At 72.2% G+C, this 54,583-nt stretch carries 47 protein-coding genes and 2 tRNA genes; 25 read left to right on the top strand and 24 right to left on the bottom strand.

The features are described from left to right. Positions 1 to 39: 39 nt before the first annotated feature. On the bottom strand, positions 40 to 1,173 hold the full coding sequence (locus AVW11_RS21030) for a site-2 protease family protein (RefSeq protein WP_107277613.1): 1,134 nt from the start codon (positions 1,171 to 1,173) through the stop codon (positions 40 to 42). 223 nt (positions 1,174 to 1,396) lie between these two features. Between AVW11_RS21030 and AVW11_RS21025 the strand changes: the two genes are divergently transcribed. Together AVW11_RS21025 and AVW11_RS21020 are read left to right on the top strand one after the other, a co-directional pair. After that, positions 1,397 to 2,287 (top strand): RecB family exonuclease, encoded by an 891-nt coding sequence (locus AVW11_RS21025; RefSeq protein WP_076045278.1) that lies wholly within the window; start codon positions 1,397 to 1,399, stop codon positions 2,285 to 2,287. A 64-nt stretch (positions 2,288 to 2,351) separates the two neighbouring features. After that, on the top strand, positions 2,352 to 3,023 hold the full coding sequence (locus tag AVW11_RS21020) for a response regulator (protein WP_030853066.1): 672 nt from the start codon (positions 2,352 to 2,354) through the stop codon (positions 3,021 to 3,023). Between the two features lie 128 nt (positions 3,024 to 3,151). On the opposite strand, the gene AVW11_RS21015 is transcribed toward AVW11_RS21020, so the two are convergent. From AVW11_RS21015 to metH, 4 genes are all read right to left on the bottom strand, one after another. After that, the gene (locus AVW11_RS21015) at positions 3,152 to 4,735 is read right to left on the bottom strand and encodes an ABC transporter substrate-binding protein (protein ID WP_076045276.1); all 1,584 of its coding nucleotides are present in this window, start codon (positions 4,733 to 4,735) and stop codon (positions 3,152 to 3,154) included. A gap of 71 nt (positions 4,736 to 4,806) precedes the next feature. After that, a complete protein-coding gene (locus tag AVW11_RS21010) occupies positions 4,807 to 6,411 on the bottom strand; it encodes an ABC transporter substrate-binding protein (protein WP_076045274.1) in 1,605 nt (534 codons plus the stop codon). A 602-nt stretch (positions 6,412 to 7,013) separates the two neighbouring features. Next, positions 7,014 to 7,715 carry an HAD family hydrolase gene (locus tag AVW11_RS21005; protein ID WP_030853081.1) on the bottom strand — a complete coding sequence of 234 codons (702 nt, stop codon included), beginning with the start codon at positions 7,713 to 7,715 and terminating at the stop codon, positions 7,014 to 7,016. 113 nt (positions 7,716 to 7,828) lie between these two features. Beyond that, positions 7,829 to 11,341 (bottom strand): methionine synthase, encoded by a 3,513-nt coding sequence (gene metH, locus AVW11_RS21000; protein ID WP_076045272.1) that lies wholly within the window; start codon positions 11,339 to 11,341, stop codon positions 7,829 to 7,831. Between the two features lie 274 nt (positions 11,342 to 11,615). On the opposite strand from metH, the gene AVW11_RS20995 reads away from it, so the two are divergent. From AVW11_RS20995 to AVW11_RS20975, 5 genes are all read left to right on the top strand, one after another. Beyond that, a complete protein-coding gene (locus tag AVW11_RS20995) occupies positions 11,616 to 12,383 on the top strand; it encodes an IclR family transcriptional regulator (RefSeq protein ID WP_076045270.1) in 768 nt (255 codons plus the stop codon). A 314-nt stretch (positions 12,384 to 12,697) separates the two neighbouring features. Beyond that, complete coding sequence (locus AVW11_RS20990; protein WP_030853092.1) at positions 12,698 to 13,480, top strand: MIP/aquaporin family protein; 783 nt, start codon at positions 12,698 to 12,700, stop codon at positions 13,478 to 13,480. Positions 13,481 to 13,559: 79 nt separating this feature from the next. Next, positions 13,560 to 15,086 (top strand): glycerol kinase GlpK, encoded by a 1,527-nt coding sequence (glpK, locus tag AVW11_RS20985; protein ID WP_030853094.1) that lies wholly within the window; start codon positions 13,560 to 13,562, stop codon positions 15,084 to 15,086. A gap of 41 nt (positions 15,087 to 15,127) precedes the next feature. After that, a complete protein-coding gene (locus tag AVW11_RS20980) occupies positions 15,128 to 16,735 on the top strand; it encodes a glycerol-3-phosphate dehydrogenase/oxidase (RefSeq protein ID WP_030853096.1) in 1,608 nt (535 codons plus the stop codon). A gap of 126 nt (positions 16,736 to 16,861) precedes the next feature. Continuing rightward, a complete protein-coding gene (locus tag AVW11_RS20975; RefSeq protein WP_076045268.1) occupies positions 16,862 to 17,851 on the top strand; it encodes a PAC2 family protein in 990 nt (329 codons plus the stop codon). A gap of 253 nt (positions 17,852 to 18,104) precedes the next feature. Here AVW11_RS20975 and mshC read toward each other — a convergent pair whose 3' ends face one another. From mshC to AVW11_RS20955, 4 genes are all read right to left on the bottom strand, one after another. Continuing rightward, positions 18,105 to 19,334 carry a cysteine--1-D-myo-inosityl 2-amino-2-deoxy-alpha-D-glucopyranoside ligase gene (gene mshC, locus AVW11_RS20970; RefSeq protein WP_030853101.1) on the bottom strand — a complete coding sequence of 410 codons (1,230 nt, stop codon included), beginning with the start codon at positions 19,332 to 19,334 and terminating at the stop codon, positions 18,105 to 18,107. A 110-nt stretch (positions 19,335 to 19,444) separates the two neighbouring features. Then, complete coding sequence (locus AVW11_RS20965; protein WP_076045266.1) at positions 19,445 to 20,305, bottom strand: SCO1664 family protein; 861 nt, start codon at positions 20,303 to 20,305, stop codon at positions 19,445 to 19,447. Beyond that, positions 20,269 to 20,859, bottom strand: a complete 591-nt coding sequence (locus AVW11_RS20960; protein ID WP_030853103.1) for a DUF3090 domain-containing protein — start codon at positions 20,857 to 20,859, stop codon at positions 20,269 to 20,271. Before AVW11_RS20960 ends, AVW11_RS20965 begins: the two co-directional genes overlap by 37 nt. A gap of 77 nt (positions 20,860 to 20,936) precedes the next feature. Then, on the bottom strand, positions 20,937 to 21,656 hold the full coding sequence (locus AVW11_RS20955) for a histidine phosphatase family protein (protein WP_030853105.1): 720 nt from the start codon (positions 21,654 to 21,656) through the stop codon (positions 20,937 to 20,939). A 55-nt stretch (positions 21,657 to 21,711) separates the two neighbouring features. Here AVW11_RS20955 and AVW11_RS20950 point away from each other — a divergent pair, with 55 nt between their 5' ends. After that, a complete protein-coding gene (locus AVW11_RS20950; protein ID WP_030853107.1) occupies positions 21,712 to 22,704 on the top strand; it encodes a magnesium and cobalt transport protein CorA in 993 nt (330 codons plus the stop codon). Positions 22,705 to 22,749: 45 nt separating this feature from the next. Here the strand turns inward: AVW11_RS20950 and AVW11_RS20945 are convergent, their stop codons facing one another. Together AVW11_RS20945 and AVW11_RS20940 are read right to left on the bottom strand one after the other, a co-directional pair. Next, a complete protein-coding gene (locus tag AVW11_RS20945; protein ID WP_076045264.1) occupies positions 22,750 to 23,538 on the bottom strand; it encodes a hypothetical protein in 789 nt (262 codons plus the stop codon). Between the two features lie 195 nt (positions 23,539 to 23,733). Then, positions 23,734 to 24,783, bottom strand: a complete 1,050-nt coding sequence (locus AVW11_RS20940) for an LLM class F420-dependent oxidoreductase (protein ID WP_076045262.1) — start codon at positions 24,781 to 24,783, stop codon at positions 23,734 to 23,736. Between the two features lie 100 nt (positions 24,784 to 24,883). Here AVW11_RS20940 and AVW11_RS20935 point away from each other — a divergent pair, with 100 nt between their 5' ends. Both AVW11_RS20935 and AVW11_RS20930 read left to right on the top strand, forming a co-directional pair. Next, positions 24,884 to 25,867, top strand: coding sequence for an aldo/keto reductase (locus AVW11_RS20935; RefSeq protein ID WP_030853119.1), 984 nt, complete (start codon positions 24,884 to 24,886; stop codon positions 25,865 to 25,867). Further along, positions 25,864 to 28,137, top strand: coding sequence for an ATP-dependent DNA helicase (locus AVW11_RS20930; protein WP_076045260.1), 2,274 nt, complete (start codon positions 25,864 to 25,866; stop codon positions 28,135 to 28,137). The genes AVW11_RS20935 and AVW11_RS20930 overlap by 4 nt, the downstream gene beginning before the upstream one ends. Positions 28,138 to 28,230: 93 nt before the next feature. On the opposite strand, the gene AVW11_RS20925 is transcribed toward AVW11_RS20930, so the two are convergent. Next, positions 28,231 to 28,893, bottom strand: a complete 663-nt coding sequence (locus AVW11_RS20925) for a hypothetical protein (protein ID WP_060178581.1) — start codon at positions 28,891 to 28,893, stop codon at positions 28,231 to 28,233. Between the two features lie 47 nt (positions 28,894 to 28,940). Between AVW11_RS20925 and AVW11_RS20920 the strand changes: the two genes are divergently transcribed. Then, positions 28,941 to 29,129 (top strand): DUF5703 family protein, encoded by a 189-nt coding sequence (locus tag AVW11_RS20920; protein ID WP_030037337.1) that lies wholly within the window; start codon positions 28,941 to 28,943, stop codon positions 29,127 to 29,129. Between the two features lie 40 nt (positions 29,130 to 29,169). On the opposite strand, the gene AVW11_RS38045 is transcribed toward AVW11_RS20920, so the two are convergent. The 3 genes from AVW11_RS38045 to AVW11_RS20905 form a co-directional block, all read right to left on the bottom strand. Next, positions 29,170 to 30,042 carry a chaplin gene (locus tag AVW11_RS38045; RefSeq protein ID WP_079250718.1) on the bottom strand — a complete coding sequence of 291 codons (873 nt, stop codon included), beginning with the start codon at positions 30,040 to 30,042 and terminating at the stop codon, positions 29,170 to 29,172. A 159-nt stretch (positions 30,043 to 30,201) separates the two neighbouring features. Further along, on the bottom strand, positions 30,202 to 30,435 hold the full coding sequence (chpH, locus tag AVW11_RS20910; protein ID WP_030853129.1) for a chaplin ChpH: 234 nt from the start codon (positions 30,433 to 30,435) through the stop codon (positions 30,202 to 30,204). A gap of 131 nt (positions 30,436 to 30,566) precedes the next feature. After that, positions 30,567 to 31,892: a M20/M25/M40 family metallo-hydrolase gene (locus tag AVW11_RS20905; RefSeq protein WP_030853134.1), complete on the bottom strand. Its 1,326-nt coding sequence runs from the start codon at positions 31,890 to 31,892 to the stop codon at positions 30,567 to 30,569. A 190-nt stretch (positions 31,893 to 32,082) separates the two neighbouring features. Between AVW11_RS20905 and AVW11_RS20900 the strand changes: the two genes are divergently transcribed. Beyond that, a tRNA-Leu gene (locus tag AVW11_RS20900) sits at positions 32,083 to 32,170 on the top strand. Between the two features lie 143 nt (positions 32,171 to 32,313). Further along, a tRNA-Leu gene (locus tag AVW11_RS20895) sits at positions 32,314 to 32,398 on the top strand. 83 nt (positions 32,399 to 32,481) lie between these two features. Here AVW11_RS20895 and AVW11_RS20890 read toward each other — a convergent pair. The 5 genes from AVW11_RS20890 to AVW11_RS20870 form a co-directional block, all read right to left on the bottom strand. Beyond that, positions 32,482 to 33,993: a hypothetical protein gene (locus AVW11_RS20890; RefSeq protein WP_240528224.1), complete on the bottom strand. Its 1,512-nt coding sequence runs from the start codon at positions 33,991 to 33,993 to the stop codon at positions 32,482 to 32,484. Continuing rightward, positions 33,968 to 34,912, bottom strand: coding sequence for a phosphotransferase enzyme family protein (locus tag AVW11_RS20885; RefSeq protein ID WP_079250717.1), 945 nt, complete (start codon positions 34,910 to 34,912; stop codon positions 33,968 to 33,970). The genes AVW11_RS20890 and AVW11_RS20885 overlap by 26 nt, the downstream gene beginning before the upstream one ends. 138 nt (positions 34,913 to 35,050) lie before the next feature. Continuing rightward, on the bottom strand, positions 35,051 to 36,490 hold the full coding sequence (locus tag AVW11_RS20880) for an amino acid permease (protein WP_076045258.1): 1,440 nt from the start codon (positions 36,488 to 36,490) through the stop codon (positions 35,051 to 35,053). A gap of 210 nt (positions 36,491 to 36,700) precedes the next feature. Further along, complete coding sequence (locus AVW11_RS20875; protein WP_060180002.1) at positions 36,701 to 38,245, bottom strand: APC family permease; 1,545 nt, start codon at positions 38,243 to 38,245, stop codon at positions 36,701 to 36,703. 117 nt (positions 38,246 to 38,362) lie between these two features. Further along, positions 38,363 to 39,310: a hypothetical protein gene (locus tag AVW11_RS20870; protein ID WP_076045256.1), complete on the bottom strand. Its 948-nt coding sequence runs from the start codon at positions 39,308 to 39,310 to the stop codon at positions 38,363 to 38,365. 368 nt (positions 39,311 to 39,678) lie between these two features. On the opposite strand from AVW11_RS20870, the gene AVW11_RS20865 reads away from it, so the two are divergent. Beyond that, positions 39,679 to 40,104, top strand: a complete 426-nt coding sequence (locus AVW11_RS20865) for an ASCH domain-containing protein (RefSeq protein ID WP_076045254.1) — start codon at positions 39,679 to 39,681, stop codon at positions 40,102 to 40,104. Between the two features lie 189 nt (positions 40,105 to 40,293). Here AVW11_RS20865 and AVW11_RS20860 read toward each other — a convergent pair whose 3' ends face one another. Beyond that, entirely contained in the window at positions 40,294 to 41,949 is a 1,656-nt protein-coding gene (locus AVW11_RS20860) for an FAD-binding dehydrogenase (RefSeq protein WP_076045252.1), read from the bottom strand. A gap of 84 nt (positions 41,950 to 42,033) precedes the next feature. Between AVW11_RS20860 and AVW11_RS20855 the strand changes: the two genes are divergently transcribed. From AVW11_RS20855 to AVW11_RS20825, 7 genes are all read left to right on the top strand, one after another. Then, complete coding sequence (locus tag AVW11_RS20855; protein WP_060179999.1) at positions 42,034 to 42,555, top strand: NUDIX hydrolase; 522 nt, start codon at positions 42,034 to 42,036, stop codon at positions 42,553 to 42,555. A gap of 9 nt (positions 42,556 to 42,564) precedes the next feature. Then, positions 42,565 to 42,963, top strand: a complete 399-nt coding sequence (locus AVW11_RS20850; protein WP_030853164.1) for a YidH family protein — start codon at positions 42,565 to 42,567, stop codon at positions 42,961 to 42,963. Positions 42,964 to 42,965: 2 nt separating this feature from the next. Further along, positions 42,966 to 43,277, top strand: a complete 312-nt coding sequence (locus AVW11_RS20845; RefSeq protein ID WP_076045282.1) for a DUF202 domain-containing protein — start codon at positions 42,966 to 42,968, stop codon at positions 43,275 to 43,277. 83 nt (positions 43,278 to 43,360) lie between these two features. After that, entirely contained in the window at positions 43,361 to 43,657 is a 297-nt protein-coding gene (locus AVW11_RS20840) for a hypothetical protein (RefSeq protein ID WP_030853170.1), read from the top strand. 134 nt (positions 43,658 to 43,791) lie between these two features. Beyond that, a complete protein-coding gene (locus AVW11_RS20835; protein ID WP_076045250.1) occupies positions 43,792 to 44,703 on the top strand; it encodes an MBL fold metallo-hydrolase in 912 nt (303 codons plus the stop codon). A gap of 133 nt (positions 44,704 to 44,836) precedes the next feature. After that, positions 44,837 to 45,904 carry a phosphotransferase family protein gene (locus tag AVW11_RS20830; protein WP_060179997.1) on the top strand — a complete coding sequence of 356 codons (1,068 nt, stop codon included), beginning with the start codon at positions 44,837 to 44,839 and terminating at the stop codon, positions 45,902 to 45,904. A gap of 10 nt (positions 45,905 to 45,914) precedes the next feature. Next, positions 45,915 to 47,129 (top strand): acyl-CoA dehydrogenase family protein, encoded by a 1,215-nt coding sequence (locus AVW11_RS20825; protein ID WP_030853179.1) that lies wholly within the window; start codon positions 45,915 to 45,917, stop codon positions 47,127 to 47,129. Between the two features lie 67 nt (positions 47,130 to 47,196). Here AVW11_RS20825 and AVW11_RS20820 read toward each other — a convergent pair whose 3' ends face one another. The 3 genes from AVW11_RS20820 to AVW11_RS20810 form a co-directional block, all read right to left on the bottom strand. Continuing rightward, complete coding sequence (locus tag AVW11_RS20820) at positions 47,197 to 47,802, bottom strand: TetR/AcrR family transcriptional regulator (protein ID WP_060179995.1); 606 nt, start codon at positions 47,800 to 47,802, stop codon at positions 47,197 to 47,199. Positions 47,803 to 47,871: 69 nt separating this feature from the next. Next, positions 47,872 to 49,767: an AMP-binding protein gene (locus AVW11_RS20815; RefSeq protein ID WP_076045248.1), complete on the bottom strand. Its 1,896-nt coding sequence runs from the start codon at positions 49,765 to 49,767 to the stop codon at positions 47,872 to 47,874. Further along, positions 49,764 to 50,528, bottom strand: a complete 765-nt coding sequence (locus AVW11_RS20810; protein ID WP_030853186.1) for an SDR family oxidoreductase — start codon at positions 50,526 to 50,528, stop codon at positions 49,764 to 49,766. The genes AVW11_RS20815 and AVW11_RS20810 overlap by 4 nt, the downstream gene beginning before the upstream one ends. Positions 50,529 to 50,622: 94 nt before the next feature. On the opposite strand from AVW11_RS20810, the gene AVW11_RS20805 reads away from it, so the two are divergent. The 4 genes from AVW11_RS20805 to AVW11_RS20790 all read left to right on the top strand — a co-directional run. After that, positions 50,623 to 52,002, top strand: coding sequence for an exo-beta-N-acetylmuramidase NamZ family protein (locus AVW11_RS20805; protein ID WP_076045246.1), 1,380 nt, complete (start codon positions 50,623 to 50,625; stop codon positions 52,000 to 52,002). An 83-nt stretch (positions 52,003 to 52,085) separates the two neighbouring features. After that, a complete protein-coding gene (locus tag AVW11_RS20800) occupies positions 52,086 to 53,435 on the top strand; it encodes a serine-threonine protein kinase (protein ID WP_420856386.1) in 1,350 nt (449 codons plus the stop codon). Positions 53,436 to 53,530: 95 nt separating this feature from the next. Next, positions 53,531 to 54,112 carry a hypothetical protein gene (locus AVW11_RS20795; protein WP_030853194.1) on the top strand — a complete coding sequence of 194 codons (582 nt, stop codon included), beginning with the start codon at positions 53,531 to 53,533 and terminating at the stop codon, positions 54,110 to 54,112. Beyond that, on the top strand, positions 54,109 to 54,583 hold a 475-nt coding region (locus AVW11_RS20790), incomplete at its 3' end, for a 3-keto-5-aminohexanoate cleavage protein (RefSeq protein ID WP_240528223.1). The genes AVW11_RS20795 and AVW11_RS20790, both read left to right, overlap by 4 nt.

The following is a 54,583-nucleotide window of genomic DNA, read 5'->3' as shown; positions in this document are numbered from 1 at the left end:
GTACGAGGCATCGTTCGACCTCGGACGTTAAAGAACAAGTTAGGGTCGGGGCCGCGCCATGGCTTTCACGAAGGCCTTCTCGACGTCGAGGGTGGACAGGACGCCGTAGATGGCGCCGCCGGGTTCGAGGACGAGGTATTCGGTGGCGGGGTTGGCGCGGAGGTGGTCGAGGAGTTCTTCGCCGGTGAGTTCCGCGGAAACCTTCATGCCGTCGGTGAGGTCCTGGGCGAGGGTGCTGACGGCGACCCAGGGGCGGCGGTGTTCGGGGACGGAGGCGATGGCGCTCTCGCGGACGATGGCGGTGGGGTCGCCGTGGCCGTCGACGACGACGAGGGCGCGGGCTCCGGCTTCGTTGGCGCGGCGGAGGGCTTCGCTGAGGGGGGTGGCGTTCTCGACGGGGATGGCGCGGCGGGTGAGGCTGCGGGCGCGCAGTTCGGGGAGGTGTTCGCGCAGTCGGGCCATGCGCAGGCTGTTGCCGGCTCCGGTCCAGATGATGGCGGCGAGGATGGCGGCGAGGAGGGCGTCCATGACGGTGTCCATGCCGCCGATCTCCTCGGTGCGGTTGCCGAGGAGTCCGGTGTGGGTGAGCAGGGGGAGGCCGAGGAGGACGGCGACGGCGAGGGCGCGGCCGACCCAGGCGGCGGCGACGGTGCCGGCCATGGGTTTGCCGGTGATGCCCCAGATGACGGCGCGGAGCATGCGGCCGCCGTCGAGGGGGAGGCCGGGGAGCAGGTTGAAGGCGGCGACGAGCAGGTTGGAGATCATCAGGCCGGCGAGGAGGACGCCGGGGACGGTGGCCGGGTCGACGGCTTCCATGCCGAGGTAGAAGCCGCCGGCGAGGAGGAGGGAGAGCAGGGGGCCGACGAAGGCGAGGACGAATTCGCGGCCGGGGGTCTCGGACTCCTTCTCGATCTCGGAGACTCCGCCGAAGAACTGGAGCTGGATGCGGCGGACGGGGAGTTTGAAGCGGAGGGCGGCGACGGTGTGGGCGAGTTCGTGGACGAGGACGGAGGCGTAGAAGGCGACGGCGAAGAAGAGGGAGACGAGGTAGCGGACGGGTCCGAGGTCGGGCAGGACGCGGTCGAGCTGGTCTCCGAAGACCCAGGTGATGAGGGCGGCGACGAGGAACCAGCTGGGTGAGACGTAGACGGGCACGCCGAAGGGGCGGCCCATGAGGAGTCCGCCGCCCGGTCCCGAGCGCCGGTTGTCGCGCTCGCCGGTCTGGTCGGTGTCTGCCACGTCTGTCCTTCGTTCGGTGCTGGGGGTTCACGGGTGGTTCTCGTCGTGTACGGCGCGGTGTGCGTAGCGCCTGGTGATGCTCCGATCATGCAGTGCGAGGGGGCTTTGCGTCGATGGTATGCGCGTGCTGTCCGTGGCGGGTCGTAGGGTTTTGTGCATGACGACGAGCCCCGGTGCCGTGCCTGGCGCGGCCGAAGCCGCAAGCCCGAGTGCTGTGGCACCCTCTTCGCTCTCTCCTTCCCGGGCGAGCGATTTCATGCAGTGCCCGCTGCTGTACCGGTTCCGGGTGATCGACAAGCTGCCGGAGAAGCCGAGTGCGGCGGCCACGCGGGGGACGCTGGTGCACGCGGTGCTGGAGCGGCTCTTCGATCATCCCGCGCAGGAGCGGACGGCGCTGCGGGCGAAGGGGCTGGTCCCGGGGCAGTGGGACCGGTTGCTGGAGTCGCGGCCGGAGCTGGCGGAGCTGTTCCCGGAGGGTGACGAGGGGGTGGCGCTGGCGCGGTGGCTGACGGAGGCGGAGGCGCTGGTCGAGCGGTGGTTCACGTTGGAGGACCCGACGCGGCTGGAGCCGGTGGAGCGGGAGTTCTTCGTGGAGACGGAGCTGGAGTCGGGGCTGCGGCTGCGCGGGATCATCGACCGGGTGGACGTGGCGCCGACGGGTGAGGTGCGGATCGTCGACTACAAGACGGGGAAGGCGCCGCGGCCGGAGTATGCCGAGGGTGCGCTGTTCCAGATGAAGTTCTACGCGCTGGTGGTGTGGCGGCTGAAGCGGGTCGTGCCGCGGCGGCTGCAGCTGGTGTATCTGGGCAGCGGGGATGTGTTGACGTACGACCCGGTGGTGGCGGATCTGGAGCGGGTGGAGCGCAAGCTGCTGGCGCTGTGGGAGGCCATCGGGGAGGCGACGGTGTCGGGTGAGTGGCGGCCGCGGCCGACGAAGCTGTGCGGCTGGTGCGACCATCAGGCCTCGTGTCCGGAGTTCGGCGGGACTCCGCCGGTGTATCCCCTGCCGGTCGTGCCGAGGCCGGCCGGGAGTCCGGAGATTTCTTGATCGTCCGGTCAGGGCAGAATGGGCGTGTCCGCCGAAGCCGTCCGACGAATACGAGGTATCGCCCGTGGCCATCCGCGTTCTTCTGGTCGATGACCAGCCCCTGTTGCGCACCGGCTTCCGGATGATTTTGGAGGCGGAGCAGGATCTGGCGGTGGTCGGTGAGGCGGGGGACGGCCTGCAGGCGCTGGACCAGGTGCGGGCGCTGCAGCCGGACGTGGTGCTGATGGACATCCGGATGCCGCGGATGGACGGGGTCGAGGCGACGCGCCGGATCACCGGTCCGGGCCGGGACGGTCCGGCGAAGGTGTTGGTGCTGACGACGTTCGACCTGGACGAGTACGTGGTGGAGGCGCTGCGGGCGGGGGCGAGCGGGTTCCTGTTGAAGGATGCTCCGGCGGGTGAGCTGGTGCAGGCGATCCGGGTGGTGGCGGCGGGTGAGGCGATGCTGGCGCCGAGCATCACGCGGCGGCTGCTGGACAAGTACGCGGGGCACCTGCCGTCGGGTGAGGAGCGTGTGCCGGACGCGCTGGGGACGCTGACCGAGCGCGAGGTGGAGGTGCTGAAGCTGGTGGCGCGGGGCCTGTCGAATGCGGAGATCGCGGCGGATCTGTTCGTGAGCGAGACGACGGTCAAGACGCATGTGGGGCACGTCCTGACGAAGCTGGGGTTGCGTGACCGGGTGCAGGCTGCGGTGTACGCGTACGAGAGCGGTCTGGTGCGTCCGGGGGCGCAGTAGTCTCCCGCCGGTTCGGCGGGGGCCGGCCGCCGGTTCGGCGGGGGCTGTTCCCGGGAACGGGCGCGGGGCCGTACGCGCGGGCATGGCTCGCGTGTACGGCCCCGTGGTGTGTCCGGGGGCGGCCCGGGTCAGCCCTTGCTGATCTCCCAGAAGCGGAAGACCGTGGAGGCGTCCAGGGACCACTGCAGGCCGTTGACGTTCTGGCGGGTGACGGCGTACTGCTTGCCCTGCCAGAGCGGGAGGAGCGGGAGCTCCTCGGCGACGATGTCCTGGAGTCGGTTGTAGTCGGTGTTGGCCGCGGTGCGGTCGGACTTCGCGGAGGTCGACGGGATGATCGTCCCGGTGATCTCCTTGTTGTCGTAGTTGTTGTTCAGGACGTTGCCCGGGCCGAAGAACGGCTGGGTGAAGTTGTCGGCGTCCGGGTAGTCGGGGACCCAGCCCTTGACGTAGATGCCGTACTTGCCGGCCTGGATGTCCTGCTCGTACTGCTCGTACTCGACGGACTTGACGTCGGCCTCGAAGAGGCCGCTGTCGTTGAGCTGCTTGGCGATGACCTCGAACTGCTGGTCGGTGGAGGGGCCGTAGCGGGAGGGGGTCGAGTACAGGGTGACCTTGACCTTGCCGGTGATGTTCGCGGCCTTGAGGACGGCCTTGGCCTTCTCGGGCTGCGGGCTGCCGCCGTAGCGGTCGAAGAAGGGCGTGGTGTGGCCGGCGATGCCGGTGGGGACGATGGAGTAGAGCGCGGTGGCGGTGCCGGCGTACACGTCCTTGACGAGGGCTTCGCGGTCCACGAGGTAGGCGATGGCCTTGCGGACGGGGAGCTTGCCGACGACCGGGTCGTTCATGTTGAAGACCATGTGCTCGACCTCGGCACCGGTGCCCTGGACGACGTCGACCTTCTCGTCGCCGGTCTTGCTGGAGGCGAGGGCGGCGATGTCCTTGGCGGCGAGGCCGCGGAAGGCGAAGTCGACGGCTCCGCTCTCCAGGGTGGTCTTGAGGCCGGCCTGGTCGCCGTTGAAGAACTTCAGGGTGACGCCGGTGTTCTTGGCCTTGGCCTTGCCGGTGTAGGACTCGTTGACGGAGAAGCTGGCGCTCTTCTCGGTGAAGGAGTCGAGCTTGTAGACGCCGGAGCCGATGGCCTTGTTGTCGGTGCGGAGCTTGTCGGCCGGGTATTCGCGGTGGTCGACGATGGAGCCCGCACCCGAGGCGATCTTGCTCGGGAAGGTGGCGTCGGAGTTCTTGAGGCGGAAGACGACGGTCTTGTCGTCGGGGGCGTCGATGCCGGCGATCGAGGCGAGCATGACGGCGGGGCCGTTCTCGTCGTTGATCTTCAGCGTGCGCTCGAAGGAGTGCTTGACGTCCTTCGAGGTGAGCTCGTTGCCGTTGCTGAACTTCAGGTCGGGCTTGAGCGTGCACTTGAAGAGCTTGCTGTCGCCGCCCTCGAAGCCGCAGCTCTGGGCCGCGTCGGGCTCGGGGGTGGTTCCGCCCTTGGGGAAGCTCAGCAGCGACTGGTAGACGTTGTTGAAGAGCAGCCAGGAGCCCGGGTCGTAGCCGGACGCCGGGTCGGTGGACTTCACCTTGTCGGATATGCCCATGACCACGCCCTTGCCGCTGCCGGCATTGGAGCCATCGGTCGAGCCGCAACCGCTGAGCAGCGCGGCGGCGGTGGCTGCGCCGAGCGGGGCCGCCAGCCACTGGTTACGTCGATTCACGCGAACGTCCTTCACAGTCGAACTGTTTCGTTGCTCCGGCCCGCGACACCCGCTGCCGGTCTGTGCCTTGCTCAGCCGCTTACGCCACGGCCGAGCTCCCACAACTGGAGGTCGGAGATGGCGTTGACCGACCACTCCACTCCGGTGATCCCGTCGCGTGCGGCGACGTACTGCTTGCCCTGCCACAGGGGCAGGACGGGTACGTCCTCGGCGACGATGTCCTGCATCTCCGTGATCGCGGGGGCGGCGACGTTGCGGTCGACCGCGCGCCGGGATTCGGGGAGGAGCCTGGTGCGCACCGCGTTGTTGGCGTACGGCGTGCCCAGGAAGTTGTCCTGCTCCAGGAACGGGGCGAGGAAGTTGTCGGCGTCGGGGTAGTCGGGGAACCAGCCGAGCCCGTAGGCGGCGTGGTCGCCCTTCTTCTGCTTGGGGCGGAAGTCCGCCCACTCGCTGCCCTGGACGGTGATGTCGAACAGCTGGGTGGCGTTGAGCTGGGCCTTGAGGGCCTCGAACTCGGCCGCCGTGCCGTCGCCGTAGTGGTCGGTGGTGTAGTGCAGCGTCAGCTTGACGGGGGTTTTGATCCCGGCTTCCTTCAGCAGCGCGGCGGCCTTGGGCGTGTTGCCGTCGCCGTACTTGTTGTAGAAGGAGTTGACGTGGCCGGTCACGCTGGTGGGGACCAGCGAGTAGAGCGGCTGGGCGGACTTGCCGTACACCTTGGAGATGAGCGCGCTGCGGTCGACGGCGGCGGCGAGCGCCTGGCGCACGGCCTTGTCCTTGACGACGGGCGCGTCGGTGTTGAAGCCGATGTAGCGGATCTCCAGGCCGGGCATCGGGACCAGCTTGACGCCCTTGGGCGGGTTGGCGCTGAGCTCGGTGATCTGGGCGGGCGACAGGGTGCGGGAGACCATGTGGATCTTCCCGTCGGTGAGGGCCTTGCCCATGGCCGGGGAGTCGGGGTAGGTGCGCAGTTCGACCTTGTCGTTCTGCAGCTTGATGTCGCCCTTGTAGTGGGGGTTCTTGCTGAAGACGGCGCGGACGAGGCGGTTCTCCTTGACCTCGGCCTTCATGGTGTAGGGCCCGGAGCCGTCCACTGCGAAGCCCTCGCGGAGCTTCTTGGCGTCGTAGTTCTTCTCGCTGACGATGCCGGCGGCGGGGGTGGAGAGCTTGAAGGGGAAGGTCGCGTCGGGTGTCTTCAGGTGGAAGATCACGGTGTCCTCGCCCTTGACCTCGACGTTGTCGAGGGTGGAGAGCAGCGAGGAGGGGCCGTTCTCGTCCTTGATGGCGAGGACCCGGTCGATGGAGAACTTGACGTCCTTGGCGGTGAGCGGGTCGCCGCTGGCGAACTTCAGGCCGGGGCGCAGGGTGCAGCGGTAGCTTTCGTTGCCGGAGTCGGTGAAGCGGCATGCGGAGGCCGCTTCGGGGACGGGCTGGCCGCCGCCGCGCGGGGTGTGCATCAGCGTCTGGACGGTCTGGCGCAGGATGTTCCAGGCGCCGGCGTCGTAGGCGTAGGCGGGGTCGAAGGGGGCGGGAGCGAAGTCTGCGGCCTCGAACCGGTCGGTGGTCCCGACGACGATGGCCGCGGATCCTGCTCCTCCGCCGCTCGCTGTGCCGCATGCGGCCAGCGCGGGGGTGAGCAGTCCGGCCGCGGCCGTCAGCACCATGGTCTTGCGGTTCATGCTGGAAGTACTCCCTGTAACCGGCACTTGGTCAAAGCGGTGTGAAGGGCACTTCGCGGCGGTCGCCCGTTCGGGGCGGAACGATCGGGCCGGTGATGTGACGATCGGTCCACGCGGTCCGGCACAGGGGTGTGTGTCCGGGACGCGGCTGGGTGCGGCGCAGTGCCCGGCTCGACACTAGTGGTCCGGGGCGGGATGGCTGGAACTGGCCGGACTTGGGGCGTAATCGCACCGTGATCGGAGCGAACTGCCTGTTCACAGGCAGGGCTGCGCAGATTCGGTCAGGGGCTGATCAATGTGGACACATTGGAAGCCGCGGGGGCCCTCGGACAGGCCCGTCGAGGGTGTGACGCGTGACCAAGGTCACCCTGTGCGACGACCCCGGAGGGGATGGAATTTCAGCCTCCGGGGCCTTCGGCGGAAGATCCTTCCGTCAGGACCCGCCTCGACCGGCTTCCGTTCGGCACGGAGCGTATTCGAGGGATTCCGTTGCGTGGCAATGCATACCGATGTAGGGCACTGCATGCCGATGTGTCCGCTTGGGTGGCGGCGGGCCCCGGACCGGGAGCGGGCCGGGCGCCGGCCAGGCCCGTCCGTCACTCTCAGTTCATGGGGGCGATGAGCGAGCGCAGGAACGCCAGGTCGACGTCCTCCAGCGAGCGGACGACCGTACGCCCCGGTGCCGGTTCGATCACGCCGACCGAGGGGACGGCCACGACCCGGCAGCCGGCGGCCTCCGCGGCCGCCACACCGGTGCGGGTGTCCTCGATGACCGCGCACCGCGAGGGGTGCGCGCCCAGCGTCCGCGCGGCGAGCAGGTACGGGTCGGGGTGCGGCTTGGTACGGACCACCTCGTCGCCGGCGACGGTCAGCGTGAACCGGTCGCGGCCGAGGGTGAGCAGGACCCGGTCGATGACGCGGCGGTGGGAGGCGGAGACGAGCGCGGTGGGCACGTTGTGCCGGGCCAGCTCGGCCAGCAGCCGCTCGGCGCCCGGCATCAGCGGCACCCGGTCGGCGATGCGGGCCTCGAAGCGCTCGTTGAGCAGGACGCTCAGCTCGGCGATGGTGATGGCGGCCCCCGTGGCCTCGATCAGGAAGCCGGCGCTGCGGGTCATGGGCCCCCCGACGACCTCGTCGCGCCAGGCGTCCTCGAGCCGGTGGCCGAGCTCGCGGAAGACCTCCGCCTCGATCTCCCACCAGAAGCCCTCGGTGTCCACCAGGGTGCCGTCCATGTCGAGCAGCACCGCCTGCAGGGCCGAGCCGTCGGCCGTGCGGGTGACCGGGGCGGGAACGGTGCTCGTCATGCGCATGCCTCTCCGAAGGGACGAGAAGGCCGGTCACCTCTTCCTCGGGGCATACCACCCCTCGGAACAGGCGACCGGCCTGTATGGGACCGACAAGTGTACGTCGGCGGAGCTCAGCGTGCGTTGAAATACTTCGCTTCGGGGTGGTGGATCACGATCGCGTCCGTCGACTGCTCCGGGTGGAGCTGGAACTCCTCCGAGAGGTGGACGCCGATCCGCTCCGGCTGGAGGAGGTCGGCGATCTTCGCGCGGTCCTCCAGGTCGGGGCAGGCGCCGTAGCCGAGGGAGAAGCGGGCACCCCGGTACTTGAGGTCGAACATGTCCTCGACCTTCGCCGGGTCCTCGCCGCCGAATCCGAGCTCGGCGCGGACCCGGGCGTGCCAGTACTCGGCCATGGCCTCGGCGAGCTGGACGGACAGGCCGTGCAGCTCCAGGTACTCGCGGTAGGAGTCGGACGCGAACAGCTCGGCAGTCGCCTCGCCGATCTTCGAGCCGACGGTGACCACCTGGAGGCCGACGACGTCGGTCTCGCCGGACTCCTCCGGGCGGAAGAAGTCCGCGAGGCACAGGCGGCGGCCGCGGCGCTGGCGCGGGAAGGTGAAGCGGGTCCGCTCGTTGCCGGCGTCGTCGAGGATGATCAGGTCCTCGCCCTTGGAGACGCAGGGGAAGTAGCCGTAGACGACGGCCGCCTCCAGCAGGTTCTCGGTGTGCAGCTTCTCCAGCAGGCCGCGCAGGCGCGGGCGGCCCTCGCTCTCGACGAGCTCCTCGTAGGTGGCGCCGCCGGCGCGGGCCTGCTTCAGGCCCCACTGGCCCTTGAAGAGGGCGCCCTCGTCCAGCCAGGAGGCGTAGTCCTTGAGCGGGATGCCCTTGACCACCCGGGTGCCCCAGAACGGCGGGGTGGGCACCGGGTTGTCGACACAGACGTCGGAGCGGCCGCCGGTCTCCTCCGGCTCCTCCACCTGGAGGGCGGGAGTGTCCCGCTTGGCGACGCGGCGCTGCTTGAGCTCGGGCAGGGTGGCGCCCGGCACGCCGCGCTTGACGGCGATGAGGGCGTCCATGAGGCGCAGGCCCTCGAAGGCGTCGCGGGCGTAGCGGACCTCGCCCTCGTAGATCTCGTGGAGGTCCTGCTCGACGTAGGCGCGGGTGAGGGCGGCGCCGCCGAGGATCACCGGGTAGTCGGCGGCCAGCTTGCGCTGGTTCAGCTCCTCCAGGTTCTCCTTCATGATCACGGTCGACTTCACGAGCAGGCCCGACATGCCGATGACGTCGGCCTTGTGCTCCTGGGCGGCTTCGAGGATCGCCGAGACGGGCTGCTTGATGCCGATGTTGACGACGTTGTAGCCGTTGTTGGTCAGGATGATGTCGACGAGGTTCTTGCCGATGTCGTGGACGTCGCCGCGGACGGTGGCCAGGACGATGGTGCCCTTGCCCTCGTCGTCCGTCTTCTCCATGTGCGGTTCGAGGTAGGCCACCGCCGACTTCATGACCTCGGCGGACTGCAGGACGAAGGGGAGCTGCATCTGGCCGGAGCCGAAGAGCTCGCCGACGACCTTCATGCCCTCCAGGAGGGTGTCGTTGACGATGTCGAGGGCGGGGCGGGTCCGGAGGGCCTCGTCGAGGTCGGCCTCCAGGCCGTTCTTCTCGCCGTCGATGATGCGGCGCTGCAGGCGCTCCTCCAGGGGCAGGGCGAGGAGCTCCTCGGCGCGGCCGGCCTTGAGGGACTTGGTGTTGACGCCCTCGAAGAGGGCCATCAGCTTCTGCAGCGGGTCGTAGTCCTCGGTGCGCCGGTCGTAGATCAGGTCGAGGGCGGTGGAGACCTGCTCCTCGTCGAACCGGGCGATCGGCAGGATCTTGGAGGCGTGGACGATGGCCGAGTCCAGGCCCGCCTTGACGCACTCGTCGAGGAAGACGGAGTTCAGCAGGACGCGGGCGGCCGGGTTCAGGCCGAAGGAGATGTTCGACAGGCCGAGCGTGGTCTGGACGTCGGGGTGGCGTCGCTTGAGCTCGCGGATCGACTCGATCGTGGCGATGCCGTCGCGGCGGGACTCCTCCTGCCCGGTGCAGATGGTGAAGGTCAGCGTGTCGATGAGGATGTCGGACTCGCGGATGCCCCAGTTGGCCGTCAGGTCCTCGATGAGGCGTTCGGCGATGGCGACCTTGTGCTCGACGGTGCGGGCCTGGCCCTCCTCGTCGATGGTCAGCGCGATGAGCGCGGCTCCGTGCTCCTGGGCCAGCCGGGTGACCTTGGCGAAGCGGGACTCGGGCCCGTCGCCGTCCTCGTAGTTCACCGAGTTGATGACCGCGCGGCCGCCGAGCTTCTCCAGGCCCGCCTTGATGACGGGGACCTCGGTGGAGTCCAGGACGATCGGCAGGGTGGAGGCGGTGGCGAAGCGGCCGGCGAGCTCCTCCATGTCGGCGACGCCGTCGCGGCCGACGTAGTCCACGCAGAGGTCGAGCATGTGCGCGCCCTCGCGGATCTGGTCGCGGGCCATCTCGACGCAGTCGTCCCAGCGGCCCTCCAGCATGGCCTCGCGGAACTTCTTGGAGCCGTTGGCGTTGGTGCGCTCGCCGATCGCCATGTAGGAGGTGTCCTGGCGGAAGGGCACGGACTGGTAGAGGGAGGCGGCGCCGGGCTCGGGCCGGGGGTCGCGCTGGACGACGGCCCTGCCGCGGACCCGCTCGACGACCTGGCGCAGGTGCTCCGGGGTGGTGCCGCAGCAGCCGCCGACCAGGGAGAGGCCGTACTCGCGGACGAAGGTCTCCTGGGCGTCGGCGAGCTCGGCGGCGGTCAGCGGGTAGTGCGCGCCGTCCTTGGTCAGGACGGGCAGGCCGGCGTTGGGCATGCAGGAGAGCGGGATGCGGGCGTTGCGCGCGAGGTGGCGCAGGTGCTCGCTCATCTCGGCGGGGCCGGTGGCGCAGTTCAGGCCGATCATGTCGATGCCGAGGGGCTCCAGCGCGGTCAGGGCCGCGCCGATCTCGGAGCCCAGCAGCATGGTGCCGGTGGTCTCGACGGTGACGGAGCAGATCAGCGGGACGTTGACGCCGAGCGCCTCCATGGCGCGGCGGGCGCCGATGATGGAGGACTTGGTCTGCAGGAGGTCCTGGGTGGTCTCGACGAGCAGCGCGTCGGAGCCGCCGGCGAGCAGGCCCTCGGCGTTGGTCTGGTAGGCGTCGCGGATCTGCGCGTAGGTGATGTGGCCGAGCGTGGGCAGCTTGGTGCCGGGGCCCATGGAGCCGAGGACCCAGCGCTGCTGTCCGGTGGAGGCGGTGAAGGAGTCGGCGACCTCGCGGGCGATGCGGGCGCCCGCCTCGGAGAGCTCGAAGTTGCGTTCGGCGATGTCGTACTCGGCGAGGGCGGCGTAGTTCGCGCCGAAGGTGTTGGTCTCGACGCAGTCCACGCCCACCGAGAAGTACGCCTCGTGCACCGTGCGGACGATGTCGGGGCGGGTGGCGTTGAGGACCTCGTTGCAGCCTTCGAGCTGCTGGAAGTCGTCGAGGGTGGGGTCCTGCGCCTGGAGCATCGTTCCCATGGCTCCGTCGGCGACGACCACGCGGGTCGCGAGCGCCTCCCGGAGGGCGTCGGCCCGGGTCTGGGTATCGGCGGGCGGGTTCGGCAACGAGGCCATGGAGTGCTCCCTGGGATGCGACGGCTGTCGGCTTTGCACCCCCGCTGTGTCAGGGGTGCACGCGGCCAGGGTAACCGCGAGGCACCGGCCCCGGTGTGGGTGTCCCACGTGGCGGACTGCATTCTGTGGCGGGAACGTGGCGGGGGTGTCCCGCCGACCGTACGGCGAACAGATCTCCGGCGGTGCGCGAGGTCGGCATCGACCGATACTGTTCAGCATTGTCGAACCGCGTCAAGATGTACGTACGTAACGAAGGTCAGCAGGAGGCTGCGCGATGGCACGGAACATCCAGTCGCTCGAACGAGCCGCTGCGATGCTGCGACTCCTGGCGGGCGGAGAGCGCCGGCTGGGGCTCTCCGACGTGGCCTCGTCACTGGGCCTGGCCAAGGGCACGGCCCACGGCATCCTGCGCACCCTGCAGGCCGAGGGCTTCGTGGAGCAGGACCCGGCCTCGGGGCGCTACCAGCTGGGCGCGGAGCTGCTGCGCCTGGGCAACAGCTATCTCGACGTCCACGAGCTGCGCGCCCGCGCCCTGGTGTGGACCGACGACCTGGCCCGGGCGAGCGGCGAGAGCGTGTACGTGGGCGTGCTGCACCAGAGCGGGGTGCTGATCATGCACCACGTGTTCCGGCCCGACGACAGCCGCCAGGTGCTGGAGGTCGGGGCCATGCAGCCGCTGCACTCGACCGCGCTGGGCAAGGTGCTGTCGGCGTACGACCCGGTCGCGCACACCCAGGCGCTGGAGGTGGAGCGCGACGCCTTCACCCCCCGTACGGTCACCGACCCCATCGGCTTCGAGGAGATCCTGGGCCTGACCCGGGCGCGCGGCTGGGCCGCGGACGTCGAGGAGACGTGGGAGGGCGTCGCCTCGGTGGCGGCCCCGATCCACGACCGGCGCCGGATGCCGGTGGGCGCGGTGGCGGTCGCGGGGGCCGTGGAACGGGTCTGCGGCGAGGGCGGCGAGCCCCGCGCGGCCCTGGTGGCCTCGGTGCGCGACTGTGCGCGCTCCGTTTCACGCGATCTCGGCGCAGGCCGGTTCTGACCTCTCTTTAACAGGCCTCGGCCATCCCCTGGCCCCCTTCTGCCCATTTTTCGCCATATCTCGACCTTGAGATGGCCGGATTTGGCTGATCGCACGTGCTGGTAACGATCCGACACATTGGCCAGGCCGACCCTTGACGCATTCTTCACCTGGGCGGAAAACTGCCGTTCACCGGTCGACATTGTCGAACACCTAACGGCAATACGCGCTAGGATGCGACAAGGCCAAGGACCGGTGCAGCACTCACCGAGTGCGCGGAACCACCGGAGGGACCCGGTTTCCGCCCACCCCTGGACGTACGTAAGGAGTCGCGGGTGTCCAGCTCCGACATCTTCATCGGCGAGACCATCGGTACCGCCCTGCTCACCCTGCTCGGCGGTGGCGTCTGCGCCGCCGTGACGCTCAAGAGCTCCAAGGCCCGCAACGCGGGCTGGCTCGCGATCACCTTCGGCTGGGGCTTCGCCGTACTGATCGCGGCCTACGTGTCCGCGCCGCTCTCCGGTGCGCACCTCAACCCGGCGGTCACCGTCGGCCTCGCCGTCAAGACCGGCGAGTGGGGCGACACGCCCGTCTACTTCGCCGGCCAGCTGCTGGGCGCCATGCTCGGCGCGGTGGTGATGTGGGTGACCTACTACGGCCAGTTCCGCGCACACCTGTCCGACCCCGAGCACATCCGCGACGCCAAGCTCGGCCCGCAGGACCCGCACCCGCACGACGTGGCCGGCCCGGTGCTCGGCATCTTCTCCACGGGTCCCGAGATCCGCAACGTCGTGCAGAACCTCGCGACCGAGATCATCGGCACCGCCGTCCTGGTCCTGGCGATCCTGACCCAGGGCCTGCAGGACGGCGGCAAGGGCCTCGGTGTCATCGGTGTCCTGATCACGTCCTTCGTGGTCGTCGGCATCGGCCTCTCGCTGGGCGGCCCGACCGGCTACGCCATCAACCCGGTCCGCGACCTCGGCCCCCGAATAGTCCACGCCCTGCTGCCGCTCCCGAACAAGGGCGGCTCCGACTGGGGATACTCCTGGATCCCGGTGGCCGGCCCGCTCGTCGGTGCCGTGCTCGCCGGCGGTCTTTACAACATCGCGTTCGCCTGATCAGCATCTGCCGCGCTCGTAAGATCCGCACCGCACTCCTGATTCCGCCTACTCACCAGACCTGCCAGGAGCAGCCATCATGACCAGCAGCACCGGCCCCTTCATCGCCGCGATCGACCAGGGCACGACCTCCTCCCGCTGCATCGTCTTCGACCGCGACGGCCGCATCGTCGCCGTCGACCAGAAGGAGCACGAGCAGATCTTCCCGAAGCCGGGCTGGGTGGAGCACGACGCCACCGAGATCTGGACCAACGTCCAGGAGGTCGTCGCCGGCGCGATCGCCAAGGCCGAGATCACCGCCGCCGACGTCAAGGCGATCGGCATCACCAACCAGCGCGAGACCACCCTGCTGTGGGACCGCCACACCGGTGAACCCGTCCACAACGCGCTCGTGTGGCAGGACACCCGTACCGACGCCCTGTGCAAGGAGCTCGGCCGCAACGTCGGCCAGGACCGCTTCCGACGCGAGACCGGCCTGCCGCTGGCGAGCTACTTCGCGGGCCCCAAGGTCCGCTGGCTGCTCGACAACGTCGAGGGCCTGCGCGAGCGCGCCGAGGCCGGCGACATCCTCTTCGGCACCATGGACTCCTGGGTCATCTGGAACCTCACCGGTGGCGCCGAGGGCGGTGCGCACGTCACGGACGTCACCAACGCCTCGCGCACCATGCTGATGAACCTGCACACCCTGGCCTGGGACGAGAAGATCGCGGATTCGATGGGCGTCCCGCTCAACGTGCTCCCCGAGATCAAGTCCTCCGCCGAGGTCTACGGCCACGTCAAGGACGGCGTCCTCGCCGGTGTCCCGGTCGCCTCGGCGCTCGGCGACCAGCAGGCCGCGCTGTTCGGCCAGACCTGTTTCGCCGAGGGCGAGGCCAAGTCCACGTACGGCACCGGAACGTTCATGCTCATGAACACCGGCGACAAGATCATCAACTCCTACAGCGGCCTGCTGACCACGGTCGGCTACCAGATCGGCGACCAGAAGCCGGTCTACGCCCTGGAGGGCTCCATCGCCGTCACCGGCTCGCTCGTCCAGTGGATGCGCGACCAGATGGGCCTGATCAAGTCCGCGGCCGAGATCGAGACCCTGGCCTCCTCCGTGGAGGACAACGGCGGCGCCTACTTCGTGCCGGCCTTCTCCGGCCTGTTCGCCCCGTACTGGCGCTCCGACGCCCGCGGTGTGATCGCCGGCCTCACCCGGTACGTCACCAAGGCGCACATCGCCCGTGCCGTCCTGGAGGCCACCGCCTGGCAGACCCGTGAGATCACCGACGCCATGACCAAGGACTCGGGCGTCGAGCTCGCCGCCCTCAAGGTCGACGGCGGCATGACCTCCAACAACCTGCTGATGCAGACGCTCTCGGACTTCCTGGACGCCCCCGTGGTGCGCCCGATGGTCGCCGAGACCACCTGCCTCGGCGCCGCCTACGCCGCCGGCCTGGCCGTCGGCTTCTGGCCCGACACCGACGCCCTGCGCGCCAACTGGCGCCGCGCGGCGGAGTGGACCCCGCGGATGCCCGCCGAGCAGCGGGAGCGCGAGTACAAGAGCTGGCTCAAGGCCGTCGAGCGGTCCATGGGCTGGGTCGACGACGAAGACGCCAGCTGATCCGCACCAGCTGAGTCAATCGACGAGGAGCGATAAGAGATATGAGCACCCTGCAGAGCGTTCCCGCCCTGGGTACGCACCCGACCGCCGGCGCGAACGCGAGCCGTGCCGAGACCCGCGAGCAGCTGGCGAAGGCCACGTACGACCTGCTGGTCATCGGCGGTGGAATCCTGGGCACCTCGGTGGCCTGGCACGCCGCGCAGTCGGGTCTGCGGGTTGCCATGGTGGACGCCGGCGACTTCGCCGGCGCCACCTCCTCGGCCTCCTCCAAGCTCGTCCACGGGGGCTTGCGCTACCTGCAGACCGGCGCGGTCAAGCTGGTGGCGGAGAACCACCACGAGCGGCGGGTGCTGGCCAAGGACGTGGCCCCGCACCTGGTCAACCCGCTCACCTTCTACCTGCCGGTCTACAAGGGCGGTCCGGTGGGTGCGGCCAAGCTGGGCGCGGGCGTCTTCGCCTACTCCGCCCTCTCGGCCTTCGGCGACGGCATGGGCAAGGTCATATCCCCCGCCCGTGCCGTCGCCGACAACCCCGGCCTGAAGACCGACAACCTCAAGGCCGTCGCGGTCTACTACGACCACCAGATGAACGACTCCCGCGTCGCCGTCATGACGGTCCGCGCGGCCGTCGAGTCGGGCGCGGTCGTCCTCAACCACGCCGAGGTCACCGGCCTGCGCAAGACGAACGGCCGGGTCACCGGCGCCGAGCTCAAGGACCGCCTGGACGGCACCGAGTTCGGCATCGACGCACGCGTCGTGCTCAACGCCACCGGCCCGTGGGTGGACCACCTGCGGCGCATGGAGGACAAGCACTCGATGCCGTCGATCCGCCTCTCCAAGGGCGCGCACATCGTCATGAAGCGCAAGTCGCCGTGGAAGGCCGCCATGGCCACCCCGATCGACAAGTACCGCATCACCTTCGCCCTCCCGTGGGAGGACCAGCTGCTGCTCGGCACCACCGACGAGGTGTACGAGGGCGACCCGGCGGACGTGCGCGCCACCGAGTCCGACATCCAGCAGATCCTGGACGAGGCGGCCTTCTCGGTGAAGGACGCCGACCTCGACCGCTCGCTGATGACGTACGCCTTCGCCGGCCTGCGCGTGCTGCCCGGCGGCCCCGGCGGGGTGGAGAAGGCCAAGCGCGAGACCGTCGTCTCCGAGGGCGCGGGCGGCATGCTCTCGGTCGCCGGCGGCAAGTGGACCACCTACCGCCACATCGGCCGCGTCGTCATGGACAAGCTGGCCAAGCTCCCGGGCAGCCCGCTGACCGAGGACATGGAGCCGGTGAAGTCCCTCGTACGCCGGATCGCGCTGCCGGGTGTCGCCAACCCGAACGCGGTCGCGCACCGGCTGCTGGTGGACCGTGAGCCCGGCACCCGCATGGACCCGCTGACCGCGCGCCACCTGGCCTCGCACTACGGCTCCCTGGCCTTCGACATCGCGCGCCTCGCGAACGAGGACCCGGCACTGGCCGAGCGCATCCACCCGGACGGTCCGGAGATCTGGGCGCAGGTCGCCTACGCACGGGACCACGAGTGGGCCGAGACCGTCGACGACGTGCTGCGCCGCCGCACGACGGTGACGATCCGCGGCCTGGACGACGACTCCGTCAAGGCCCGGGTCGAGGAGATGCTGGCCCGCAAGGCATAGCTCTCACGCAGGTGGGGAAGAGGGGCGGTTCCGAGGGGAACCGCCCCTCTGTCGTGGGCTGTGGCCGCTGTCCCCTCAAGGCTTAGGCTGACCCACGTACGCAAGGAACTTCGGAAGGAGACCTGGGTGATCGAGCTTGAGGGCGTGCCCGAGCTGATCGACCCGGTCATGGTGGCCGCGTTCGAGGGCTGGAACGACGCGGGTGACGCGGCCTCCGGTGCGGTCGCACACCTGGACCGGGAGTGGAAGGGCGAGGTCTTCGCGGCTCTGGACGCCGAGGACTACTACGACTTCCAGGTCAACCGGCCCACGGTGTGGCTGGACAACGGGGTACGGAAGATCACGTGGCCGACGACCCGGCTCTCGGTGGTCCGGATCGGCGGGGCCAAGCCTCGCGACCTGGTGCTGGTACGCGGAATCGAACCGTCCATGCGGTGGCGGTCGTTCTGCAACGAGATCCTCGGCTTCGCGCACGAGCTGGGCGTCGAGATGGTCGTCATCCTCGGGGCGCTCCTGGGGGACACGCCGCACACCCGGCCGGTGCCGGTGAGCGGGGTCACCTCGGACGCGGACCTGGCGCGGACCATGGACCTGGAGGAGACCAAGTACGAGGGCCCCACGGGCATCGTGGGCATCCTCCAGGAGGCCTGTACGCACGCCGGGGTGCCGGCCGTGTCGCTGTGGGCGGCCGTGCCGCACTACGTGTCGCAGCCGCCGAACCCGAAGGCGACGCTGGCCCTCCTCAACCGGCTGGAGGACCTGATCGACATCAGGATCCCGCTGGGCGAACTGCCGGAGGACGCCCGCGCGTGGCAGCTGGGCGTCGACCAACTGGCCGCCGAGGACAGCGAGGTGGCGGAGTACGTCCAGACGCTGGAGGAAGCGCGGGACACCGCGGACCTGCCGGAGGCCTCGGGCGACGCGATCGCGCGGGAGTTCGAGCGGTACCTGCGGCGGCGGGATCCCTCGGCGGGCCCCTCGGCCGATCCGGGCGACAGCTCCTACCTCCGGGACACCAGCGGGGGCCTCCCCCGCCCTCCGAAGCGCAAGCCGGACACCTCCGGGGACGAGCCGCCGGAGGCCCCGCCCGAGGAGGACGGCCCCTCGCAGGCCTGAGCGGCGCCGCGCAGCAAGCTCCGGGCCGCGCCCGGACAGCCGGGGCCGGGGCTCCGCCCCCACCCCGCGCCTCGCACGCCGGCGAGGCCGGTTGTCCCGGCCCGTCCGGTGGTTCGGACCGGGTCGGGGCAGATCCCGGGGCGCGCGGAAGGGCGGGCAGGGGACGGCTCCGCGCGGCGGCGGCCCGCACCGCGCCCGAACGCCCGATGCCCCCGGCCGGGGGCCAGGGGCATCGGTGGCGGGGCCGCGGAGGCTACAGGGCCACGCCCAGGAGGGCGTCCACGGTCCGGGAGACCAGGCCGGGGGCCGACTCGTCGTCGCCGTCGGTGGCGTTCTGGAGCTCCACCCAGCGGTCCACGGCCGCCAGTGCCGCAGGCGCGTCCAGGTCGTTCGCGAGGGCCTCGCGGACCTCTTCGAGGACCGCGTCGGCCGGGATGCCGTCCGGGCGGGACACCGCCGCGCGCCACCGCTCCAGCCGGGCCACGGCCTCGTCGAGGACGGCGTCCGTCCACTCCCAGTCCGCCCGGTAGTGGTGCGAGAGCAGGGCCAGGCGGATCGCCGCCGGGTCCACCCCGGCGCGGCGCAGCGCCGAGACGAAGACGAGGTTGCCCTTCGACTTCGACATCTTCTCGCCGTGCAGGGCGACCATGCCGGCGTGGACGTACGCCTTGGCCATGGGGAACTCGCCCGTCAGCGCCTGGGCGTGCGAGGCGCCCATCTCGTGGTGCGGGAAGGCGAGGTCGGAGCCGCCGCCCTGGATGTCGAAGCCCATGCCCAGGTGGTCCAGGGCGATCGCGACGCATTCGATGTGCCAGCCGGGCCGGCCTCGGCCCAGCGAGCCGCCGTCCCAGGCCGGCTCGCCCGGACGCGCCGCCATCCACAGCATCGGGTCCAGCGGGTTCTTCTTCCCCGCGCGGTCGGGGTCGCCGCCCCGTTCCGCCGAGAGCAGCCGCATCGCCTCGGCGTCGAGGTGGGAGACCCCGCCGAAGTGCGGGTCGGACTCCACCGAGAAGTAGATGTCGCCCTCGAGCTCGTACGCGGCGCCCGCGTCCCGCAGCCGCTCGACCAGCGGCACGATGCCGGGTATGGCCTCGACGGCTCCGATGTAGTGCTGCGGCGGCAGCATCCGCAGGGCCGTCATGTCCTCGCGGAAGAGCGCGGTCTCGCGCTCGGCCAGCTCGGTCCAGTCGTGGCCGTCGCGCAGCGCCCGCTCCAGGAGCGGATCGTCCACGTCCGTGACGTTCTGGACGTAGTGGACCTGCCGCTTGGTGTCGAGCCACACGCGCTGCACGAGGTCGAACGCGTTGTAGGTCGCCGCGTGACCGATGTGGGTCGCGTCGTACGGGGTGATGCCGCAGACGTAGATGCGGGCGACGGGACCGGGGGCGAGGGTGATCGTCCCCTGGGTCGCGGTGTCGTGGATCTGGAGGTCGCGGCCCTTGCCGGGCAGGGCGGGGACCTCAGAAGCGGGCCAGGCATGCATGTCTCGAGCCTAACCGGACGGATGTTCCGGAAACGAACTGGACCTGCACTGTTGTCTTGATCGGCACTCTTGCGGTCTGGCCGATTCTGTGCGTACCGGCGTTGGCCGGTTCAGACCGGTGGCCAGGGGATCGACGGCCACTGCCCGGACGGCTGCGGGTGCTTTCCGGTGCGCAGCATGTGCGCCACCCGCCCGCGTACGGCGGCCAGCTCGGCCGCCGTGATCAGTTCGGCCAGGCGGGTGGCGAGGGGGGCTCCCTCGGCCAGTTCCGCGGCCAGTGCGGCGAGCGCCGCGCGGGCCTCGTCCGTCAGCGGCTCCCCCGCCCAGCCCCACAGCAGGGTGCGCAGTTTGTCCTCGGTGTGGAAGGTCACGCCGTGGTCGATGCCGTAGATCCGCCCGTCGGGCGCGGGCAGCAGGTGCCCGCCCTTGCGGTCGCCGTTGTTGATCACGGCGTCGAGGACGGACAGCCGGCGCAGCCTGGGGTCGTCGGCGTGGACGAGCAGGGCGGTGCGGCCCTCGCCGACCTCGGCGAAGGCCACGGGCTTCCAGCCCTCGCCGGCCTCGTCGCCCTCGACGAGCGCGAGGAGCTCCTCCTGCGGGGAGTCCTCCCGCGGCTGCCGGGACTCGATCCACTGCTGGACCATGCCCTCGCCGTAGGGTCCGTCGCGCAGCACGGTGGCGGGCACCAGGCCCCAGCCGGTGGCCTCGGAGACCAGGTAGGCGGCGACCTCGCGCTGGGCGAGGCTGCCGTCGGGGAAGTCCCACAGCGGCCGCTCCCCCTTGACCGGCTTGTAGACGCAGTCGGCGCTCGCGCCGTCGTAGGTGACGGTGCACAGCAGGACCGCGTTGGACGCCTCGCGGATCCGGCCGACGACGGTCAGCTCCCCCTTGGCGAGCAGCTCCTCCATGTACACCTGCCTGTCCCCCTGGCCCGTCACGCCTGGCGCCGGTAGCCGTTCTGGCGCGGGCACACGTGCCCCTCCGGGTCCAGCGGCAGGCTGCACAGCGGACACGGCGGGCGGCCGGCGTTGACCACGTCCAGGGCGCGCTTGGCGAAGGCGCGGGCCTGGGCGCCGGTGAGGCGGACCCGCAGCATCGGCGGGCCGTTCTCCTCGTCCTGGAGCAGCCGCTCCTCGGCCTCGGCGAGGTCCTCGTCGGACTCGGCGTCGAGCTCCACCAGGGCCTGGGCCTCGACGATCATCCGCTGCTCCTCGCCGTCCCAGGCCAGGGCCATGGTGCCGACGCGGAACTCCTCCTCGACGGGAACGTCCAGCGGGGCGGTGTCGGCGGCCTCCGCCGGGGCCACGGCCGGGACCGGGGCGTTTCCGCCGGTGCGCCGCACGACCTCGTCCAGCAGCTCGTCCATCCGCTCGGCCAATGCGGCGACCTGGGTCTTCTCCAGGGAGACGCTGGTGACGCGGGGGCCGGAGGAGGCCTGCAGGAAGAACGTACGGCGTCCCGGCAAGCCGACCGTGCCGGCCACGAAGCGGTCCGGCGGGTCGTAGAGGAACACCTGACGGGGCACGTCCAGTCTCCAAGTCTCGGCGGCGGGGGCTGTTCTGCGCCCTTGTGTGGGCCCGTCCACCCTACTGCGCCGCGCGATCACGCCGCGCCCGCGCCGCCCCCCACGACGGCGTTCCCCGAGTCCTCGGCGTCCTTGTCGGAGGCGACGGGCTCCGGTGCGGCCGGGCGCCGCACGAGGGAGCCGAAGTCCCCGGTGTCGCCGAGCCGGAACACGAACGGGCGGGTCGGGGTGTAGCGGATCGCGGTCACCGAGCAGGGGTCGACGTGGATGCGCTGGAAGAGGTCCAGGTGCATGCCGAGGGCGTCGGCGACGAGGGACTTGATGATGTCGCCGTGCGAGCACATCAGGAAGGCGGCGTCGGTGCCGTCGCTCTCCTCGATCCGCGCGTTCCAGTCGCGTACGGCGTCCACGGCGCGCGCCTGCATGGCCCGCATGGACTCGCCGCCGGGGAAGGCCGCCGCCGACGGGTGCTGTTGCACGATCTTCATCAGCGGTTCTTCGGAGAGTTCGGAGAGTTTGCGGCCGGACCAGTCGCCGTAGTGGCATTCGCCGATGCGCTCGTCGGTGTGGAGTTCCAGTTCGGGCCGCGCGGCCAGCAGGGGTGCGAGGGTCTCCCGGCAGCGTTGCAGCGGGCTGGTGACGGCGGCGGCGAGCGGTACGCCCGCCAGCCGTCCGGGGAGCGCGGCGGCCTGCTCGGCGCCGCGTTCGTCGAGGGCCACGCCGGGGGTCCATCCGGCGAGCAGCCCTGCGGTGTTGGCGGTGGACCGCCCGTGTCGTACGAGGATCAGCGTGGCCATGGGGGCCAGCGTAGGCGGTGCCGGACGGGTGCGGGTCCGTCGGCGGCGGGGGAGAATGTTCGGCGTGATTGTCGACTGCGCGATGTACCGGGACGGTCGCCGCGCCGAGGGTCCCGAGGACTTCTCGGACGCCCTGGACGAGGCCCGGGCGAGCGGTGACGCCTTCCTGTGGATCGGCACGTACGAGCCGACGGAGGCGGAGTTCGATCACGTCCGCCGGGAGTTCGGCCTGCACCCGCTGGCGGTGGAGGACGCGCTCAACGCCCACCAGCGCCCCAAGCTGGAGGTGTACGACGACTCGCTGTTCGTCGTGCTGAAGCCGGTGCTCTACGACGAGGCCACGGACACCGTGTCGGCGGGCGAGCTGATGCTGTTCATCGGCGATTCCTTCGTCGTCACCGTCCGGCACGGCGAGGGGGCTCCGCTGACCGCCGTGCGCCACCGGCTGGAGCAGGAGCCGGACGTGCTGCGGCACGGCCCGACGGCGGTGCTGTACGCGGTGTCCGACGCGGTGGTGGACCACTACATCGAGGTCGCTGCCGAGCTCCAGTCGGACCTGGAGGAGCTGGAGGCGGAGGTCTTCGCCCCGAACGCCTCGGACACCAAGAACACCGCTGCCCGGATCTACGGCTTCAAGCGGCAGGTGCTGGAGTTCCGGCGGGCGACGAACCCGCTGCTGGCGCCGATGGACCGGCTCGCCTTCGGGCAGGTGCCGTTCGTCCACGAGCACGCCCGGCCGTTCTTCCGCGACGTCGCCGACCACCTGACCAAGGCGAGCGAGTACATCGAGGGCCTGGACCGGCTGCTGTCGGACGCGCTGGCCGCGCACCTCGCGCAGACGGGTCTGCGGCAGAACGACGACGTGCGGAAGATCTCGGCCTGGGCGGCGATCGCGGCCGTCCCGACGATGGTGGCGGGGATCTACGGGATGAACTTCGACCACATACCGGAGCTTCACCAGTGGTGGGGCTATCCGGCGGTGCTGGCACTCATGGCGGGGGTCTGCCTGGGCCTGCACCGGATGTTCAAGCGCCGGGGCTGGCTCTAGGCGCGGGCGGGCACGCCGGTGCGGCGGGTGCGGCGGGTGCGGCGGCTATGCGTACTCGGGGCTGGTGGCGGGGGCGCCGCCGAGGGCGTCGCGCCGCTCGGGCATCCGCAGGTCGACCATCCGGTGCCAGCCGCTGAAGCGCTCGTACGCGTACATCGCGCGGATGCCCGCGGCCAGCAGGGCGGCCTTCGGCGCGGGCCAGTGCAGCAGCCGCCCCATGTGCTCCATCACGGCGAGGCTGACGTCGCGGTAGACGGAGATCTCGGCGAGCGCGCTCTCGCGGAGCACCCGCTGGATGGTCCGGGCGTGGCCGGCGCGGGCGAGGCGCAGCAGTTCCTCGTGGCAGTAGGCGAGGTGGTTGCCCTCGTCGTTGCTGATCATGTGGATGGCCCTGCCCACCACCGGGTGGTCGCCGAAGAACTTGACCAGCATGTCCATCTGTTCGGCGGCGCGCTGTTCGGTGACGCGGCTGTGCGCGAGGTAGACGACGATGTCCTCCTCGCTCAGGGCCTGCTGGCGGCGCAGCTTGTCGTGTGCGAGGCCGATGCCGCGGCGCTCCAGCAGCATCGTGTAGTCGGTCTCGGGCGGCACGGGGACGGCCTGCAGGCCGCGTTTGCGGAGCAGGGCGTGGAAGATCCGGCCGTGCTTGTCCTCGTCGGCGCCGTGCCGGGTGATCTTGGGCGCGAGGTCGCGCATGGCGTCCGGCACCAGGGCCGCGATGCGGGCGTTCTCCCAGCCGCCCTGGGCCTCCCCGCTGGCGGCGATGGAGCAGAACAGCTGGAAGGAGTCGTCGTTGTCGACGATCTCCTGGAACAGGCTGCGGGCAGAGAGCATGCAACGAGTCAAACGCCGGTCCGCGGGGCGGGCAACCGCCGGGTGGCACTACTCGTCCGAATGAACGAACCCCCGGGCCGGGCCCGCAGGCGTAACCCCGCGGGCCTCCGGCGCGTTGTTGGCTGTGTCGGCCGTGGCGGGGAAGACCCCCCGAGCCCCCACCACGGCCGCAGGACTCCCCCGCGGGCAGCCGGCTCAGGCGAGGCCCGCGCGCTCCATGGCCTCGGTACCGGCGCGCAGGGCGGCGATCCGCTCGTCGAGGGTGAAGCCGGCCGGCGCCAGCGTGAGGGTGGTGACCCCGGCCTCGGCGTAGGCCCGCATCCCGTCGGCGATCCGCTCGACGGGGCCGAGCAGCGTCGTGGAGTCGATCAGCGAGTGGGGGACGGCCTCGGCCGCACCGTCCTTGTCGCCGGCCAGGTACTTGTCCTGGATCTCGGCGGCTTCCTTCTCGTAGCCCATGCGCTGGGCCAGCTGGTTGTAGAAGTTCTGCTTCCGGCTGCCCATGCCGCCCACGTACAGGGCGGTGTACGGGCGGAACATGTCGGCGAGGGCGGTCACGTCCTCGCCGAGGGCCAGCGGCACGGTCGGGCAGACGTCGAACCCGTCCATCGTCAGCCCGGCCTTCTCGCGGCCCGCCCGGATGTGGGTGAGCGCGGTGGCCTCCAGGTGCTCGGCGGCCGGGAAGATCAGCAGGGCGCCGTCGGCGATCTCGCCGGTCTGCTCCAGGTTCTTGGGCCCGATGGCGGCGATGTAGAGCGGGATGTGCTCGCGCTCGGGGTGCACGGTCAGCTTGATCGGCTTGCCCGGGCCGCCGGGCAGCGGCAGGGTCCAGTGCTCGCCCTCGTAGCTGAGCCGCTCGCGGGACATGGCCTTGCGGACGATCTCCACGTACTCGCGGGTGCGGGCGAGCGGCTTGTCGAACTTGACGCCGTACCAGCCCTCGGAGACCTGCGGGCCGGAGACGCCGAGGCCGAGCCGGAAGCGGCCCTTGGTGAGGGAGTCGAGGGTGGCCGCGGTCATCGCGGTCATGGCGGGCTGCCGGGCGGGGATCTGGAGGATCGCCGAGCCGACGTCGATGCGCTCGGTCTGGGCGGCGACCCAGGCCAGGACGGTCGGGGCGTCCGAGCCGTAGGCCTCCGCCGCCCAGCAGACGTCGTAGCCGAGGCGGTCGGCCTCCTGGGCGACGGCGAGGTTGTCGGCGTCCATGCCCGCGCCCCAGTAACCGAGATTGATGCCGAGCCGCATGAGTCGTCCCCTTACCGGTGTACCGATCAGTAACGTTGGTGTGCGGGGACTGTAGCGCGCCCGGGTGCTCCACGTCAGCGCCCCAGTAGTCTCAGCGCTCATGGAGCAGAGGCATCTCGGCCGCACCGGACTGCGCGTCTCCCGGATCGGCCTCGGCACCCTCACCTGGGGCCGCGACACCGGCGAGGAAGCCGCCGCCGAACAGGTGAAGACGTTCTGGGAGGCGGGGGGCACCCTCGTCGACACCGCCGACGTGTACGGCGACGGGGAGGCGGAGTACCTCCTCGGGCGCCTGGTGGGCGGACTCGTCCCGCGCCGGGACCTGGTGATCGCGACCAAGGCGGGCAGCGTGCCCGACCCGGACCGGCGCTTCGACGGCTCGCGCGGCCATCTGCTCGCCGCCCTGGACGACTCGCTGGACCGGCTGGGCACGGATCACGTCGACCTGTGGCAGGTGCACGCCTTCGATCCGGCGACCCCGGTGGAGGAGACCCTGCACGCCCTTGACCTGGCGGTGAGCAGCGGCCGGGCCCGCTACGCGGGGGTGGCCGGCTTCTGCGGCTGGCAGCTGGCGAAGGCGGCGACCTGGCAGCTGGCGGCCCCCGGGGTGCGCACCAGGATCGCCTCGACGCAGATGGAGTACTCCCTGTTGCAGCGCGGCGTCGAGCGGGAGGTCCTGCCGGCCGCGCTGGACCTGGGGGTCGGCCTGCTGCCCTCCTCCCCGCTGGGCCGCGGAGTCCTGACGGGCAAGTACCGGGAGGGCACGCCCGCCGATTCCCGGGGCGCCTCGCAGTCCCTGGCCGCGCTGGTGGAGCCGTACCTGGACGAGACGGCGGGCCGGATCGTGGACGCGGTGGTGACGGCCGCGCAGGGGCTGGCCGTGACCCCGCTCCAGGTGGCCCTGGCCTGGATCCGGGACCGGCCGGGGGTGGTCGCGCCGATCGTCGGCGCGCGGACGTCGGCGCAGCTCGCGGCGGCTTTGTCGGTGGAGGAGCTTAGTCTTCCGGAGGAGATCTGCCGGGCGCTGGACGACGTGTCGGCACCGGAGCACCGCTATCCCGACCAGGACTGGAGCACGCTGTGAGCACGGACCGTCAGGCCGAGACCGCTACCGCTGCCGCGGAGGAACCGGCCGGGGCGCAGGCCGACTCGGACGCGCCCGAGGCCGGCACCGCCGCCGCGGAGGACCAGGCCGGGACCCGCACCGACGCGGACGGGGCCGGGGCGTCGGCTGCCGGGGAGGCTCCCCCGGCGGCCGACGCCACGGCCGAGGACGGAACCGGGCCCGCCGCGGGCGCCGGGGACGCCGGGGCCGAGGACGGAGCCGGGGCCGCGGGGGACGCCGGGGCCGGGCCCGCCGCAGACGCCACGGCAGAGGACGGGGCCGGGCCCGCCGCAGGTGGTGGGTTGAGCGAGGCCCAGGCGGAGCTGGCCGCGCAGAAGGTCGAGCGGGAGCGGATCGCCCGGCGCAAGGCCGAACGGGAGCGTCCCGTGGAGGCCGGCGCGAAGCTCAGCGGGAAGGCCGCCGACCTGCTGGCCGCCGTACGGGCCGTGGAGAGCGGTGCGAAGCCCTCCGCCGTGTACTTCGACGAGGCGCCGGCCGCGCCCCGCAGGCCGGCCCCCGCTCCCCCGGCGCCGCGTCCGGCCGCTCCGGCGCCGACGGCTGCCGCCGTGCCCTCCGCCGACGCCGTCGAGGGCGTACGGGCCGTCCTGGCCCGCGGTGGCGCTCCCGAGTCGCTGGCGGGGCCCGTGGCGGCGGCCCTCGGCGAGGGAGCCGCGGAGGAGCTCGCGCACAACCCGTGGCGGCTGCTGGCCGTCCCCGCGGTGCGCCCGACGCAGGCCGACGGCTTCGCCCGGGCGCTGCTGGGCTCGGGGGCCGGCCCCGGGGACGAGCGCCGCACGGGCGTCCTGGTCGGCTGGCTGCTGGAGCAGGCGGGCCTGAAGGGGCACACCGCGCTGGAGGCCCCGGTCCTGGAGAAGGCCCTGGCCCAGTACGGCGTGCCGGAGCCGGCAGAGGCGCTGGAGCAGGCCATCGCGGAGGCGTCGGTGCTGGTCTTCCACGAGCCCCTCGGCCCGCCGGTGGAGGAGGGCGAGGAGCAGCCGGTACGGATCCTCGTGGGTCTGGAGGGCGCCGCGATGGCCGAGGAGAGCCTGGCCGACGGTCTGGCCCGGCTGGCCGGCACGTTCGGCGGCCCGGCGGACTGGGAGCAGGCCGCCGCGGCGGCGCCGGACCGGTCCTCCGGGGAGCTGGTCCGCGCGGTCGCCGGCCACGGCCTGGTCACCCATACGGGTGGTGAGGCCGCCCGGGCCGAACCGCTCGCGCTGGCCGCGGCGGCCCGTGGGCTGGGCCTGCGCGTCTGCGTCGCCGCGCACGCCCCGGGCGGCGCCGACTCGGTGACGGTGGCGGGGCTGCTGTCCGGTCAGGAGGGGCCCGGGCGGGACGCGGACGGGCAGTTCGCACTGGACCTGCTGGTCGTGCTGGACGCGCCGCAGCTGGACGTGGAGAGCGCGGCCGCACTGGTCGAGGGCGTGCCCGACGGGGCCCGGCTGGTCCTGTCCGGGGACCCCGGTGTGCTGGGCTCCGCCGGGGCGGGACGGGTGTTCGCCGATCTGCTGGCGGCGCGGACCTGCCCGCACCTGGTCTCCCGCACCCCGGACCCGGGCCCCCTCGGCGAGCTGGTCTCCGGTGTGGGGATCGGCGAGTTGAACCAGGTCGACGCGCCCGGCAAGGAGGTCGTCATCGTCCCGGTGCAGGACGCCGGGGAGGCCGTGCACCGTGCCGTGCAGCTGGTGGCCGAGTCCGTGCCGCGGGCCTTCGGGATCCCGGCGGACGGCGTGCAGGTCATCACTCCGGGCCACGGCGGCCCGGCGGGGACGCGGGCGTTGAACGCCTCCCTCAAGGAGCGGCTCAACCCCGGGCCGGGCCGGTTCGGCGGCTTCGACCCCGGTGACCGGGTGGTCCATGTGCCGTCCCCGGGGCGGGCCCTGCCGGCCCGTGTGGTGTCGGCCGACGCCGAGGGGCTGCACCTGGACCGCGCGGGCGCGCGGATCGTCGTACCGAAGGAGCTCGTCGAGTCCCAGGTGCGGCACGGCTGGGCGGTGACGGCGCATCAGGCGGTGGGTTCGCGCTGGCCGGCGGTGGTCGTCGTGCTGCCGGGCGACGCGGCGCAGTCCCTGTCGCGGGACTGGGTCTACACGGCGTTCGGGCGGGCCGAGCGGCACCTTTCGGTGGTGCACGGGGTCGACCAGGTCCTGCCGCGCGCCGTCGCCGAGGTGCTGCCCAAGCCGCGTACGACGCGGCTGACGGGGCTGCTGAAGGCCCTGGCCGCGGCGGGCGGACAGCAGGAGCGGTAGGCGGCCGCGGCCTCCCGTCCGAGGGCCGGGAGGCCGCGCCGTGGGGCCGCGCCGGGGCGCGGCCGCGGATGTCAGGCGGTGGTCAGGCGGCGGTCAGGCGGTGGTCAGGCCCGGCCGGGCGGTCTGGCCCTCGTCCTCGACGTCGTCGAGATCGTCCGCTTCCTCGTCGAAGACGGAGCTGACGTCGAAGCGGTGCAGGACGTCCTGCGGGTCGATGTGTCCGAAGGGCGAGCCCAGCCACTCCCCCGGCTCCGCCATGTCCTCGGAGGCGGCGATCCAGAGCGTGGAGTCTCCCTCCTCCAGCCCGAAGTCCTTGTAGCGGGAGGCGATCTCGTCGGGTTCGTACTCCCCGAAGAGCACGCCGAGGGCGTCGGCGGTGCCGCCGTCGTGGACGAAGTCCGCGTCCCGGTCGTGCGCAGCGACACGCTCGGCCTGGGCGATCAGCCGCGCCGGCTCGACGACGGCGTAGTCGCGGCGGATGAGCACGCTGAAGGCGGCGGGTTCGGCGGGCCCGGTGTACGGGACGCCGTCCTCGGGCGTCGGGATCTCGAAGGGCGTGACCTCGTCGTAGCGGTCGTAGAGGAGTTCGTCGTACTCCTCGGCGGCGGCGGCGAGTTCGTTGAAGGCGGCGTAGACGTCCGGATCCTCGTCCCCGATCCTGCGCTCGACCGCGGCGAGGTGACGGTCGAGCGCGGCCTTGACCGCCTCGGCGGCGGCGCGGACCTCGGCAACAGTGGGCAGAGCGGCATCAGACATAGAGCAGACGCTATCCGTAGCAGGGCTCTGCCCGCACAATAGATGCGATGCCGGAATACGAATTTGTCGACGTGTACGTGCCCCGCGGGGTTCCTCGCAAGGAAGCGACCCGCCTGCTGACCGACCATGCCGAGTACGGGAACTGGGAGATCGACCGGCTGAGCCTGCACCGGGACGGCAGCCGCCGCGTGCGGCTGCGCCGCCGGATCATCCGCCAGGTCCGCGCGACCTGGTGAGCGCGGGCCCCGGGGGCGGGGCCCGCGTCGTGAGCAATCGTCAGGCGGCGTTTCTGGCACGCCGGTAGAGCACGGTGCCGGCCAGCAGCAGGCCACCCGCGATCGGGAGGCCTGCGGTCAGGACGTCACCGGAGCCGGTGGCGGCGAGACCGGGGTTCTCCCCGGTCCCGGTGCCGGTTCCCGTGCCGGGGTGCGTGACGGGGGTGACCGTACCGGCGCCGGGGCTCCCGGGGGTGCCGGGGGTACCCGGGTTGCCAGGAGTACCGGGGTTGCCGGGGTTACCAGGATTCCCAGGGTTACCGGGATTCCCAGGGCTGCCCGGGTTGCCGGGGTTACCGGGATTCCCAGGGTTACCGGGATTCCCAGGGCTGCCCGGGTTGCCGGGGTTACCGGGATTCCCAGGGTTACCGGGATTCCCCGGGTTGCCCGGGTTGCCGGGGTTCCCAGGGTTGCCCGGGTTGCCGGGGTTCCCAGGGTTACCGGGGTTCCCAGGGTTACCGGGGTTCCCAGGGTTACCGGGGTTGCCCGGGTGGTCGTCGCACGGTTCGTCGTCACCCGGGTTCCCGGGGTTACCCGGGTTCCCGGGGTTACCGGGGTGGCCGGGGTGACCCGGATGTCCGGGGTGGCCCGGGTGACCGGGGTGACCCGGCTTGCCGTGGCCGGAGGCGTTGGCGCAGTGGTTCCCGAAGGCCGGGTTGAGGCCTCCCACCACCGTCACCGTGTTCCCGCAGGCGTTCACCGGCGCGTCCACGGGCGCCTGCACGGTGTTCCCGGACAGCAGGCCCGGAGAGTTCTTCGCTTGCCCCGCAGCACCGGAATCCGCGTGTGCGTAGCCCCCGCCCAGCGCGAGGACACCCCCCGCGGCCGCCATGGTGATCAGGGTCTTCCTGGTGACCTGTGCCGGTCGTCGCATCTGTACTCGTCCCCTGGTGTGTACGTGTCGGCCGGCGCCCGCAGGCCCCGGCCGTCCAGGCTCCCCCGCCTGGTACGCCGATAGGTTGGTTCCGGGCCGTAAAAGCCCGGTGGCCCCGGAGCGCTGGATTGCGCTCCGGGGCCGAAGACTTCAGACGCGTCAGGCGTTGACGCAGGTGTTGCCGAAGGCCGGGTTCAGCAGGCCGATGATGGACACGGTGTTACCGCAGACGTTGACCGGGATGTGGACCGGGACCTGGACGACGTTGCCGGACAGGACGCCGGGGGAGCCGATGGCCGCACCCTGGGCGCCCGCGTCGGCGACGGCCATGCCCGCACCCGCGAGAACCAGACCACCGGTGGCAGCCGCAGCGGCGACAACCTTCTTGAGCATTGTTCCTCCTAGTAGGCAAAGTGCGGTCCCAGCCGCGGACCGCACCACCTGTAACGAGGAAGGATCACCAGGGCTACGAGCGTATGAGTGCATTCACTCTTCTCAGTGGAGTGCGCACACCTTCTCGAATCTCACGCGTTGTCGATGAATCGGTCGAGTACGCGCACCCCGAACTTCAGCCCTTCCACCGGCACCCGCTCGTCGACTCCGTGGAACATCCCGGCGAAGTCCAGCTCCGGCGGCAGCTGCAGCGGCGCGAAGCCGAAGCAGCGGATGCCGAGGTCGTCGAAGGACTTCGCGTCCGTGCCCCCCGAGAGCATGTACGGGACCGCCCGCGCGATCGGGTCCTCCGCCTTCAGAGCGCCCTGCATCGCCTCCACGAGCCGGCCGTCGAAGTCGGTCTCCAGCGCCTTGTCGCCGTGCACGTCCTCCCGCTTCACGCGGGGGCCGAGGATGCGGTCCAGGTCGGCGAAGAACTCCTCCTCGTAACCGGGCAGGAAGCGGCCGTCGACGTGGGCCGTCGCCTGGCCCGGGATGACGTTGACCTTGTAGCCGGCGCCGAGCATCGTCGGGGCGGCCGAGTTGCGCAGGGTCGCGCCGACCATCTTGGCGATGCCGCCGAGCTTGGCGAGCGTGGCGTCCATGTTGTCCGGGTCCAGGGGCGTGCCGAGCGCGTCCGACAGCTCGTCCAGGAAGGACCGTACGGTCTTGGTCACGCGCACCGGCCACTGGTGGCGGCCGAGACGGCCCACGGCCTCGCACAGCTCCGTGATGGCGTTGTCGTTGTTGGTCATGGAACCGTGGCCCGCGGTGCCCTCCACCGTCAGGCGCATCCAGTGCATGCCCTTCTGGGCGGTCTCCACGAGGTAGAGCCGGAGGTTCTCGTTCACGGTGAAGGAGAAGCCGCCGACCTCGCCGATCGCCTCGGTGACGCCCTCGAACAGGCCCGGGTGCTTGTCGACGAGGTGGCGGGCGCCGTAGATGCCGCCCGCCTCCTCGTCGGCGAGGAAGGCCAGCACGATGTCCCGCGGGGGCTTGCGGCCGCTGCGCATCCGGTCGCGGACGACGGCCAGCGTCATCGCGTCCATGTCCTTCATGTCGACGGCGCCGCGGCCCCACACGCAGCCGTCGGCGATCTCACCCGCGAACGGGTCGTACGTCCAGTCCGCGGCGTTGGCGGGAACCACGTCGGTGTGCCCGTGGATCAGCAGCGCGGGCCGCGAGGGGTCCTCCCCCTCGATCCGCGCCACCGTCGAGGCGCGGCCCTTGTGCGATTCGAAGATCTGCGGCTCCAGCCCGACCTCGGCGAGCTTCTCGGCGACCCACTCGGCCGCCTTGCGCTCCCCGGGGCCCGAGTGGTCTCCGTAGTTGCTGGTGTCGATCCGGATGAGGTCCCGGCAGAGGTCGACGACCTCGTCCTCGCCGGAGACGGTCCTGCCCGCGCTCGACTCGCTCACGCTGCTTCCTCCCACTGGTCCACTCAGTCCACCGAAACCGCTCGGTACCGAACGTTCCCATCCTCGCCCCCCGGGCCGCTCTCCCCAAGGGCGTTCCCCGGCCGTCGGGGGGTGTGATCGAGGACCCCCCGCCGTTTGGTAATGTTTTCCACGTCGGAACGGCCCGTGAGGGACGGACGGCACACACCCGGTCCGGGTGGCGGAATGGCAGACGCGCTAGCTTGAGGTGCTAGTGCCCTTTATCGGGCGTGGGGGTTCAAGTCCCCCCTCGGACACCAGCAGAAGGACCCCGTTTCGGCGGGGTCCTTCTTCGTTCCCGGGTCGGTCCGCGGCCGGCGCCGGGCACGCGGCGGCGGCCCCGGAATGTTTGGTAGTGTTTCGCTCGTCGCAACGGCCCGTGAGGGCGAACGACACACACCCGGTCCGGGTGGCGGAATGGCAGACGCGCTAGCTTGAGGTGCTAGTGCCCTTTATCGGGCGTGGGGGTTCAAGTCCCCCCTCGGACACAACAGCGAGAGGCCGGTCGGGAGAAATCCCGACCGGCCTCTCGTACATTCAGTCGAGCTGCCGAATGTGCTCCTGGCCTCACTCAGAGTGAGGGCGGGGCGAGCGGGGACTCGTCCTGGGCGCCGGGCGGGTTCGCGCTTCGTGATCGCGGCACTGTGGCGGGCCGACCGTCGAGGAGCGCCGTACCCAGCTCCGCAGCCAGCAGTCTGTGCGTCCCGTGCCACGTGGGAGCAGGTGCCGCGAACCGGCGCAGGGCCGCCCGGTCGACGGCGTGCAGGACGCTGTACACCAGGAAGCCCAGTACGAGCACGGTGGCGATGAGTCCGTAGACCGGCACGTAGGCCGGGTCGAACATGGAGCGCCCTTCGTCGACTTCCTTCGCGTTGATGCCGAAGAAGGCGAAGAGCAGACCCAGGGTCGCCGTGACGGTAGTGATGAATGTGACGGCTACGACGGTCCGCACCCGCCGCCGGTCCGCGGCGCGGAGTTCCGTCGATTCGACCGATGTGAGTTCGGCGGCCGTGGCGTTGCCGAGGCGCTGGAGCGTCTGGCTGACTGCTGCCGCGCGCGCGATGAGCCCCATGGCCTCGTAGAGGGCCGAGTGGTAGGCGGTGGGGCGCAGAGAGGGGATGAGGGTGGCAAGGTCGGCGGGGATCTCGACGCTGTAGCCGAGTTCCAGTTCCAGGTGGCCCTGGGCCGTGGTGATCCTCTCCAGGAGGGACCGCCGAGCGAGCGGAGAGGCGTCCCCGTCTGACCGTGCGCGGAATCGGCGTGCGTACGATTCCGCGAGCACGCGGATCTCGCGGAGACGGGCCGCAGAGGCGACGGCCTGGACGGCCGACAGGAATGCGGCGTTCTCCACATAGTCCTGGTGACCGGTCAGCAGACTCACGTAGGGGCCCAGGACTCCCGCGGTGGTCGGGCGCCGGTTGAGCTCGTCGGGCGCGCACAGCGGGTCCAGCCCCGGTCGGACGGGGAGGTCGGCCCGGTAGATGATCCGTTGCGCAGTGTCGGATGTCGGAACGTCGCCCGCCGAGGGGGACGCCTGGAAAACGAGCTGATGCCTTTCGGGCAGAAGGCCCGAGGGGACCGTTCCGATCCGGGCGGCCGCCAGCTGCTCGACGTCCTCACCCCCGAAGGTGACGTCGGCGTAGTACAGGTCCTCGAGAAGCGGAATGCACCCCAGGAGCGGAGCGGCGACGTCGAGGGTCAGGGCGAGCATGATCTGGCCGGACGGCGCCGCGAACTGCCAGAGGGTGGCTGCCGTCGGCGGACCCTGGCCGGCGGCCCGCCACCGGCGCGCGTCGAAGAGTGCCGGGTCCAGGCGCCCGCTCTGCAGAATGCGCGGCAGCTGGTCGGCATGACGGTCGTAGGCCGCGGCGAGGCGTCCCAGGTTCAGCAGCGCGGACGGGCGCAGGGACGCGACCTCACCGTCGCCCCCGTCGCCGGTGTCGGGGGCGTAGGTCCAGGAGGTGGCGTACACGGTGGTCAGCCTGGTGCCGAGGCGCGAGACGTACGGGTCGAACGGCGCCGCAGCCTCCGAGGAGGCCGACGAGCCCGGTTCGCGCTCAGAGGGCGTGCCAGCGGGCGGCATGGTCTCCCTCTCGCAACGACGCCATCCGGACAGCGAACTCCTCCGCAGCCGGGGCCGAGTGAGGGACGTTCTGCATGAGCCAGGTCGTCATGCCGAGTTCGCGCACGGTGCGCAGTAGCCGGTACTCGTCCCGTCGGGTGACGTCCGCCCCGTACAGGGCACAGAACTCGGCGTACTCGGACGGTGCAAGACCGAACCGGTCCACGCCTGTCGCCGTGGGGAGCAGGTCCCAGCTGCGCGGGCCGAGCGCCACGGCCTCGTAGTCGATGAGCAGGACCCGGTCGCCATCGCGCAGCAGGTTCCCCCTGTGCGCATCGCCGTGGACGAGGCCGGCGTCGGGATCGGAGGCGACCAGGTCGTGGAAGGCGGCTTCGTTGGCATCGCAGGCCTCTGTGAGGAAAGCGAGGTCCTTCTCGGACACCGCCGCATCCGACTCGTCGGTGCCAGGGACTGCGGCGGTACGGAGCCGGTCGCGCATCACCGGAAACGGGTCAAGGGCGGGCAGCGGGAAGTCGGGGGTGGGCAGCGCGTGCAGATCGCGCAGGAGCACGGCGAGATCCGCGAGCTCGGGTGCGGGATCCGCGGGTGCCACGTACTGCCAGAAGGTGACCAGGCGGCCCGCCGCCGGTAATGGCTGGGGGATTTCGTCGCGCGGCGCCAGGCCGGGAAAATTCTGTGCGAGCAGCCATCGGGCGGTGGCGAGCTCTTTCTCGACCTTGTCCCGAGCGGCGTCGGTGCGGGCCACCCGGTAGACGAGGCCTTGTGCGGGGCTGGCGAAGAGCGCGTTCTCGCCCAGCCGGAGCAAGCGCAGATCGTGGGGGTGCGGGGCACCGGCGTCGCGGACGGCCTCCAGCACGGCGCGCGCGGCCACTGATTCGGTGAACGGGGCTTTTCCTGCGGGAAGTTGAGATCGGCTCATAGCCGCATCAGCTTCACGAGCCCGCGAGAGGGTGTCAAGGGCGCCACTCCCACGTCGAGCAGGGACAAGGCGGGGCGGGGCTGGCGAAAGCACTGGACCCCGCACCGGTCGGTGCGGGGTCCAGTGGACTGGCGGGGGTCAGCCGCGGTCGGCGGCCAGTTCGGCCACTCGGCCGCGGACCAGGAACCAGCCGCCCACCAGGGCGGCGGCGATGACGGGGACGAGCATGACCGTGGTGCGGCCGACACCGCCGTCGCTCCACATCAGGACCAGGACCGTGGCCAGGAAGACCAGGGTCACGATCTGGGTGTAGGGGGCCCAGGGCAGGCGGTAGGAAGGCCGGGAGACCAGGCCGCTCTTCGAGCGGTGCCAGAAGAAGAGCGAGCAGAGCATGACCATGCCCCAGGTGCCCAGGATGCCGATGGAGGCGAGGTTGAGGACGATCTCGAAGGCCTCGCCGGGCATGAAGTAGTTCAGGCCGACGCCTGCGACGCCGAAGGCCGCGGTGAACAGGACGCCGCCGTAGGGGACCTTGCCCTTGTTCATGACGCCGGTGAACTTCGGGGCGGAGCCGGACAGGGCCATCGAGCGCAGGATGCGGCCGGTGGAGTACAGGCCCGAGTTCAGCGAGGAGAGGGCGGCGGTCAGGACGACCAGGTTCATGATGCCCGCGGTGCCGGGGATGCCCAGCTTGTCGAAGACGGTCACGAACGGGGACTGGTCGGCGGAGTAGGCCGTGTACGGGAGCAGCATGGCCAGCAGGACGACCGAGCCGACGTAGAAGACGCCGACGCGCCACATGATGGAGTTGATCGCCTTCGGCATGATCTTCTCGGGGTTCTCGGTCTCGCCCGCGGCGACGCCGCACAGCTCGACGGAGGCGTACGCGAAGACGACGCCCTGGACCACCAGGAGCATCGGCAGCACGCCGGAGGGGAAGAGGCCGCCGTTGTCGGTGATCGTCGAGAGGCCGGGGGTGTGGCCGTCGATCGGGTGGCTGGTGGCGACGAGGTAGATGGCGACCAGCATGAAGATCACCAGGGCGCTGACCTTGACGATGGAGAACCAGAACTCCATCTCGCCGAAGTACTTCACCGAGATCAGGTTGGCGGTGAGGACGATGGCGAGTGCGATGAACGCGAGGACCCACTGGGGCACGTCGGTGAACGCGGACCAGTAGTGGGCGAACACGGCGGCGGCCGTGATGTCGGCCACGGTGGTCGTGGACCAGTTCAGGAAGTACAGCCAGCCGGCGGTGTAGGCACCCTTCTCGCCCATGAACTCTCGGGCGTAGGAGACGAAGGCTCCGGAGGAGGGCCGGTAGAGGACCAGCTCGCCGAGGGCGCGGACCACGAAGAAGGCGAAGACGCCGCACACCGCGTAGGCGATCGCGAGGGAGGGGCCGGCGCCGGCGAGGCGGCCGCCGGCGCCGAGGAACAGGCCGGTGCCTATCGCTCCGCCGATCGCGATCATGTTGATGTGGCGGGACTTGAGGTCCTTGCTGTAGCCCTCGTCACCGGCGTCGACATGGCGGGATGACGCCGGGGCCGGTACCGCGGTCATGGTGGGGTCACTCATGTATGACTTCGCCTTCGTGGGTGGGACAGGCATGCCGGAGGGCCCCGCAGGGGAGCTGGGTGGTGTCCCCTGTGACGCGTTCCGGGTGTTTTGATCGCCATAGGAGACCACGAGGCCCGGCCGGCCGCCAAAATCGCGCCCTGCGCGCGGAAGCCCCCGACGACCTTGGAAACGGGCGTCGGGGGCTTCGCAGGGGCTTGAATGCGGGGGTCAGTCGCCGGTTGTGCCCTCTGCCGCCTGGTCGAGACGGAAGGCTTCGTTGCCGAGCCCGATGCGGGCGTGCACCTCGGGGCGGCTGCGGCGCAGGATGACCCCGTACAGCAGTCCGGCGACGACGGCCGCGCCGATGATGCCGGGCAGGATCCAGCTGAGCGCGGAGCCCTTCTCGGCGCCGACGAGGACGCCGAAGTCCTTGACGGTGTAGACGGCGATGGCGAGCAGGGCGAGGCCGGCGGCGGCCGCCGCCGCGAGCCGCCAGACCTGGGCGCCGGCGGTGCCGCGGCGGACGAAGAAGGCGATCACGGCGAAGGACGCGGCGGCCATGAGGAGTGTCACACCGAGGGCGCCGACGCTGCCCATCCAGGTGAACAGGTGCAGGACGGGGGCGGTGGGGTCGCCGGCCGGGAGGTCGTCGGTGACCGCGAAGGCGAGGACGACGACGGTCGCGATGCAGGTCTGCAGGAGCGAGCCGGTGGCGGGGGCGCCGGTGCCGGCGTTGGTGCGGCCGAAGGCGGCCGGGAGCAGGCCCTCGCGGCCCATGGCGAAGGCGTAGCGGGCGACGACGTTGTGGAAGCTGAGCATGGCGGCGAACATGCCGGTCACGAAGAGGACGTGCAGGACGTCGGTGAAGGCGGTGCCGAGGCGGGCCTCGGTGAGCTGGAAGAGCAGGCCGGGCCCGGCCTCGCCGGCCGTCTTGACGACCTCGGCCGGGCCGGTGGCGACGGTGAGGGCCCAGGCGCTGAAGGCGAAGAAGAGGGCGACGAAGCCGACGGCGAGGAACATCACGCGGGAGACGACGATGTGCGGCTTGCTGGTCTCCTCGGCGTACACCGGGGACTGCTCGAAGCCGACGAAGGCGGCGATGCAGAAGCACAGGGCGGTGCCGAGGCCGGCTCCGGAGAGGGTCTCGGGGTTGAAGGCGTGGAGCGAGAGGCCTTCGGGTCCGGGCTTGGCGAGGGCGGCGGCGTCGAAGACGACGACCAAGGCGCACTCGATCAGGAGGAGGACGCCGAGGACCTTGGCGTTGAGGTCGATCTTGAGCCAGCCGAGGGCGCCGGTCACGGCGACCGCGAGCAGGGCGGGGATCCACCAGGCGAGCTCGATGTCCAGGTAGGTGGCGAAGAGGCCGGAGATCTCGAAGCCGAGGATGCCGTAGACGCCGACCTGCATGGCGCTGTACGCGACGAGGGCGACGAGGGAGGCGGCGGCGCCGGCGGTGGGGCCGAGGCCGCGGGCGATGTAGGCGTAGAAGGCGCCGGCGTTGTGGACGTGGCGGCTCATCTCGGCGTAGCCGACGCTGAACAGCGCGAGGACGAGGCCCAGGATGACGAAGAGCAGGGGCTGGCCGACGACGCCCATCAGGCCGAAGGTCGTGGGCATGACACCGGCGACGACCATCAGGGGGGCGCTCGCGGCGAGTACGGAGAGCAGCAGGCCGGCGGTGCCGAGGCGATCGGCGCGCAGGGCGCGGTCCTGGCCCTTGTACGTGCGTATCTCGGCCGGTTCCTGGAGCGTGGTGGATCTGCCCGTCGGCATGGCGGCGTCCTTTCGGGGGCGCGGTTCTTTTCGGGGCGGAGGGGAGGGCGGGAAGGGGGAAGCGGGAAGTGGAGGAAGCGGGAAGTGGGGAAGGGGAAGGGGGAGGGGGCCGTGGGGTCAGGCGGTGCCGAGTGCGACGTTGCGCGCGGCGAGGAAGGCCTTGTGCGGGTCGCGGTCGGGATAGGACCAGGGAGCGCGGGTGGCGTGGCTGCCGATGCGGTGGAAGAGCGCGGCGGCCTCGGCGGGGCGCCCCTCGCAGAGCTTCGCGTGGGCGAGGAAGTTCAGGTCGACCCGGTTGCGGGGGTGGTCGTCGCGCTCCCACTCCAGCCACCAGTCGAAGGCGGAGCGCAGGACCTGGCGGGCGCGGCGGCCCTCCCAGTGCGCAGCGGCGGCCTCGGGGGTGTGGCCGCGCGTGGCGGCGAGGACCCGGTAGCGCTCGGCGTGCGCGACGACGGGGAGCACGGCCAGCGGTGAGTCGGCCGGGGACTCCTCGGCGGCCCAGGCGGCGAAGTCGTAGACCTCGTGGAGCGGGTCCTGGCCGGGGGCGAGGGTACGTTCGGCCAGCTTCGCGACCATGAGGTGGTGGGCGTGGTGGTGCTCGCGGTGACGGGCCCGGACCTGGTCGAAGTGGCGGCTGAACTCCTCCTCGGTACCGAAGGCGCGGGAGAGCAGGAGCAGTCCGAGCCAGGGGGTGGGGTCGTCGGGGAGCAGGGCGGCGGCCCGGCGGCAGGCATCCTCGGCCGCGGCCGGGGTGCACTTGTGGCGCAGGGCGGTGAAGACGGCGGCGCAGGCGAGGAGGGTGGCGGCGTCGGCGCTGTCGGGTTCGGCGAGCAGCCATTCGCGCGCCCAGGCGGTGGCCGCCGGGGTCTGGGCGAGGACGACGACGCGGTGGCCCCGGCGGTCCCAGTCGTCGCCGGTGCCGACGAGGAGGGAACGGACCTTGGCCCAGCGCCCCTGGGCGAACTGGGACCGGACATCGATGAGTTCGGCGTCGCAGAGGGCCGGGTCGAAGAGCTGGGCGTCCCGCTTGCGGGCGCGGCCGAGGGGCGGCGGAGGCGGGGACATCCGCGGGGTTTCCCTCCAGGACGCGGGCGGACGGGGTCGGGTCGGCGGGGCCGCCCCGCGCGCAGGGCGCACGCGCGCGGTCGGGCGGTCGAGCCGTGGGGCTGGGGATCGTGCCGGTGGAGCCCGGTGGGGCTCCGGAGAGGTGCGGAGGAGCTGCGGTGCTGTTGCGTCGGACCCCGGGGCGCGGGCGAAGTTCGCTCGGAACTCCGTTGAGCACTCCGGTGATCACGCACAGCAAAGCGGTATGCGCAGCTCCGAGTCAAGGTCCAGTCCACTGCGTGGCGGGTTTCAACTGCTCCGGGGGCCGTGCCAGTTGAGCAGCCGGTATGTGTTCCGGCAGGCCGGGGACGGTGTCCTAGGGTGGCCGTATGACGGCATATGACGATCTTCCCCCGTACCTGCTGGGGTTCCCCGGACCCTTGCGCGACCGCTTGGTGGCGGCCGTGCTGAGCGGGGCGAAGACCACCACCACCGGCCTGCTCGCGGAGTACGAGGCGGAGCGGGAACCGCTGCCGGAGCCCGGCGGGCGGTCCCTGCTGGTCGACTCCGGCGAGCGCGGGGTGGCGGTGGTGGAGGTGACGGCCGTGGAGGTGCTGCGGCTCGCCGACGTGGGGCTGGGGCACGCCCTCGACGAGGGCGAGGGGTACGCGTCGGTGGCCGAATGGCGTACGGCGCACGAGGAGTTCTGGCACAGCGAGCCGGTGCGCACGGTGATCGGCGACCCGGGGTTCACCGTCGACGACGACACCCTCGTCGTCGCGGAGCGGTTCCGGGTCACGGAGCGGCTGGCCTGACGCCCCGGCTCGCGACGGGCCGCCCGCGCCGGGCCACGGGTCGCCCGCGCCGGGCCCCCCGCCTGCCGTACGCGCGCCGGACCGCGGGCCGTACGGGCCGGACCGCCGGGGCCTGTCGCGCCGGGCCGCGGGGGCGCCGCGTGCCGGGTCCGCCGGGTCCGCCGCGCGGCCGGGCGCGCCGGTCCGGCCTCAGCCGACCGCCTGGGCCGCGGCCCGGCCCGCCGCCCTGCCCGAGAAGATGCACCCGCCGAGGAAGGTGCCTTCCAGGGCCCGGTAGCCGTGGACCCCGCCGCCGCCGAATCCGGCCGCCTCGCCCGCGGCGTAGACGCCCGGCAGCGGTTCGCCCGTCCCGGTCAGGACCCGCGAGGAGAGGTCGGTCTCCAGGCCGCCCAGGGACTTGCGGGTCAGGATGGAGAGCCGCACGGCGATCAGCGGGCCGGCCCCGGGGTCGAGGATCCGGTGCGGGGCGGCGGTGCGGATCAGCTTGTCGCCGAGGTACTTGCGGGCCCCGTGGATGGCCGTGACCTGGAGGTCCTTGGTGAAGGGGTTGGCGACCTCCCGGTCGCGGGCCACGATCTCGCCCCGGACCGCGGCTTCGTCGAGGAGGTCCTCCTTGGTGATGGCGTTCATGCCGCGCACGAGGGCGGACAGGTCGCGTTCGACGACGAAGTCGGCGCCGCGGTCCATGAAGGCCTTGACCGGGCCGGGTACGGCCTGGCGCGCCCGGGTGATGACGTCGCGCACCGACCGGCCGGTCAGGTCCGGGTTCTGCTCGGAGCCGGAGAGGGCGAACTCCTTGCCGATGATGCGCTGGTTGAGCACGAACCAGGTGTGGTCGTGGCCCGTCCTCATGATGTGGTCGAGCGTGCCGAGGGTGTCGAAGCCGGGGAAGAGCGGCACGGGCAGCCGCTTGCCCGTGGCGTCCAGCCAGAGCGGGGACGGGCCGGGGAGGATGCGGATCCCGTGCTTGGCCCAGATCGGGTCCCAGTTCCGGATGCCCTCGGTGTAGTGCCACATCCGGTCCTTGTTGATGTGGCTGGCGCCCGCGGCCTCCGCGATGCCCAGCATCAGGCCGTCGACGTGCGCGGGGACCCCGGAGAGCATCCGCTCGGGCGGGGTGCCGAGCCGGGCGGGCCACTGGGCGCGTACGAGGTCGTGGTTGCCGCCGATGCCGCCGCTGGTGACGATCACGGCCTGGGCCCGCAGGGAGAAGGACCCGGTGGCCTCGCGGCTGCTGGCCGCGCCCCGTACGGCGTCGGAGGGCTTAAGGATCTCGCCGGTGACGGTGTCCACGGCGCCGGCGGTCGCGGCCAGTGCGGTGACCCGGTGTCGGAACGCCAGGCGGACCAGGCCCCGGGCCACGCCCTCGCGTACCCGCCGTTCGAACGGCTCCACCAGGCCCGGTCCGGTGCCCCAGGTGATGTGGAAGCGGGGGACGGAGTTGCCGGGGCCGCTCGCGTCGTAGCCGCCGCGCTCCGCCCAGCCGACGACGGGGAAGAAGCGGACGCCCCGGGAGTGCAGCCAGGGGCGCTTCTCCCCGGCCGCGAAGTCGACGTAGGCCTCGGCCCAGCGGCGCGGCCAGGCGTCCTCCTCGCGGTCGAAGCCGGCGGTGCCCAGCCAGTCCTGGAGGGCGAGGTCCCGGCTGTCCTTGATCCGCATCCGGCGCTGCTCGGGCGAGTCCACGAGGAACAGCCCGCCGAAGGACCAGTGCGCCTGGCCACCGATGGACTGTTCCGGCTCCTGGTCGAGCAGGATGACCTTGCGGCCCGCTTCGACGAGCTCGGCGGTGGCCACGAGGCCCGCGAGCCCGGCTCCGATCACGATCACGTCTGCGTCGTACGTCATGCGGACACCCGTCCTCCGTCGATGGTGGGGCAGATCCTTTGCTACGGAGCGGTAACCAGTCAACAGCGGTGGTTGGATGAACCCGTGAGTGCCGCTGATGAAGTGCTGGACGTCGTGGACCGGGACGACAGGGTCGTCGGGCAGGCCCCGCGGGGCGAGGTGTACGCCCGCGGGCTGATCCACCGCTGCGTGTTCGTGCTGGCCAGGGACGCGGAGGACCGGATCTTCGTGCACCGCAGGACCGCGTCGAAGCTGGTGTTCCCCTCGCACTACGACATGTTCGTGGGCGGGGTGGTGGGCGCCGGCGAGAGCTACGCGCAGGCCGCGCTTCGGGAGGCCGAGGAGGAGCTCGGGGTCCGGGGGCTGCCGCGGCCGGAGCCGCTGTTCACGTTCCTGTACGAGGGCCCGGGCGGGGCCTGGTGGTCCGCCGTGCACGAGGTGCGGTGCGGGCTGCCGGTGGCCCCGCAGGTCTCCGAGGTGGACTGGCACGCGTTCCTCACCCGGGAGGAGCTGGACCGGCGGATCGGGGACGGGGAGTGGCCCTGGGTGCCGGACGGGCTGGAGGCCTACCGGCGGCTGCGCGCGCGTCCGGTCTCCCGCCAGTAGATTGATCAGGTGATCGACTTCGTCAAGGACGTACGCCTGTGGTTCGCGCCGTCGCGGCTGGAGGACGAGGGCGACACCCCCGACTACCGCTTCTCGCTGGCCAACGAGCGTACGTTCCTCGCTTGGATCCGAACCGCCCTGGCCCTGGTCGGCGGCGGCTTCGCCGTCGACCAGTTCCTGCCCGACCTGCGGTGGGGCGTGCGGGTGGGCATGGCCCTCGCGCTGCTCGTGGTCGGTGCCGCCTGCGCGCTGCGGGCGGTCAACCACTGGGTGCGCTGCGAGCGGGCGATGCGGCGGCACGAGGACCTGCCGCTGTCGCGGTTCCCCGTGGTGCTGAGCCTTGGCGTGGGCCTGGTCGCGGTGGCGATGGTGGTGGTCGTGCTGCTGGGCTGGACCTCGCAGCGGTGAGCATGCCGGGGAGGGACCGCGACGCCGGGCTCCAGCCCGAGCGGACCCGGCTCGCGTGGCGGCGTACGACGCTCGCGTCCTCGGTGGTGGCCGTACTGGCGCTGCGGCAGGCGCTGCGCGGGTCCGGGTCGTCGGCGGAGGTGGCCGGGGCGGCGGTGATCGTGCTGCTCTGGCTGGCGTTCCTGTGGGTGGCGCACCGCCGGATCGGGGCGCTGGCGACGGGTCGGCCGCAGGTCCTCGGGGCCCGGTCGGCGCTGGCCGTGGTCGCGTGCACGGTGGCGCTGGCGGCGTTCGCGGTGGCGGTCATCCTCTGACCCGCCTGCCGGATTGTCCCACTTACCCCAACAGATTGGGGCACAACGGGCGATAGCCGACCATTCGCACTAGTCTCGACGCCATGACGACCCTCCACCACGAACACCCCACGCACCAGCACTCCCACGGCGCGGACTGCGGCCACCGGGCGGTCCCGCACGGCGACCACGTGGACTACGCCCACGACGGCCACCTGCACCGGGAGCACGCGGGGCACTGGGACGAGTGCGAGCCGGCCGGGCACACCGCCCACGAGGGCCACGCCCACGCGCACAGCGCGGGCTGCGGGCACGACACGGTCCCGCACGGCGACCACGTCGACTACCTCCACGACGGGCACCGGCACGCCGAGCACGACGGGCACTACGACGACCACTGACCGGCGCCGCCGCCCCTGATCGCCCCTCCCCCGCGGGCTCCCCGGCCGGCCGGGGACGGTACCCGCCCTCGCCCCGCGCCGTGACGGCTGGCAGGATGCCGACCGCCTGTCACAGCGACCCGGGGAGAGCGCAGATGCCCGTGGACGACCCGTACCTCGTCCGGCCCGCGGCGGGGGTGTACGCCTACGTCCAGCCCGACGGCGGCTGGTGCCTGAACAACGCCGGCTTCGTGAGCGACGGCGGCCGGACCCTGCTCGTCGACACCGCAGCCACCGAGCGCCGGGCCCTGGCGCTGCGCGAGGCGGTCGTCTCGACCGGGGTGCCGCTCCCGCGGACCGTGGTGAACACCCACCACCACGGCGACCACACCTACGGCAACTGCGTCTTCACCCCCGAGGCCCTGGTCCTCGGGCACGACAACGCGCGGACCGAGCAGCTCGCCGCCGGCCACCAGCTGGAGATGATCTGGCCCGCGACGGACTTCGGCGCGATGGACATCACGGCGCCCGACCTGACCTACAGCGACCGGGCGACCGTGCACGTGGGCGGGACCGAGGTGCAGGTCCTCCACCCGGGCGTCGCGCACACCACCGGCGACTCGGTCGTGTGGCTGCCTCGGCAGCGGGTGGTCTTCACCGGGGACCTGGTCTTCGCCGGCGGCACGCCGTTCCTGGCCATGGGCTCGCTCGCCGGCTCCCTGCGGGCGCTGGAGCTGCTGCGGTCGCTGGACGCGGAGACGGTCGTACCGGGCCACGGCCCGCTGACCGACCCGTCGGCCTACGACTCCACCGAGCGGTATCTGCGGTACGTGGCCGAGCTCGCCCGGGAGGGCGTGGCCGAGGGCCTGACCCCGCTGGAGGTGGCCCGACAGGCCGACCTCGGCGAGTTCGCGGCGTGGCGGGAGAGCGAGCGGCTGGTGGCGAACGTGCACCGGGCGTACGCGGAGCTGGCCGGGAAGCCGGAGGGCGCTCCGCTGGACATACCGGCGCTGCTCGCGGACATGACGCTGATGAACGGCGGTAGGCCCATCCCCTGCCACGCGTGAGCCGGCGGGCCGGAGGTGTTCTTCCGGCCCCGCCCTCTGGACGGCATACCGACTGGTCGGCATGATTACGTGCGGCGGTGTTCCGACGCACCGCCGCACGCCCCCATCGACTCCCCGCACGGAGGTGCGCACCATGACCTCAGCCCCGGCCGACCCCAGAGGCCTGGATCTGGAGCGGCTGCGCGGTCATCTCGACCGGGCCCGGCCGGGACTCCTGGCCGGTGCGCTGCGCGGCCGGCTGATCGAGGGCGGCCGGTCGAATCTCACGTACGAGATCACCGACGGGACCGCCCGCTGGGTGGTGCGCCGGCCGCCGCTCGGCCACGTCCTGGCCACGGCCCACGACATGCGCCGCGAGCACCGGGTCATCGCGGCGCTGCACGGCACGGCCGTGCCGGTCCCGGAGCCGGTGCTGCTGTGCGAGGACGAGGAGGTGCTCGGGGCGCCGTTCTACGTCATGGAGTACGTGGACGGGGTGCCGTACCGCACGGCCGCAGAGCTCGCCGCGATCGGCCCGGAGCGGACCCGGCGGGCGGTGTTCGCCCTGGTGGACACCCTGGTCGAGCTGCACGCGGTGGACCCGGAGGCGGTGGGCCTGGGCGACTTCGGCCGGCCGGAGGGCTTCCTCGACCGGCAGCTGCGGCGCTGGGGCAAGCAGCTCGCCGCCTCGCGGGGGCGCGACCTCCCCGGGATCGACGAGCTGCACGGCGCGCTGGGCCGCACACTGCCCCGCTCCCCCGCCCCGACCGTGGTGCACGGCGACTACCGGCTCGACAACGTGCTGATCGGCACGTCCCCGTCCGGCACCGACACGATCCGGGCGGTGCTGGACTGGGAGATGTCCACGCTCGGGGATCCGCTGACCGACCTCGGCCTGCTGGTGATGTACAGCTGCGACCTGGGCCTGACCGGGTCCCCGGTCAGCACGACGAGCGGGGCCCCCGGCCATCCCACGCCGGCGGAGCTGGTCGAGCGGTACGCCGCCCGCTCCGGGCGGGACACCGGCGCCATCGCCTGGTACGCGGCCTTCGCCTGGTTCAAGCTCGCGGTGATCCTCGAGGGCATCCACTACCGCTACACGCTCGGACAGACCGTCGGTGCGGGCTTCGACCGGATCGGCGAGCTGGTCCCGGTCTTCATCGAGCACGGACTGACCACCCTCCAGGGCCTCCATCCATTCACAAACGGCCAGGAAGGCTGAGGCACCCAGCATGGACTTCGCATTCGACGCCCGCACCGAGGAACTCCGCGAGCGGCTGCTCGCGTTCATGGAGGAGTACGTCCACCCGGCGGAGCCCGTCGCCGCCGAGCAGCGCGCACGGCTGGCCTCGCCCTGGGACACCCCGGCCGTCTTCGGTGAACTGAAGGCCGAGGCGCGCCGCCAGGGCCTGTGGAATCTCTTCCTCCCGGACCCGGAGCACGGTGCGGGGCTCACCAACCTCCAGTACGCCCCGCTGGCGGAGATCACCGGCCGCAGCCCGCACCTGGCGCCCATGGCGACCAACTGCGCGGCCCCGGACACCGGCAACATGGAACTGCTGGCCCAGTTCGGGAGCGAGGAGCAGAAGAAGCAGTGGCTGGAGCCGCTGCTGAACGGCGAGATCCGCTCCGCGTTCGCGATGACGGAGCCCGAAGTGGCCTCCTCGGACGCGACGAACATCGAGACCCGGATCGAGCGGGTCGGTGACGAGTACGCGGTCACGGGCCGCAAGTGGTTCATCTCCGGCGCCATGAACCCGGACTGCAAGGTCTTCATCGTGATGGGCAAGACCGACCCGGAGGGCGCCGATCCGCGCCGCCAGCAGTCGATGGTCCTGGTCCCCCGGGACACTCCGGGCGTCGAGGTGCGCCGGGCCATGACGGTGTACGGGTACGAGGACCACGACCACGGCGGCCACGCCGAGGTGGTGTTCGACGGGGTACGGGTCCCGGCGGCGAACCTGATCGGCGAGGAGGGCGGCGGCTTCGCCATCGCCCAGGCGCGCCTCGGCCCGGGCCGCATCCACCACTGCATGCGGCTGATCGGCATGGCGGAGCGGGCCATCGAGCTGATGTGCCGGCGTGCGGTGGAGCGTACGGCCTTCGGCAAGCCGCTGGCCGCGCAGGGTGTCGTGCAGAACTGGATCGCCGACGCCCGGGTGACGGTGGAGCAGGTGCGGCTGCTGGTGCTCAAGACGGCCTGGCTGATGGACACGGTCGGGAACCGGGGCGCGCACACCGAGATCCAGGCCATCAAGATCGCGACGCCGCGGGCGGTGGTCCGGATCCTGGACGACGCGGTGCAGCTGCACGGGGCGGGCGGGGTGAGCCAGGACTTCCCCCTGGCCGAGCTGTGGGCGGCGGCCCGCACCCTGCGCCTGGCCGACGGGCCGGACGAGGTGCACCAACGCTCCCTGGCCCGCCGGGAGCTGGAGCGACACCGCTAGGGCCGGGGCCGGAGCAGACCCCGCGGCCCGGAAGCCCGCCGGGTGGGGGCCGCGGGGACCTTGGGGATCAGGGCCGCAGCGCCCGCAGCAGCAGGTCCGCGAGGTGGTCGGCGACCTGCTGCGGCGTGAGCGGGCCGTCGGCCCGGTACCAGGTCGACAGGTGGTGCACGGACCCGAAGTGGTAGTCCACCACCAGGTCGGCGGGGGTGGCGGTGGAGAACACGCCGGTCCGCTGCCCCTCCTCCACCAGCGCCCGGAAACGCTCGTGGTAGCGCCGGCGCTCCGCCCGTACCTGCTTGTACTTCTCCGGGCTGAGCTGGTGCATCGACCGGAAGAAGATCATGGCGTCGTCGAGGTTCTCGATGGTGGTGACCACCACGTCGGCGGCCGCGGCCCGCAGCCGTTCCTCGACGGGGGCGTCGGAGGCGGCCACCGCGTCGAGGCGCTGCTGCTGGAGGCGCAGCATCCGTGCGTACACCTCGTGCAGCAGGTCGTCCTTGGATCCGAAGTAGTGGTAGAGCGCGCCCTTGGTGACCCCGGCCGCCTCGACGATCTCCTGGACGGACGTGCGGTCGTAGCCGCGCTCGGCGAACAGCCGGGTGGCGACGGCCAGCAGCCGCTGCGGTACCGGGGCCTCGTGCGTGCCTGCGGGTTCCGTTGTCCTGGCCGCCATGGTGCCGACCCTCCCTTTCTCGTTTCCTGCCTGGCCGGTGCGACCAGCTGTACGACCGTCCGACTGTTTTCAGCCGCGATCGCGCAGTTCCCGTCGCAGGATCTTGCCACTGGTCGTCTTCGGAAGAACAGGCAGGATCTCGACCTGGCGCGGGTATTTGTAGGCGGCGATGCGCTCGGCGCAGTAGGCGGAGAGCTCCGCAGGCTCGGCCGAGGTGCCGGGGCGCAGGCTCACATACGCCTTGACGCTCTCCCCGCGGTACGGGTCGGGAACACCCACCACGGCGGCCTCGCGGACGGCGGGGTGGGTGTAGAGCACGTCCTCCACCTCGCGCGGCCAGACCTTGAACCCGGACGCGTTGATCATGTCCTTCTTGCGGTCGACGACGTAGAGCCAGCCGTCCGGGTCCATGAAGCCGACGTCCCCGGTGCGCAGTTCGCCGTCCGGGAAGGCCTCGGCAGTCTCGGCGGGCAGGCCCCAGTAGCCGGGCACGACCTGGGGCCCGCGGACGGCGATCTCGCCGGTCTCGCCGATGGGGAGTTCGGCCCCCTGCTCGTCGAGGATGCGGACGACGGTGTCGGTGCCTGGCAGGCCGACGGACAGGGTGCCGGAGGCGGGGTCGACGGGGGCTTCGAGGTGCACGGGCACGCTGGCGCAGGGGGCGGTGCACTCGGTGAGGCCGTAGCCGTTGCGGAGGTAGAAGCCGAAGGCCGCGCGGAGGCGTTCGACGAGCGCGGGCGGGAGCGGGGCGCCGCCGGAGGAGATCACCTGGAAGGAGGCGAAGTGGTCCGGGGTGGCGGCGGGGTGGGCGGCCAGGGCCATGAAGGCGGTGGCCGGGCCGACGGTGTAGGCCGGGCGGTGTTCCAGGAAGGCGTCGAGCACGGCGCCGGCGTCGAAGCGGTGGGCGAGGACGAGGGTGCCGGCGTTGACGAAGCAGGCGGCGAGTTCGCAGACCATGCCGGTGATGTGGAAGAGGGGCGCGAGGGCGAAGTAGCCGGCGCCCTCGGCGAGGGGGTGGGAGGTGACCTGCCGTACGGCGTTGTAGGTGAGGGCGCCGTGGGGGTTCATCGCGCCCTTGGGCGTGCCGCTGGTGCCGGAGGTGTAGCTGATGAGGGCGGTGTCGGCGGCGGTGAGGTCCGGGCCCTGTGGAGCGGGTCGCCCGGCGCGGGCCGCGGTGAAGAGGTCCACGGCGACGGGATCGGCGGCGGTCCGCTCCCGGCCGGGCACCGCGTCCGGCGCGTCCGGCTGCGCGGGCACGGGCGGACGCGCAGGGGCCGCAGCCGAGCCCGGAGCCATGGCCGCGGCCGCGATCGGGGCCGGTGCCATGGCCGCGGCCGCGGCCGCGATCGGACCCGGAGCCGGTGCCGGCGGCCGCGCCGAGGACGGGCCCGGAGCCTGGTCCGGGACCGCCGGCCGGGCCTGGGGCGGGCCGAAGACGCGCGGGTCGTCGCGGGTCTGGAAGTCCCGGTCCGAGGCGGTCAGCACGGTCCGCACCGCGCTGCCCCGCGCCGCCTGGCGCAGGTACGCCGTCCAGGCACGGGCCTCGCACACCAGCGCTGCGGCCCCGGAGTCGCGCAGGACGTGGCCGACCTCGCCGGATTTGTACATGGGGTTGAGGGGGACGACGACGGCCCCGGCCTTCCAGGCACCCAGGACGGCGAGCACGAAGTGCGGGGTGTTCTGGAGCATGACCGCCACCCGGTCGCCGCGGCGGACGCCCCGCGCCGCGAGGTGGCCGGCGACGGAGTCGGACAGCGCGTCGGCCTCGGCGTAGCCGATCCGGCCGTCGAAGTAGGCGAGCGCGGTGCGCTCGGGGGCGCGGGCGGCGGCCTCGCGGAAGGCGTGCAGGACCGTGGGCGGCGGAGCGACGGGCGCCAGCTGGACCGGGGAGAGCAGCCCGCGCCAGGGCCGGGCGGCGTAGGCGGAAGTGGTGGAGGAGGGGGAGGCGGGGGAGGCGGGGGTCATGGGGTCTCCCACGTCTGCTGGAGGTGGTTCATGCCGCTCAGCCAGCGGTCCGGGTCGGTGGCGCGGACCGCGTAGTAGTCGGCGACCTCGGGGTGCGGGAGGATCAAGAAACGGCCCTTCTCCATGCCGTCGAACAGGGCGTCCGCGACCGCTTCCGGCTCGATCGCGGTCGGTGCGAGGACGAGTTCGCCCGCCGAGCCCGCGGCGGTCAGCATGTCGGTGCGCACTCCTTGCGGGCAGATGGCGTGGACCTGGACACCGCGGTGCCGGTAGGTCAGCGAGAGCCATTCCGCGAAGGCGAGCGCACCGTGCTTGGTGACACTGTACGGGGCGGCCCCGATCATGCTGAGGAGTCCGGCAGCCGAGACGGTGGAGACGAAGCGGCCGCTCCCCCGCTCGACCCAGTCGGGCAGCAGCAGCCGGGCGGCGCGGACGTGGGCCATGACGTTGACCTGCCAGGCGGCTTCCCAGACGGCCTCGTCGGCGGCGGCGTCGCCGCCCGAGGCGAGTCCGGCGTTGGCGCAGTAGACGTCCACCGTCCCGCCGAGGGCCTCGCGGGCCGCGGCCACGATCTGCGAGGCGTCTCCCGGCACCGGGATCGCCCGCGCCCCGATGGCGCCCGCGACCGCGGCGGCCCTGGCCGGGTCGAGGTCGTTGACGACCACCGTGGCGCCCTCGGCCGCGAAGCGGTGGGCGAGCGCGGCGCCGATGCCGCCGCCCGCGCCGGTGACGACGACTCGCTGGTCCTGGTACGCGCTCACGGGATCACACCTCTCGTACGGCGGGTTGCGGATCCCGGCAGACTAACCAGTCGGTATGTCGGGGCGGAAGGGGCGCGCCTCCTACCGTGGCCGGATGACGCTGTCGCGACGCGGGGTGCTGGGGCTGGCGGGGGCCGTGGGATCGGCGGGCGCGGTGGCCGCCCTGGGTGCGGCCGGGACCGCCGGTGCTGCCGGGACCGCCGGGGCCGCGGGGACCGCCGGGGCGGCTGAGGTTGCCGGGGCCGCGGGGACCGCCGGGGCCGCGCGGGCTGCCGGGGCCGCCGGGGTTGCCGCGCCGCGGCCGGCCGGCCGGGTGCGTACCGGCTTCGAGCGGCTCGCGGCGGACGGATACGCCGTCCTGGCCGGCCAGAAGGTCGGGGTGGTCACCAACCCCACGGGGATCACCGCCGATGCCCGGCACCTGGTGGACGTGCTGCACGCGGACGAGCGGGTGGATCTCGTCGCGGTGTTCGGGCCCGAGCACGGGTTCCGCGGGACGGCGCAGGCCGGGGACTCCGAGGGCGCCTCGCGGGACCCGGCGACCGGGCTGCCCGTGTACGACACGTACGACAAGAGCGGGCAGCGGCTGGCCGACGTGTTCACGGCGGCCGGGATCGACACGGTCGTCTTCGACATCCAGGACGTCGGGGCCCGCTTCTACACCTACATCTGGACCCTCTACGACTGCATGCGCGCGGCCGCCCTCGCCGGCAAGGCGGTGGTGGTGCTGGACCGGCCGAACCCGGTGGGCGGCCTGCGGGCGGCGGGCCCGGTGCTGGAGCGGCCGTACGCCAGTTTCGTGGGCCGGGAGCCGATCGCGCTCGCGCACGGGATGACGGCGGCCGAACTGGCGCGGCTCTTCAACGGCGAGTTCCTGGCCGCCGGTCCGGCCCCCGCCGGCCCGGTCAGGCTGACCACGGTGGCCATGTCCGGGTGGCGGCGCGGGTCCTTCTTCGGGGAGACCGGGCTGCCCTGGGTGCCGCCGAGCCCGAACATGCCGACGCCGGACACGGCCCTCGCGTACGCCGGCACCTGCCTGTTCGAGGGGACGAACCTCTCCGAGGGGCGTGGGACGACCACGCCCTTCGAGGTGGTGGGTGCCGAGGGGATCGACCGGCGGTGGGCGGAGGCGGCGAACGCGCTGGGCCTGCCCGGGGTGTGGTTCCGGGAGGCGTACTTCACTCCGACCTTCTCCAAGCACGTGGGAAAGGTGTGCGGCGGGGTCCGGCTGATCGTGCACGACCGGGAGGCCTTTGACCCGGTACGGGCGGGCATCGGGCTGCTGGTCACCGCCCGCCGGGTGTGGAACGGCTTCGGCTGGCGCGCGGACCACTGGATCGACCGGCTGACCGGCACGGACCGGGTGCGCAGGCTGGTGGACGCGGGCGCCGGTGTGGAGGAGGTGGCGGGCGACTGGGCGGCGGGGCTGGCCCGCTTCGAGGCCGTGCGCGCGCGGTACCTGCTCTACTCCTGAGCCGGCCGCGCCGGGGGGCTGGCCGGGCGGGCGCCGCAGCAGGATGCTGACTGCACCGGAGGCACGGCGTGAAGGGGGACGTCATGGCGGACGTCGGTGGCGGGTTCGGCTTGGGGACGGGGCTCGGGCCCGGGGTGGGCACCGGGTCCGGGGTGGGCGCCAGGATCGGGGTGGGGCCGTACGCGGAACTGACCTTCGACTCCGAAGGGGACGTGGACCGCGCCTCGCAGGGTGCGGTGTCCCGGATGGAGGCGACGGATGTGCTCATCTTCGCGCACGGCTGGAACAGCGACCGGTCCGCGGCCACCCGGCTCTACGACCGGTTCTTCGCGCCTTTCCCCGCCCTGGTGGGGCCGGGGGTGCGGCTGGGGTACGTGGGTGTCGTATGGCCCTCGATGCGGTTCTCCGACGAGCCGATACCCGACTTCGAGGCGCCCGGCGCGCTCGCGGAACCAGGCCGCGGCTGCACACTGGACCCCCTGACCCGGCAGGCGCTCGGGGAGTTCTGGCCGGGGCGGCGCGCGGAGCTGGACCGGGTGGCGGAACTGCTGGCGGAGCAGCCGGAGTCGGCGTCCGCGTTCATCGAGTTCGGTGCGCTCGTCAGGGAGCTGGCCGGCGTGGACGCGGTGCAGGCGGTGGCGGCGCCGGCGGTGCCCGCGATCTTCGCCGACGACGTGCTGGAGGTCTGCCGGGCCCTCTCGCTCGCCCTGGCCAAAGCGGGCGCCGCGGCTCCCGTCGGCGAGGGGCCGGGGCTCACGGTCGGCGGCGATCTGCGCGGCCTGTGGGGCGGCGCCAAGGAACTGCTGCGCCAGGCCACGTACTACAAGATGAAGAAGAGGGCGGGTGTGGTCGGCGAGCGGGGGCTGGGCCCGGTCCTGGCGGAGCTGGCGGCGGCCCGCCCGGCCCTGCGCTTCCATCTCATCGGGCACAGCTTCGGGGCCCGCGTGGTGTCCTTCTCGCTGCGCGCGGTGCCGGAGGGCGCCCGCTACGTCAGGTCCTTGACCCTGCTCCAGGGGGCCTTCTCCCACTACGCGTTCGCCGACCGGCTGCCGCACGACAAGGGGCGCGGCGGCGCCTTGCGCGGCCTCCACCGGAAGGTCGACGGACCGGTGGTCGCCTGCCATTCCCCGCACGACTCGGCGCTCCGGGTCTTCTACCCCCTGGCGTCCCGGATGGCGGGCGATTCGGCCGGTCTGCTCGGCTTCGACGAGCGGTGGGGCGCGATCGGGCACGACGGGGTCCGGGCCGTGCCGGGAGCGCCCCGGCTCAGCCTCGACACCGCCTTGCGCGAGGGCCTGCCCGCGACCGGATGCGTCAGTGTGGACGCGGGCTCCGTGGTGCGGCGCGGCGGTGCCCCCTCGGGGGCGCACAGCGACATCTGCCACGAGGAACTGGCCCGGGTGGTGGTGTCCGCGGGGCGCATGGGGCGCTGAGTTCCGGCCATGTGCCACCTGCACGCCTCGTCCGCCCCCGCATGCGCCCGCTCCCGGCCGGGCATGTTGGGCACATCGGTGGAGGTGATGGTGTGATGGCGGGATTCCGGAGTCTGGCCTACCAGGTGCGCGACGCGCGCAACGACCGGGCCCTGCGGCGCCACTCGCTGCGCCGCTGCCTGGAGCGGTTCGCGCCCTACGGGCACCGGGCCACCTGGTGGCATCTGTGCGACCGGCACGGGATCGCCCCCGAGGACCGGGGGGCGGACCCGCTGCGGCTGGTCGCCGCGCTGGAGGAGCTGGAGGACGCGCGGACGGTCTGGCTGGAGTACGAGCGCCAGTTCGCGGAGCGGCGCCGGAGGGAGAAGCACCACGGGCTGCGCCGGCCGGAGTGGGCGTGGGGCGGGAGCGGGGACGCGGTGGTGCGCTGCGCGGACCCGGGGGTGCGGCCCGAGGGGGCGCTGGGCGAGGTGCTGCGGCGGCTGGTCCGGGCACTGGAGTCGGAGCCGGGGACGGCGTGCCCGGTCTGCGGGGAGACCGAGCTGCGGTGGCCGGAGGTGGCCCCGGTGGGCCCCTGGGAGGGGGCTTTCGCCTGGGACGGGCCGGTGTGCGCGGGCTGCGGGATCGTGGTGCCGAGACCGGCCCTGGCGGACTTCCCCTCGACGGACGCGGCGTGAGGAGTGCGGTCGGGCCGGCCGTGGTGTCGGTCAACGGCACGCGGGGCGCCGCCAACGGGCCTGCCGTGCCGATGTCACCGCGGGACCTGGCGGAGTCGGCGGTGCGGGCGGTCGCCGCCGGGGCGGCCGAGGTGCTGGTGCACCCGCGGACGCCGTGCGGGCGGGAGAGCCTCTCGCCGCGCGTGGTCGGGCCGGTGCTGGAGGTGCTGCGCGGCGCGGGGGTGCGCGTACCGCTGGCGGTGCCGGTGAGCATCGGGGCGGAGCCGGATCCGGCCGAGTGGTCGGCGCGGGTCGGCGCGTGGACGGTGCTGCCGGACCGGGCGGTGGTGCACTTCGCGGAGCCGGGGGCGGCCGGGCTGGCCGAGGCGCTGCTGGCGCGGGGCGTGCGGGTGGACGCGGCGGCGCCGCTGGGCGGCCCGGCCGGCCCGGAGCCGCTGGAGCGGCTGCGGGCCTGGCTGGTACGGAGGCCGG

This window comes from Streptomyces amritsarensis, assembly GCF_001953875.1.
In the GTDB taxonomy this organism is placed as follows: Bacteria; Actinomycetota; Actinomycetes; order Streptomycetales; family Streptomycetaceae; genus Streptomyces; species Streptomyces amritsarensis.
This window is presented reverse-complemented; position numbering and strand designations above follow the sequence as displayed.

Excerpts from the sequence above, each read along its gene's own strand:
- AVW11_RS21030 (WP_107277613.1), bottom strand. The coding sequence starts at position 1,173 with ATGGGCCGCCCCTTCGGCGTGCCCGTCTACGTCTCACCCAGCTGGTTC.
- AVW11_RS21025 (WP_076045278.1), top strand. The coding sequence starts at position 1,397 with ATGACGACGAGCCCCGGTGCCGTGCCTGGCGCGGCCGAAGCCGCAAGC.
- AVW11_RS21010 (WP_076045274.1), bottom strand. The coding sequence starts at position 6,411 with ATGAACCGCAAGACCATGGTGCTGACGGCCGCGGCCGGACTGCTCACC.
- AVW11_RS21005 (WP_030853081.1), bottom strand. The coding sequence starts at position 7,715 with ATGACGAGCACCGTTCCCGCCCCGGTCACCCGCACGGCCGACGGCTCG.
- metH (WP_076045272.1), bottom strand. The coding sequence starts at position 11,341 with ATGGCCTCGTTGCCGAACCCGCCCGCCGATACCCAGACCCGGGCCGAC.
- AVW11_RS20995 (WP_076045270.1), top strand. The coding sequence starts at position 11,616 with ATGGCACGGAACATCCAGTCGCTCGAACGAGCCGCTGCGATGCTGCGA.
- glpK (WP_030853094.1), top strand. The coding sequence starts at position 13,560 with ATGACCAGCAGCACCGGCCCCTTCATCGCCGCGATCGACCAGGGCACG.
- AVW11_RS20980 (WP_030853096.1), top strand. The coding sequence starts at position 15,128 with ATGAGCACCCTGCAGAGCGTTCCCGCCCTGGGTACGCACCCGACCGCC.
- mshC (WP_030853101.1), bottom strand. The coding sequence starts at position 19,334 with ATGCATGCCTGGCCCGCTTCTGAGGTCCCCGCCCTGCCCGGCAAGGGC.
- AVW11_RS20955 (WP_030853105.1), bottom strand. The coding sequence starts at position 21,656 with ATGGCCACGCTGATCCTCGTACGACACGGGCGGTCCACCGCCAACACC.
- AVW11_RS20950 (WP_030853107.1), top strand. The coding sequence starts at position 21,712 with ATGTTCGGCGTGATTGTCGACTGCGCGATGTACCGGGACGGTCGCCGC.
- AVW11_RS20945 (WP_076045264.1), bottom strand. The coding sequence starts at position 23,538 with ATGCTCTCTGCCCGCAGCCTGTTCCAGGAGATCGTCGACAACGACGAC.
- AVW11_RS20940 (WP_076045262.1), bottom strand. The coding sequence starts at position 24,783 with ATGCGGCTCGGCATCAATCTCGGTTACTGGGGCGCGGGCATGGACGCC.
- AVW11_RS20935 (WP_030853119.1), top strand. The coding sequence starts at position 24,884 with ATGGAGCAGAGGCATCTCGGCCGCACCGGACTGCGCGTCTCCCGGATC.
- AVW11_RS20925 (WP_060178581.1), bottom strand. The coding sequence starts at position 28,893 with ATGTCTGATGCCGCTCTGCCCACTGTTGCCGAGGTCCGCGCCGCCGCC.
- AVW11_RS20920 (WP_030037337.1), top strand. The coding sequence starts at position 28,941 with ATGCCGGAATACGAATTTGTCGACGTGTACGTGCCCCGCGGGGTTCCT.
- AVW11_RS38045 (WP_079250718.1), bottom strand. The coding sequence starts at position 30,042 with ATGCGACGACCGGCACAGGTCACCAGGAAGACCCTGATCACCATGGCG.
- chpH (WP_030853129.1), bottom strand. The coding sequence starts at position 30,435 with ATGCTCAAGAAGGTTGTCGCCGCTGCGGCTGCCACCGGTGGTCTGGTT.
- AVW11_RS20890 (WP_240528224.1), bottom strand. The coding sequence starts at position 33,993 with ATGCCGCCCGCTGGCACGCCCTCTGAGCGCGAACCGGGCTCGTCGGCC.
- AVW11_RS20885 (WP_079250717.1), bottom strand. The coding sequence starts at position 34,912 with ATGAGCCGATCTCAACTTCCCGCAGGAAAAGCCCCGTTCACCGAATCA.
- AVW11_RS20880 (WP_076045258.1), bottom strand. The coding sequence starts at position 36,490 with ATGAGTGACCCCACCATGACCGCGGTACCGGCCCCGGCGTCATCCCGC.
- AVW11_RS20875 (WP_060180002.1), bottom strand. The coding sequence starts at position 38,245 with ATGCCGACGGGCAGATCCACCACGCTCCAGGAACCGGCCGAGATACGC.
- AVW11_RS20870 (WP_076045256.1), bottom strand. The coding sequence starts at position 39,310 with ATGTCCCCGCCTCCGCCGCCCCTCGGCCGCGCCCGCAAGCGGGACGCC.
- AVW11_RS20865 (WP_076045254.1), top strand. The coding sequence starts at position 39,679 with ATGACGGCATATGACGATCTTCCCCCGTACCTGCTGGGGTTCCCCGGA.
- AVW11_RS20860 (WP_076045252.1), bottom strand. The coding sequence starts at position 41,949 with ATGACGTACGACGCAGACGTGATCGTGATCGGAGCCGGGCTCGCGGGC.
- AVW11_RS20845 (WP_076045282.1), top strand. The coding sequence starts at position 42,966 with ATGCCGGGGAGGGACCGCGACGCCGGGCTCCAGCCCGAGCGGACCCGG.
- AVW11_RS20840 (WP_030853170.1), top strand. The coding sequence starts at position 43,361 with ATGACGACCCTCCACCACGAACACCCCACGCACCAGCACTCCCACGGC.
- AVW11_RS20835 (WP_076045250.1), top strand. The coding sequence starts at position 43,792 with ATGCCCGTGGACGACCCGTACCTCGTCCGGCCCGCGGCGGGGGTGTAC.
- AVW11_RS20830 (WP_060179997.1), top strand. The coding sequence starts at position 44,837 with ATGACCTCAGCCCCGGCCGACCCCAGAGGCCTGGATCTGGAGCGGCTG.
- AVW11_RS20825 (WP_030853179.1), top strand. The coding sequence starts at position 45,915 with ATGGACTTCGCATTCGACGCCCGCACCGAGGAACTCCGCGAGCGGCTG.
- AVW11_RS20820 (WP_060179995.1), bottom strand. The coding sequence starts at position 47,802 with ATGGCGGCCAGGACAACGGAACCCGCAGGCACGCACGAGGCCCCGGTA.
- AVW11_RS20815 (WP_076045248.1), bottom strand. The coding sequence starts at position 49,767 with ATGACCCCCGCCTCCCCCGCCTCCCCCTCCTCCACCACTTCCGCCTAC.
- AVW11_RS20805 (WP_076045246.1), top strand. The coding sequence starts at position 50,623 with ATGACGCTGTCGCGACGCGGGGTGCTGGGGCTGGCGGGGGCCGTGGGA.
- AVW11_RS20800 (WP_420856386.1), top strand. The coding sequence starts at position 52,086 with ATGGCGGACGTCGGTGGCGGGTTCGGCTTGGGGACGGGGCTCGGGCCC.
- AVW11_RS20795 (WP_030853194.1), top strand. The coding sequence starts at position 53,531 with ATGGCGGGATTCCGGAGTCTGGCCTACCAGGTGCGCGACGCGCGCAAC.